Annotated in this window: 51 protein-coding genes (2 of these 51 cut by a window edge); 42 read left to right on the forward strand and 9 right to left on the reverse strand. The window is 47.0% G+C overall.

The features are described from left to right. On the forward strand, positions 1-1,422 hold the 3' portion of the coding sequence (locus C558_RS31070) for a peptidoglycan D,D-transpeptidase FtsI family protein (protein WP_018757112.1). Its footprint begins 426 nt before the window's first position; the window shows 1,422 of its 1,848 coding nt (coding positions 427-1,848); its start codon lies beyond the left edge, outside the window; its stop codon occupies positions 1,420-1,422. On the opposite strand, the gene ytvI is transcribed toward C558_RS31070, so the two are convergent. Further along, complete coding sequence (gene ytvI / locus C558_RS0115035) at positions 1,359-2,462, reverse strand: sporulation integral membrane protein YtvI (RefSeq protein ID WP_018757113.1); 1,104 nt, start codon at positions 2,460-2,462, stop codon at positions 1,359-1,361. The genes C558_RS31070 and ytvI overlap by 64 nt on opposite strands. A 125-nt stretch (positions 2,463-2,587) precedes the next feature. On the opposite strand from ytvI, the gene C558_RS31075 reads away from it, so the two are divergent. Further along, positions 2,588-3,985, forward strand: a complete 1,398-nt coding sequence (locus tag C558_RS31075) for a polysaccharide deacetylase family protein (protein WP_018757114.1) — start codon at positions 2,588-2,590, stop codon at positions 3,983-3,985. Positions 3,986-4,036: 51 nt separating this feature from the next. On the opposite strand, the gene ilvD is transcribed toward C558_RS31075, so the two are convergent. Both ilvD and C558_RS0115050 read right to left on the reverse strand, forming a co-directional pair. Next, positions 4,037-5,725, reverse strand: a complete 1,689-nt coding sequence (gene ilvD / locus C558_RS0115045) for a dihydroxy-acid dehydratase (RefSeq protein ID WP_018757115.1) — start codon at positions 5,723-5,725, stop codon at positions 4,037-4,039. 195 nt (positions 5,726-5,920) lie between these two features. Then, the gene (locus C558_RS0115050) at positions 5,921-8,104 is read right to left on the reverse strand and encodes a M1 family metallopeptidase (RefSeq protein ID WP_018757116.1); all 2,184 of its coding nucleotides are present in this window, start codon (positions 8,102-8,104) and stop codon (positions 5,921-5,923) included. Positions 8,105-8,274: 170 nt separating this feature from the next. Here C558_RS0115050 and C558_RS0115055 point away from each other — a divergent pair, with 170 nt between their 5' ends. The 8 genes from C558_RS0115055 (at position 8,275) to C558_RS0115090 (ending at position 16,496) form a co-directional block, all read left to right on the forward strand. Further along, on the forward strand, positions 8,275-8,610 hold the full coding sequence (locus C558_RS0115055) for a DUF1904 family protein (RefSeq protein WP_018757117.1): 336 nt from the start codon (positions 8,275-8,277) through the stop codon (positions 8,608-8,610). Positions 8,611-8,753: 143 nt separating this feature from the next. Further along, entirely contained in the window at positions 8,754-8,978 is a 225-nt protein-coding gene (locus tag C558_RS0115060) for a hypothetical protein (RefSeq protein ID WP_018757118.1), read from the forward strand. A 38-nt stretch (positions 8,979-9,016) separates the two neighbouring features. After that, on the forward strand, positions 9,017-9,676 hold the full coding sequence (locus C558_RS0115065) for a hypothetical protein (protein WP_018757119.1): 660 nt from the start codon (positions 9,017-9,019) through the stop codon (positions 9,674-9,676). Further along, positions 9,673-10,872 carry a glutathionylspermidine synthase family protein gene (locus C558_RS0115070; protein WP_018757120.1) on the forward strand — a complete coding sequence of 400 codons (1,200 nt, stop codon included), beginning with the start codon at positions 9,673-9,675 and terminating at the stop codon, positions 10,870-10,872. Before C558_RS0115065 ends, C558_RS0115070 begins: the two co-directional genes overlap by 4 nt. A 3-nt stretch (positions 10,873-10,875) precedes the next feature. Continuing rightward, positions 10,876-11,568 (forward strand): hypothetical protein, encoded by a 693-nt coding sequence (locus tag C558_RS0115075; RefSeq protein WP_018757121.1) that lies wholly within the window; start codon positions 10,876-10,878, stop codon positions 11,566-11,568. Further along, the gene (locus tag C558_RS0115080; protein WP_018757122.1) at positions 11,565-11,954 is read left to right on the forward strand and encodes a DUF350 domain-containing protein; all 390 of its coding nucleotides are present in this window, start codon (positions 11,565-11,567) and stop codon (positions 11,952-11,954) included. Before C558_RS0115075 ends, C558_RS0115080 begins: the two co-directional genes overlap by 4 nt. A gap of 184 nt (positions 11,955-12,138) precedes the next feature. After that, positions 12,139-15,345, forward strand: coding sequence for a DEAD/DEAH box helicase (locus C558_RS0115085; RefSeq protein WP_018757123.1), 3,207 nt, complete (start codon positions 12,139-12,141; stop codon positions 15,343-15,345). 383 nt (positions 15,346-15,728) lie between these two features. Further along, positions 15,729-16,496, forward strand: a complete 768-nt coding sequence (locus tag C558_RS0115090) for a polysaccharide deacetylase family protein (protein WP_018757124.1) — start codon at positions 15,729-15,731, stop codon at positions 16,494-16,496. A gap of 49 nt (positions 16,497-16,545) precedes the next feature. On the opposite strand, the gene C558_RS0115095 is transcribed toward C558_RS0115090, so the two are convergent. Next, positions 16,546-17,427: an AraC family transcriptional regulator gene (locus tag C558_RS0115095; RefSeq protein WP_018757125.1), complete on the reverse strand. Its 882-nt coding sequence runs from the start codon at positions 17,425-17,427 to the stop codon at positions 16,546-16,548. Positions 17,428-17,620: 193 nt separating this feature from the next. Here C558_RS0115095 and C558_RS0115100 point away from each other — a divergent pair, with 193 nt between their 5' ends. The 10 genes from C558_RS0115100 to C558_RS34280 all read left to right on the forward strand — a co-directional run bounded on the left by C558_RS0115100 (position 17,621) and on the right by C558_RS34280 (position 28,053). Next, complete coding sequence (locus C558_RS0115100; protein ID WP_018757126.1) at positions 17,621-18,802, forward strand: galactokinase; 1,182 nt, start codon at positions 17,621-17,623, stop codon at positions 18,800-18,802. Positions 18,803-18,822: 20 nt separating this feature from the next. Beyond that, entirely contained in the window at positions 18,823-19,809 is a 987-nt protein-coding gene (gene galE / locus C558_RS0115105; protein WP_018757127.1) for a UDP-glucose 4-epimerase GalE, read from the forward strand. Positions 19,810-19,813: 4 nt separating this feature from the next. Beyond that, on the forward strand, positions 19,814-21,415 hold the full coding sequence (locus C558_RS0115110; RefSeq protein ID WP_018757128.1) for a UDP-glucose--hexose-1-phosphate uridylyltransferase: 1,602 nt from the start codon (positions 19,814-19,816) through the stop codon (positions 21,413-21,415). Beyond that, on the forward strand, positions 21,412-22,281 hold the full coding sequence (locus C558_RS31080; RefSeq protein WP_018757129.1) for a hypothetical protein: 870 nt from the start codon (positions 21,412-21,414) through the stop codon (positions 22,279-22,281). Before C558_RS0115110 ends, C558_RS31080 begins: the two co-directional genes overlap by 4 nt. Before the next feature lie 86 nt (positions 22,282-22,367). Continuing rightward, positions 22,368-22,832 carry a MarR family winged helix-turn-helix transcriptional regulator gene (locus tag C558_RS31085; RefSeq protein ID WP_018757130.1) on the forward strand — a complete coding sequence of 155 codons (465 nt, stop codon included), beginning with the start codon at positions 22,368-22,370 and terminating at the stop codon, positions 22,830-22,832. A 100-nt stretch (positions 22,833-22,932) separates the two neighbouring features. Beyond that, the gene (locus C558_RS0115125) at positions 22,933-24,225 is read left to right on the forward strand and encodes a homocysteine synthase (protein WP_018757131.1); all 1,293 of its coding nucleotides are present in this window, start codon (positions 22,933-22,935) and stop codon (positions 24,223-24,225) included. Positions 24,226-24,459: 234 nt separating this feature from the next. After that, the gene (locus C558_RS0115130; protein ID WP_018757132.1) at positions 24,460-25,623 is read left to right on the forward strand and encodes an iron-containing alcohol dehydrogenase; all 1,164 of its coding nucleotides are present in this window, start codon (positions 24,460-24,462) and stop codon (positions 25,621-25,623) included. 150 nt (positions 25,624-25,773) lie between these two features. After that, complete coding sequence (locus C558_RS0115135; protein WP_018757133.1) at positions 25,774-26,292, forward strand: NfeD family membrane protein; 519 nt, start codon at positions 25,774-25,776, stop codon at positions 26,290-26,292. Positions 26,293-26,307: 15 nt separating this feature from the next. After that, positions 26,308-27,864 carry a flotillin lipid rafts scaffold protein FloT gene (locus C558_RS0115140; protein ID WP_018757134.1) on the forward strand — a complete coding sequence of 519 codons (1,557 nt, stop codon included), beginning with the start codon at positions 26,308-26,310 and terminating at the stop codon, positions 27,862-27,864. 51 nt (positions 27,865-27,915) lie between these two features. After that, positions 27,916-28,053, forward strand: coding sequence for a hypothetical protein (locus tag C558_RS34280; protein ID WP_169445382.1), 138 nt, complete (start codon positions 27,916-27,918; stop codon positions 28,051-28,053). Positions 28,054-28,350: 297 nt separating this feature from the next. Here C558_RS34280 and C558_RS31090 read toward each other — a convergent pair whose 3' ends face one another. After that, a complete protein-coding gene (locus C558_RS31090) occupies positions 28,351-29,565 on the reverse strand; it encodes an MFS transporter (protein WP_018757136.1) in 1,215 nt (404 codons plus the stop codon). A 196-nt stretch (positions 29,566-29,761) separates the two neighbouring features. Here C558_RS31090 and iolD point away from each other — a divergent pair, with 196 nt between their 5' ends. The 13 genes from iolD (at position 29,762) to C558_RS0115215 (ending at position 44,330) form a co-directional block, all read left to right on the forward strand. Beyond that, on the forward strand, positions 29,762-31,627 hold the full coding sequence (gene iolD, locus C558_RS0115155) for a 3D-(3,5/4)-trihydroxycyclohexane-1,2-dione acylhydrolase (decyclizing) (protein ID WP_018757137.1): 1,866 nt from the start codon (positions 29,762-29,764) through the stop codon (positions 31,625-31,627). 17 nt (positions 31,628-31,644) lie between these two features. Then, the gene (iolB, locus tag C558_RS0115160) at positions 31,645-32,490 is read left to right on the forward strand and encodes a 5-deoxy-glucuronate isomerase (RefSeq protein WP_018757138.1); all 846 of its coding nucleotides are present in this window, start codon (positions 31,645-31,647) and stop codon (positions 32,488-32,490) included. Next, complete coding sequence (gene iolC / locus C558_RS0115165) at positions 32,465-33,466, forward strand: 5-dehydro-2-deoxygluconokinase (RefSeq protein ID WP_018757139.1); 1,002 nt, start codon at positions 32,465-32,467, stop codon at positions 33,464-33,466. Before iolB ends, iolC begins: the two co-directional genes overlap by 26 nt. 29 nt (positions 33,467-33,495) lie before the next feature. Then, the gene (locus C558_RS0115170) at positions 33,496-34,206 is read left to right on the forward strand and encodes a glycerophosphodiester phosphodiesterase (protein WP_018757140.1); all 711 of its coding nucleotides are present in this window, start codon (positions 33,496-33,498) and stop codon (positions 34,204-34,206) included. Positions 34,207-34,472: 266 nt separating this feature from the next. After that, the gene (locus C558_RS0115175) at positions 34,473-35,408 is read left to right on the forward strand and encodes an ABC transporter permease (RefSeq protein WP_425413944.1); all 936 of its coding nucleotides are present in this window, start codon (positions 34,473-34,475) and stop codon (positions 35,406-35,408) included. 45 nt (positions 35,409-35,453) lie between these two features. Further along, positions 35,454-37,202, forward strand: coding sequence for an extracellular solute-binding protein (locus tag C558_RS0115180; protein ID WP_018757142.1), 1,749 nt, complete (start codon positions 35,454-35,456; stop codon positions 37,200-37,202). 79 nt (positions 37,203-37,281) lie between these two features. Continuing rightward, positions 37,282-38,208 (forward strand): carbohydrate ABC transporter permease, encoded by a 927-nt coding sequence (locus C558_RS0115185; protein ID WP_051106881.1) that lies wholly within the window; start codon positions 37,282-37,284, stop codon positions 38,206-38,208. A 24-nt stretch (positions 38,209-38,232) separates the two neighbouring features. Beyond that, entirely contained in the window at positions 38,233-39,123 is an 891-nt protein-coding gene (locus tag C558_RS0115190) for a CehA/McbA family metallohydrolase (RefSeq protein ID WP_018757144.1), read from the forward strand. A gap of 12 nt (positions 39,124-39,135) precedes the next feature. Next, positions 39,136-40,146 carry a LacI family DNA-binding transcriptional regulator gene (locus tag C558_RS0115195; protein ID WP_018757145.1) on the forward strand — a complete coding sequence of 337 codons (1,011 nt, stop codon included), beginning with the start codon at positions 39,136-39,138 and terminating at the stop codon, positions 40,144-40,146. A 38-nt stretch (positions 40,147-40,184) separates the two neighbouring features. Then, positions 40,185-41,135 carry a carbohydrate kinase family protein gene (locus tag C558_RS0115200; RefSeq protein WP_018757146.1) on the forward strand — a complete coding sequence of 317 codons (951 nt, stop codon included), beginning with the start codon at positions 40,185-40,187 and terminating at the stop codon, positions 41,133-41,135. Further along, positions 41,132-42,607, forward strand: a complete 1,476-nt coding sequence (locus C558_RS0115205) for a leucyl aminopeptidase family protein (RefSeq protein WP_018757147.1) — start codon at positions 41,132-41,134, stop codon at positions 42,605-42,607. Before C558_RS0115200 ends, C558_RS0115205 begins: the two co-directional genes overlap by 4 nt. Further along, the gene (locus tag C558_RS0115210; protein WP_018757148.1) at positions 42,608-43,579 is read left to right on the forward strand and encodes an aldo/keto reductase; all 972 of its coding nucleotides are present in this window, start codon (positions 42,608-42,610) and stop codon (positions 43,577-43,579) included. It abuts the gene before it with no gap. Next, entirely contained in the window at positions 43,569-44,330 is a 762-nt protein-coding gene (locus tag C558_RS0115215; RefSeq protein WP_018757149.1) for a sugar phosphate isomerase/epimerase family protein, read from the forward strand. The genes C558_RS0115210 and C558_RS0115215 overlap by 11 nt, the downstream gene beginning before the upstream one ends. 85 nt (positions 44,331-44,415) lie before the next feature. On the opposite strand, the gene C558_RS0115220 is transcribed toward C558_RS0115215, so the two are convergent. Continuing rightward, positions 44,416-44,859 (reverse strand): DUF441 domain-containing protein, encoded by a 444-nt coding sequence (locus C558_RS0115220; RefSeq protein WP_211220768.1) that lies wholly within the window; start codon positions 44,857-44,859, stop codon positions 44,416-44,418. A gap of 123 nt (positions 44,860-44,982) precedes the next feature. After that, entirely contained in the window at positions 44,983-45,825 is an 843-nt protein-coding gene (locus C558_RS0115225; protein WP_018757151.1) for an AraC family transcriptional regulator, read from the reverse strand. Between the two features lie 130 nt (positions 45,826-45,955). Between C558_RS0115225 and C558_RS0115230 the strand changes: the two genes are divergently transcribed. The 3 genes from C558_RS0115230 to C558_RS0115240 are packed head-to-tail and all read left to right on the forward strand — an operon-like array spanning position 45,956 to position 48,841. Further along, complete coding sequence (locus tag C558_RS0115230; RefSeq protein WP_018757152.1) at positions 45,956-46,714, forward strand: TIM barrel protein; 759 nt, start codon at positions 45,956-45,958, stop codon at positions 46,712-46,714. Positions 46,715-46,765: 51 nt separating this feature from the next. Next, a complete protein-coding gene (locus tag C558_RS0115235) occupies positions 46,766-47,851 on the forward strand; it encodes a Gfo/Idh/MocA family protein (protein WP_018757153.1) in 1,086 nt (361 codons plus the stop codon). A 21-nt stretch (positions 47,852-47,872) separates the two neighbouring features. Continuing rightward, positions 47,873-48,841 carry a sugar phosphate isomerase/epimerase family protein gene (locus C558_RS0115240; RefSeq protein ID WP_018757154.1) on the forward strand — a complete coding sequence of 323 codons (969 nt, stop codon included), beginning with the start codon at positions 47,873-47,875 and terminating at the stop codon, positions 48,839-48,841. 111 nt (positions 48,842-48,952) lie between these two features. On the opposite strand, the gene C558_RS0115245 is transcribed toward C558_RS0115240, so the two are convergent. Next, positions 48,953-50,044: a M24 family metallopeptidase gene (locus C558_RS0115245; protein WP_018757155.1), complete on the reverse strand. Its 1,092-nt coding sequence runs from the start codon at positions 50,042-50,044 to the stop codon at positions 48,953-48,955. A gap of 113 nt (positions 50,045-50,157) precedes the next feature. Continuing rightward, positions 50,158-50,823: a hypothetical protein gene (locus C558_RS0115250; protein WP_018757156.1), complete on the reverse strand. Its 666-nt coding sequence runs from the start codon at positions 50,821-50,823 to the stop codon at positions 50,158-50,160. A 644-nt stretch (positions 50,824-51,467) separates the two neighbouring features. Between C558_RS0115250 and C558_RS0115255 the strand changes: the two genes are divergently transcribed. The 6 genes from C558_RS0115255 to C558_RS0115280 all read left to right on the forward strand — a co-directional run. Next, on the forward strand, positions 51,468-53,330 hold the full coding sequence (locus C558_RS0115255) for a polysaccharide biosynthesis protein (RefSeq protein ID WP_051106882.1): 1,863 nt from the start codon (positions 51,468-51,470) through the stop codon (positions 53,328-53,330). Positions 53,331-53,349: 19 nt separating this feature from the next. Then, positions 53,350-54,231 (forward strand): UTP--glucose-1-phosphate uridylyltransferase GalU, encoded by an 882-nt coding sequence (gene galU / locus C558_RS0115260; RefSeq protein WP_018757158.1) that lies wholly within the window; start codon positions 53,350-53,352, stop codon positions 54,229-54,231. Between the two features lie 46 nt (positions 54,232-54,277). Continuing rightward, on the forward strand, positions 54,278-55,498 hold the full coding sequence (locus C558_RS0115265) for a DegT/DnrJ/EryC1/StrS family aminotransferase (RefSeq protein WP_018757159.1): 1,221 nt from the start codon (positions 54,278-54,280) through the stop codon (positions 55,496-55,498). 94 nt (positions 55,499-55,592) lie between these two features. Next, positions 55,593-56,756, forward strand: a complete 1,164-nt coding sequence (locus tag C558_RS33195; protein ID WP_018757160.1) for a CDP-glycerol glycerophosphotransferase family protein — start codon at positions 55,593-55,595, stop codon at positions 56,754-56,756. Positions 56,757-56,788: 32 nt separating this feature from the next. Continuing rightward, a complete protein-coding gene (locus tag C558_RS0115275; RefSeq protein ID WP_018757161.1) occupies positions 56,789-57,490 on the forward strand; it encodes a sugar transferase in 702 nt (233 codons plus the stop codon). Positions 57,491-57,503: 13 nt separating this feature from the next. Then, positions 57,504-57,671, forward strand: partial view of a glycosyltransferase family 2 protein gene (locus tag C558_RS0115280; RefSeq protein WP_018757162.1) — the 5' end (the start) only. The gene runs 891 nt beyond the window's last position; 168 of the gene's 1,059 nt are visible here — the first part of the coding sequence; it begins with the start codon at positions 57,504-57,506; the stop codon falls past the right edge of the window.

The following is a 57,671-nucleotide window of genomic DNA, read 5'->3' on the forward strand; positions in this document are numbered from 1 at the left end:
ATGAGACGCATTGAACAGCTTTCTTTAAATGGCGTACGTATCTTACCGATACAAATGCGCTACGATGCAACTGGTGCGGCCAAACAGTGGCTTGGATTTGTAGCGGAGCAGCCTGAGCTGCTGCTTGCGCAGCGTGCAAGCGGCAAAGACCGCTGGAAAACCCGTCTTGAGACGCCGATTGGCGCAGCGGGACTAGAGAGAACATTTGATCCTTTTTTACGCGGTATCGGGCCGACGACAGCGACATATTTTGTAGACGGTGCTAGACGACCATTATACGGACTGGATACGAGGGTGTCGAAGCCTGAGAATCCATTCTATCCCCTGAAAATCGTTACGACAGTAGATTTATCCATCCAAAGTAAGCTGGAGGCGTATGCCGATCAAGCAGGACTTACGAAAGGGGCGATTGTCGTTCTAGATGCTGCAAACGGGGATGTGGTTGCGATGGTATCGAAGCCGTCATTTGATCCGTACCATGTAGATCTCAAGGAAGGAAGCTGGGGAAATCGTGCTTTGAAAGCACTCGTGCCAGGATCGATCTACAAAGTGGTTACGGCTGCTGCAGCACTTGAGACGATACCAGGGATTGAACGTGCGACTTTCGAATGTCATGGGGATTATGGTAAATATGGCTTCTCATGCTGGAAGAAGGATGGGCATGGTCTGCTATCACTCGGGGAAGGTTTTGCGAAGTCATGTAATATTGTGTTTGCGACCATTGGAGAGCATACGAAACCGGAGACTCTTTCCCGTTATGCCTCGATGCTGGGGTTATCCAGGACTGTCGGTTGGCAAGCGGAACGGCTGATGGACATGCCTCATTTTACCCAATTGGATGGCGAGGAAGCGGGGCGTGTATTTGCTGCGCAACAAATTGATGGAGGCGTTATGGTGCAATCTGCTGTAGGTCAGCGGGATGTGCTTGTCTCCCCTTTGCAAGCGGCAAATTTAGTTGTAACTTTGATAAATGATGGGAAGGTGCATGCACCACGTCTTGTGAAGGAAATTCGATATGCGAATGGTCAGCTGTTAACGTCACTCCCTAAACATCTGTCACCATCTTCTTATGGATCCATTCGTCCAGAGACTGCACGTAAATTAACCCATTGGATGGAAGAGGTCGTAACAGATGGCACGGGGAGTGCACTTAAGCGCTCGAAGTGGAAGTTGGCCGGTAAATCAGGAACCGCGCAAGTGAAGAAGCCAGGGCTCACGACGAACAATCATTGGTTCATCGGATATGGCCCAGTGGAATCTCCACGTTACGCGGTTGCCATTGTGTCGGAGAATAAGCCAACGTTCGGCACTAATCAAGCGACAAGTTTATTTCGAGGGGTTATGGATCTGCTCGCAGATCATGATTCGGATTCTGCTCCGTCAAATTCTTCCTTAGGCAACCGGATCCAAGATTTGAGGTAACCTTGATCGATTAAAGCCTTCATAAGGATCAGCAAGATCGGGGATAATATCAAACCTGCCACTCCGAAAAGCGATAAAGAAATAATCATACAAGCTAACATTGTAAATGCGGACACACCGAGCGTATTGCCTGTAATCTTCGGCTCCATAATTTGTCTAATCAGCATCACCACTCCGAGTAATACGAGCAGCCAAATGGCAAGCGTCGAATTCCCGACAAAGAACAGATAAATCACCCAAGGGATAAATAGTACAGGCACTCCAAGGAGTGGAAGTAAATCAAGCACAGCCGAGATCAGTGCAAGAGTGAATGCATTTGATACGCCAAGCAGCAAGAGTCCAACGAAGATACCGACAAACGTTATGGAAATGAGCTTCATCTGTGCTTTGAGATAAGCAGCAATTCCGCGGAATACATTTTCTTTCAAAAATATGTACGCCGTTTTGAATGTTCTCGGTGTTCGTTCATCTGCCAACTTCTTCCACGACTTAATCTCCGTACTTAAGAAGTAAGCGAGAATAACTCCGATGCCGAAGTTCACGACGAAGGAGGATACGGATTGTAACGATCCAAGGATCATGTTCAGAAATTTTATTGCAATTTCAGAGCCTTTCCCTGCGATCGTACCGAGATAAGAATTTATATTCGCGATAATATTTTCCGGCAATAAATTAGCCTTGTTCTGTAGCATGCTAACAATATCGTTAATGGTTGACTTGAAGATATTGGTATACATGGGCAGCCGATCGATTAAATTCGTAATCTGAGTGATCAAGATGACGCCAAGTCCGAAGAAGACACTTAGAAGTAACAGAACAAAGATGAGTACGGATATGGCAGAAGCGACGGATTTCTTGAGGCCACGGCGATTCAGGAATTTGGCGAGAGGCTCGATAATCATGTAGATGACGAACGAGAGAAAGATTGGAGTAGCAATATTGTACAAATAACTGAAGAGTGACATGGTGAGGTATACAGTAAGTACAATTAACCCAATATCAAATGCGGTACGCCAATATTTTTTATAGAACGGTAACAAACGGGAACCTCCTTATTTCATGAAGAATATATATTTGATTGTACACTATTTTGAAAAATCATGCCTATTTTTTGCACCTGTATGATACAATAATAGGAGCTCATTTGAAAAGTGGGGAAATGTACATGGAAAATTTGGTTCTATGGTGTTTCTACATTTTAACGTTTTATGCGTTTCTCCCAGGCGTGTTTAGTCGCATTTTTGGATTTCGGGTATTCAAAAGAGGGCGTAGTCAACGGGAAATCTGCTTAACTTTTGATGACGGTCCAGACCCCTATTACACGGCAGAGTTGCTCGATTTGCTCAAAAAATATGATGCAAAGGCGACTTTTTTTGTTGTTGGGTCAAATGCAGAAAAAAATCCTGAAATAGTCAAGAGGATTCATGACGAAGGACACCTCATAGGAATCCATAATTATGTCCACAAGACCAATTGGCTGATGCGTCCCGGTACGGTCAGAAAACAAATCAAGAAGACATCCGATATTATTTATCAAATAACAGGATCGAAGTCGGTCTATTATCGTCCTCCTTGGGGGATAGTTAACTTATTTGATTTTGGGAATTTGGGACATATTCAAATTATTCTATGGTCAGCCATGTTCGGGGATTGGCGTAAAGGTGTTGGGGCAGAGCAGTTAGAACGAAGAATGATGCGCAAATTACGTCCTGGAGAAGTCTTGCTCTTGCATGATTGCGGGATTACATTCGGTGCGGATGCGGATGCACCAGCGAATATGCTTATCGCCTTAGAGAACTACATGCAAGCAGCTACGAATAAAGCATATCGATTCATCCGCGTGGATGAAATGATTAAGGTGACAGATGAAGCCAAGGCAAGAACGCTTAGCTTCGGTCGACGAGTAATGATTCGACTTTGGCTCGGGTGGGAGCAATGCTTCCAAGTCTTGTTCAATTTGAAGAAGACAGCAGACCCAGATACGACATTCCATTATCGCGTAACCCGTTATCATGGAGAGCCTGTGACCATGCAGGATGGCGAGGTTCTTAGGAATGGCGATTCCGTGATGGAGCTTCACTTCGATAATCAGAAGCTGTTCGATATGGGACAGAAGGCACGGTCATCCATGCATGTAGCCATTCAATTGATACGCGGGGTCGAACATGCCTTGCCGTATTTCGCAGACGAATTGGTGAACAATCCGGAATTTTCCGATGTAAAAGCTTTGTATGGTGTATCGATGATACATCGCGGAGCAGATAAACTCGGCTTCAGTGTTCAGGATTTACCAAAGGGTATGTTCAAATCCCTTACAAGCGTCTATCTCAAATTTCTGCTACATGTCATTCGCCCGCAAGGGCAATCAAGGGTTAAAGAGCGTTCATCGATGTTAGTGCCGAAGAGCATCATTCTCTCTGCAGATCTGTTAAAGAAACGTTACTATGTAGAAACTTGTAATCAAAGGAAAGAGCAAGTAGATCATCCGATGGAGGAACAGGTCTTGAAGATTGCTGTTGAACAGACGTACGGCAATACGACGAACACCCCATCAACAATGTGATAATGAGAAGCCCCTTGACTAATAAGGTCAAGGGGCTTCTTTATTGTAGGATTAGATTTTCATGACACCGCCGGTACTTGCATTCGTTACAAGCTTCGAGTAACGAGCGAGGTAGCCGGTTTTTACTTTTGGTTCGAAGCCCTTCCAGTTCGCTTGACGACGGGCGAATTCTTCATCGCTCACATCGATCAAGTTAATCGTACGGTTCTTCAGATCAAGTTCGATGATATCACCGTCTTCGATGAATGCGATTGGACCGCCTTCAGCTGCTTCAGGGGAGATATGACCGATACTGATTCCGCGGGATGCGCCTGAGAAACGACCGTCTGTAATCAGACCGACTTTAGCGCCAAGTCCCATACCCACGATTTGTGAAGTTGGAGCAAGCATTTCTGGCATACCAGGGCCGCCTTTAGGACCTTCGTAACGAATGACAACCACATGGCCTTCTTTCACTTTGCCGTTCGCAATGCCATAGAGCGCATCATCTTGCGAATCGAAGCAGATTGCAGGACCTTTGTGGTAGCCGCCAACGGATTTATCAACGGCACCGACTTTAATGATGGAACCGCGAGGCGCGATGTTACCGAATAGGACGGAAAGTCCGCCTTCAACGCTATGCGGGTTATCGAGCGTATGAATCACGTCCGTATCTTGAATCTCACAGCCAGTGACGTTCTCACGTAGTGTTTTGCCTGTTACCGTGATGCAATCGCCATGAAGTGCGCCTTCTTTCTTGAACAATTCGTTCAATACCGCACTGACGCCGCCTGCATTGTGAACATCTTCGATATGGTAATCAGATGCTGGAGCGATTTTCGCCAAATGAGGAACGCGCTTCGCCACTTCATTGATCCGTTCAATTGGATATTCAAATCCAGCTTCGTGTGCAAGTGCTAACGTATGAAGAACCGTATTCGTAGATCCGCCCATCGCCATATCGAGTGCAAAAGCGTTATCGATCGCTTCGATGGTTACGATATCACGAGGTTTAATGTCGGCTTTGATCAACTCCATCAATTGACGAGCTGATTGACGAACGAAATCTTTGCGTTCAGGAGCAACCGCAAGAATCGTACCGTTACCCGGCAATGCAAGGCCAAGACCTTCTGCGAGACAGTTCATGGAGTTCGCCGTGAACATGCCGGAGCAAGAACCGCAAGTTGGGCAACCGTATTGCTCAAGCTCCGTTAAGCTATTCTCATCGATCTTACCTGCCATGAAGGCACCGACGCCTTCGAAGACGGAAGTTAGAGAAATCGCGCGGCCGTCGCTTGTGCGACCTGCTTTCATCGGTCCGCCGCTGACGAACATCGTCGGGATGTTCACGCGAAGGGCGCCCATCATCATCCCTGGTGTGATTTTGTCACAGTTCGGGATACAGATCATGCCGTCGAACCAGTGAGCAGATACGACGGTCTCAAGTGAATCAGCAATGATCTCACGGCTCGGAAGGGAATAACGCATACCGATATGCCCCATCGCAATCCCATCATCGACGCCGATCGTATTGAATTCGAATGGAACCCCGCCTGCTTCGCGAATCGCTTCTTTTACAATTTTACCGAACTCTTGTAAGTGGACATGCCCTGGGACGATGTCAATGTATGAGTTGCATACTGCGATAAATGGCTTGTCGAAGTCCTCTTCCTTGACGCCTGCTGCACGCAGCAAGCTGCGATGTGGCGCGCGGTCGAAGCCTTTTTTAATCATGTCTGAACGCATTTTTTTCTGAGTCATGGCTCTAACCTCCGGTTTTTTTCGTTCTATAAATGGAATGATTAAAATTGAGTCTATCACAATCGACTAGCTTTTTCTAGCAATAAGTGTATTCGTTATAATAGATATTTCCTATGACTTTATTGTGAAATGAAAAAGCGACCGCGCACCATGGATATGGCTTCGTGATCGCTTCGTGTATTGTATTATTTTCGCTTATTGTTGTTCAAATAATTTCGCCATTGGGTTCTCTATTTTTTTATCCGTTGTTACCTTCCCCGCAGCATTCATACTATAAAATTGATAGAAGTGACTTGAGAAGTTTAATGCTTCTGAGGCTTTGATCATGTACGGCTCCATTTCTTGCTTGTCCGTCATGAAGAAATTGACCATCAGGCGCTTCTGGTTATAAGGATGCTTGATGACATACGCTCCGGACGCATCCTTCTTGTTCATCATGTCTTTCCACGGGTATCCAATCGCTTCAGTCCGTTTCATAATGCCTCGTTTCATCGCTTGAAGTAGTGCATTCGATTTCGCATCACCGATGACGATAATATTGCTTTTCGCCAGTTCCTTTTCTAACTTGGCTTTGATGGTTGGTCGGTCCGTCATCACATCGGCGTGAATGCCCATGATGGTAAATGTCATTTTCAGTCGCTCAACGAGCTGCTCTTGCTGTGTTTTTGCCGTGCTGGACAATGGATCGCTCAACACAATTGTAAGCGGTTCGCCCAGTAGCGCTTTATGAATAATCCGGCTCATGGTCTCTTCAGGAAGAATCGGATACTGCGTGAAAATACCATCATAGATCGATTTAAATTGTTCATGCATATATGCCGTTTGTTCATCTTCGGTCATCTGATATTCGGGTTTCAATACGAAGTTAGGCTGGCGGAGTGCCTTTTCCATATCGTAACGTACAACCTTGCCTAATGTATCTTCAATGGTCTGAAGCAAACCATCGATCGTTGCGTTCTGATAGATATAGCGTTTGAAGTATTCTTTCATGAACGGATCGAATTTCTCTTCCCCGACCATACGATACAGCTGATAGATCGCTTGACTGCCTTTGCCATAGTAGACGGGGTTGGCCATATCAGCGACTTCGGTATTGGATGATGCGATGCTCAGATCGATAGGTTCTATGTCCATTCGGATCGAGTTAAATCCACTAAGTGTATCGCCTTGCTTCTCTGAGAAATATACTTTCGCGAAATCCGCGAAGCCTTCATCCAAGAAGGACTCGGTCTCCGAATTGTTACCAATCAGCGCATGGAACCATTGGTGCGCAATCTCATGAACGAATACCGTATCTTGCGATGCATCCTTCTTGTTCTGGATCATCCCCATTTGGATCACGCGGGCAAATTCCACCGCTACGCCCTCAACGTACGATTCCACAATGCGGAATTCCGGGTAAGGGTATTTGCCAAATTTATCACTGAAGAACTGAATCGCTTTGAAAGCCTGATCGATGTATTGATCGATGATTTCTTTTTTACCTTTCATATTGTCAAAATAGTAGTATTGCACCGTCAGACCGTCTCGGGTTTCACTCGCGACTTTGAAATCTGGACTAGCAAAGAAGACGAGTTCTCTTGTGTTATTGGAGACTGTAGATACAATCTTGCGTCCAGCTTCCGTAGATTCATGCTCTGTGATCGTACCCGGCATAGAGACTTGATAAGAAGCAGGGACATTCATATTGACTTTGAAATCGGACGATGTGTAATAATCGGATTCAAAGGATGTACTATAAGGTGTTCTATCCCACTCGTGTTTGTTCTCATCATAGACAGACATCACAGGGAACCAGTGCGCACCGTTAATGATATTCTTGTAATAGGATAGACGCTGGGAACCATAAGGGATTTTGACGTCGAAAGCGATCTGAATCGTGACGGATTCATCTGGTTTCAACGCCTGACCAAGTGTCGCTGTTAATGCTTGGTTCTTATTATTGAACGGAAGTACTTGTCCGTTCGATTGGACCTTCGTAATATCAATCCCGCCTAAGAAATCCTCGGGTTTCCGATTTGGTTCATTCTTCTGAAGTTCAGCATTGGTGTGTTCGAACATCGAGGGTTGCGTATCTTTTGCCCGGTTCGCATCTGCGAAGGTGTGGAAGACAAGCTCTTTCAATGTATCTTTGGAGGTGTTGCGGAATACGACGGTCTGATTGCCGTGCAGCGTCATATTTTTCTCATCTAATCGAACATCGATTTGATATTGGATGGGGCTTTGAACTGCAGCCTTATCTACGGATTGATCCGCTCTAGATGTTGCTGGTTCAGCCATCGCAGTTCCTGTGCTGAGGATTGGGCATACCGCTAAGGTAAAGATCATGGAGCATGCTAACATTCGTTTGGAGATTTTCATCCTTGTTGTACGATTCATTGTGTACTCCCCTTTTTACTTGATACATTCAGTATAGGGACTCTTCACGGGTGGTTCTATGCGGATGACTTACATGACCCTTACAATTGTGTAATCTTTGATTGAACGAACGAATTCGCTATAATAAAAGGAGAATAACTTACATAGACAACCTAGAGGAGGAGCTTAAGTTGCCCCATTTATTGTTCAGAGGTGTAGAAGCCGAGAAGCTTGGACAGATCAGCGGTCAGCTCGTTGAAGAGCTTGCCGAGATCTGTGCTTGCGGAACCGATAACTTTACGTTCGAGTGTCTACATACGACCGTTGTATTCGGTGGAGATGCGATATCATCATTTTCATTTATTCAGGTGGGCTGGTTCGAACGTGGCGATGAGGTACGGGATCTTTTCGCCGAAGCCGTTACACGACGGGTGAAGTCGCTGGGAATTCCCGAGGTGGAAGTTGTGTTTATTCCATATGAAGAGCAGGCGTACTATATCGATGGCGTGCGCTGCGACAGACTTTAATCAAATGCAGAATAAGCTATTCCGATGGTCACAAGGATGACGACGGGATAGCTTTTTTGATGTATGATACATGAAAACGAAACATTTATGGCGAGAAGATCGTATGAATGATCGTGTACAAATTTTTACAAAGGAGTTGTCTTATGGCAGGCGGAATGATCGTTCAATTAATTGAAAAGCAATCGGATGGCACGCTCGTAGAGCGCGATGAGCGTCTGTGGAGCCAAGATATGATTGCAGCGCTTCATCATATCAACTATTTGACTTTAGAAGGACATGAATATGAGACGATTGAAGGAAGATTGAATGTAGAGAAGCAGACGATGGAGCTGCTCATTGTTGCGGTTAGGAGCCGCGAGCTTACATAGGGGTAGGCTCGTGTTGAAGAGAGGGGCGTTAACTTCGGATGAATCAAGAGGATAAATCGAATCGTTCGCTTAAGAAGTTATTATTTACGGAAGAAGGCAAGCCGCTTCGTGTCTTGTCGACATCGCTAGGCATCGCGTTATTAGCGAATGTCCTGATTATTCCAATGGAACATGGAAGCGCTGCTGCCGATAACAGTAGCGCCAATGGCCCCAAACTCGTCGAATGGTCTTCTGAGGAAGTGAAGAAGTATTTTGACACTGAAATGGACTGGAACATTCCAGAACTGAAGAAGGAAACGAAGGAAGAGGGCAACGGTGGGACAGTGACGGGGGGAAGCTCGTCGTCAAGCGGCACAACGATTGTTCATACAACGTCTGGGTTCGGTTGGGACGATTTGCTCCTATACCACATGATCTTTAACCGTGGTAATTCTTACTCCTCCTCGGGCTGGTATTCGAATCATTCGGCATATGATGTCCGCAGCGGCCAGAGTTATCGGCCACGTTCATACACATCAGATACATTCCAGAACAAGCCGGTATCCGGTTCTGCCATGACGCCGAAGACTTCAAGAACGACGGGATCGATTACGAAAAGATCGACTTCCTCCTCACGTGGCAGCATAGGTGGCAAGTCAAGCGGATTCAGTTCGTCTAGTTCAAGTGGATCCCATTCCAGCGGCGGGTTCGGCGGATGAGCAGTCGTGTAATTGAAGTTCGAGGAGTTCCACAGACCAATCGGCAAGCTCGAGTGAATGAGCTTGATGCGCTCGGATTTACATGGGCGAATCTCGACCAAGAACAATATTGGATTGATCAGTTAGTCGTCATGAACAGGGATACTTATCAGGAGCTTGAAGAAGCATCCAGAAAGCTATGGGCGATCTTCGATAAGGCCGTTCGATTTGTCTGCGGCAGACATGATTTGTATCAAATGATAAGCATTCCGGAGGTGTTATGGGAGAGTCTTGATACGACGCTCATGAACGAACCTGGCCTGTTGAGCCGTTATGCAAGATTTGATTTTGCGGTATCGGGCACGGGTGAGATCAAGCTGCTGGAGTTGAATGCGGATACACCGACAGGCTACGTAGAAGCAGCCGTTGCGACCCCCTGGATGTGCAGGCAGTATGAGGTAGATTCCCCGAATGAACAGATGGCGAAGCGGATTCAAGAGGCTTGGGCCGTAGAGCGTCCAGATACCGCAGCATGTGTCGCCTATGGACAGCATGCCGAAGACTCAGGAACGATAAATATGCTCGTTCGGCATAGCGGGCTCGATATCACTTGTGTGGATTGTTTGGATTTGTGGATCGATGAAGGAATTGTTCGTGATGCATCAGGGAGACAGATTGAGCGAATGTTCGCACTCTATCCGAAAGAATGGATGGCTGTGGATGATGGCGGGGATGCCTTGGCGTATTCCATGGAGATGGGTTATCTGCAATTGTTCAATCCGCCGCATGCGATTCTATTGCAATCCAAAGGGCTGCAAGCTCTGATCTGGGGGCTGCATGAATTAAATCTATTATATACGTCGGACGAGAAGGCGGTTATCGAACGATATATGCTGCCCACGTATAATAAAGCGGCGTTCGACGGCAGCTTTGTCTCCAAATCGATGTTCGGTCGCGAGGGCGGATCGGTCAAAATATTCGATGGCAGCGGGCAATTGGAAGTCCAAGATGAAGCGGGATTCGATACGAGTCGGCTATTTCCGTTAATCTATCAGAAAAGAGCCGAATTAGCGCAAATTCATCTCGAATCGGGGAGCTTCTATTTGCTAACGGGGATGTTCATGATCAATGGAGAACCTTGCGGCTTGCTTGGGCGTGCAGGGGGACCGATTACGGGGAATGCAAGTCATTTTGTGGCGATAGGGGTAGGGGGATAGAAGATGAGTCAGTATAGAAGGAAAGGATCAAACTCCACAGCGGATCATACCGCATCGCGTCTCATTCAATTTGTCATCATTGGTATTATTGTCTTAGTATTTATCGGAATTGCTTCGGGTGGATGCTCGAACCAAAACGATGATTGGGATTCATCTGTTTCATCTTCATACACAGAGGATTCGTCTTCGAATACGAACACAGTTCCTTGGGATTATCGCATTGTGGAAGGGACCGTGGGCGATCTGATCGGCAGTGATATGACGGTTCTGCCGGATAATGAACTCATTCCAAATGATGATAATTATGGCACTGGGGATCAAGTGTGGACGCTGCAAGCGATGGAAGCTGATATGAATACGAATTCGCAGGATCGGGCCGATGTGACGCTGACTGCTTGGGAATCGCTCAAGACATTCAAGTCCAAGCAAGCTGCACAAGAAGACATCGATAAGCTGAAAATTCAGTTAAAAACGGAAGTTGATTTGGTAGGCGTCTACAAGACAGAATACCAAGGCAAGACGCGTCAATTCGCGGTCATTACGCTTCCGTCAGGACAGCATGTGAAGCAGCCGATTGATGCGGATCGATACCAATCATTTAAGCCGTTGAAAAAAGTGAATATCATACTGGAAGAAGTGCACGATTTCTCGAATTATGATGTGACATATGCCAAGTTTAGGGGATGGGCGAAATGATCGTATTAAATATATTTATAAGTGTTGTTGTGATCGTTGTCTTGCAATTGCTTGGTATGGTTATTTTCAGCTTAATGACGCCGTATAATGATCTGGAAGAATTGAAGAGAGGGAATGCGGCTGTGGGGCTCGCTATGGGCGGCAAATTTTTCGGAACAGCGATCCTGCTTGGCGTGTCAGCCTATACTAATGCTTCGATCTGGCATATGATGCTGTGGTTCGCAGTGGGATACATTTGTCTCATCGCCGCCTATTGGATATTTGACTGGGTGACGCCGGGCCTGAAGCTATCTGAACATTTGAAGAACGGGAATATTGCAGTCGGAATTCTGCTCTGCTTCGTGTTCATAGGGATGAGCTTTGCTGTAAGCAGTCTAATCATATAAAAGGTAACAAACGAAGGGCCATTCACTTATATTGTGAACGGTCCTTATGCTTATTTATCGCAATTATCTAGGTAGAAATGAACATTTTTAGCCCATTGTCGGTTATACTTAAGAACAGTGGATAGAAATCGATGCCGCTTAACACAAGAGTCGTTAATGGACTTTGGCGGAGGGGAATCACATATTGGTTAGAGACGAACAATGGAATGGACTATGGCTCCATGATCGATTTTTTTGCTATAGATGGGATTGGAAAGATGTTCGGGATTTGGATGAGGCATTAGAGGATATTCGAATGCGTGCGGAAGAGACGGGTGAACGACTGTGGCGGCCTTGGGTACAGCGACGGGTAGAGCTCAGCTTTCCTACGGGTGGATATCCTGATTCGACCGGGCAGGAGATACGTACTACGGGCGGGCGCCGACGTGAGGTCATTGGCTTTACGCTGCCTGCTCATTCGATTCTACAGTTGTTCAATAAAGCGGACTATGCTGAACAATTGCAGACGATTCTAGGTGTACAAGAGGAAGAATTATTAGGGCGGGACCTGCATTATTGGCGACGAGCGGTGCTATTCGCGCAAGATTTGATCGATCGCAAATGCTGGGTTCCGGATGTCGAAATCGGACTGAAAACGGGAAAAGCTACCTGGCGGCCGAATTTGGATCGTGAAGCTGACATGGAGCAATTCTATCGGTTAGCGGAGGCGATGCCGGCTGCGAGCCTTGCTATGGCAGGCCGTGAAGATGGGGCGACGTCGTGGCGAACACCCGAAGAGGCGCTCTTCTCCTTCCTGATTGCGATAATCGATAGCACCGTCAGAGAACAGATTCATGTGATAACCAGGCAGCGGCTACCTATGACGGAAGCGATTGGCGCTACCTGGGGCGGAGCTGTTCTGCCGAAGCTGATGGCAGGGAATCGGATGGCGGAGATGTGGTGGAAGCAGATGTTATCCGCGCAGCAAGCGGTAACGTTCTCAGCGAATGCGCAAGAGATGGAGGCGCTGGCAGCCGATATTCAGCATTGGACGCGGGCCTATCATCCACTTCGTTCACCGCAGGAGACAGCGGCATTACAGCTCGGTCTTCGTCTTACGGCAGACCAAGACAGCGAGTCTACCGCTCAACAACAGACAGAAGCGATACCGACTTGGCGTCTTCATATCTTCATGCAGCCTGAAGACGAGCCTAATTTAATGATACCGATGGCAGAGATTTGGCAGGAACAGCGTTCAGAGACACGTTGGTTCCATCGTCGATTTCGACATATTCAAGAGGTGCTTCGAAAGAAGCTGAGAGATGCAGCTCGGATTTATCCGCCATTATCACGTGTGTTCGACGAGACGGACGGTTCGGATGGGCTAAGTATGGATACGATGGAAGCTTATCAATTCTTGGTGCGATACACCGATATTCTGGAGGAATACGGCGTCCTTGTTCAGTTGCCTTCATGGTGGACCGAAGCAGGGCGTAGGCGGCTTGGCATTAAGTTAAGTCTTACGAATAAGGAAGATCGCCAGCTTGAAGACGTGACGGTAAATGGTTCTCCAAGTCGGTTCGGACTCGAGCAGCTACTTCAATTCGATGCCCAGGCGGCAGTAGGGGACGAACCGATTACCCTTGAAGAATTGGAACAATTAATGCAACAGGAGCTTCCGCTTGTTCACTTCCGTGGTCATTGGGTGGAGATGAATTCGAAGGATATTGATCGTGCCGTTCATTTTCTGAAAGAGCGTACGAAGGTAGATATGACGCTCGGAGAGCTCATGCATCTCGCTGCGGAGAGTGCTTACGGAAGTGCTTCGTTCGACGGGATTCCGATCTCCGGTTACGAGCTACCGAACCGTCTTCGAACGTTCTTGGACGGGGATTGGATGCATGAAATGCGGGATCGTGAAGTGCCAGAGACGCTGCAAGGCACATTACGAACGTATCAGGTTACAGGATATCAGTGGCTTACATCCATGCGAGACTTGGGGTTTGGGACCTGTCTTGCGGATGATATGGGACTTGGGAAGACCGTTCAGATTATTACTTTGCTCCTTAGCTCGTATCGGCAAGATGCGCTGCCATTAGGCATGGGACCGGCACTTATTATCTGTCCGACCTCACTCCTTGGCAATTGGCAGCGTGAGCTTACACGATTCGCACCTAGCTTGAAGGTTTATATTCACCACGGCAGCTTCAGGCTGCAGGATCAGCTTTTTATGGAACAGGTCCAGCAGTATGATGTGATTCTGACGACTTACAATTTAATTGGCCGAGATGAAGCAACGTTTCGACAGCTGCATTGGACATACATCATACTGGATGAGGCGCAAAATATTAAGAACGAGCATGCGAAACAGACGCAGAGTATTCTGAGACTTCGATCGCATTACCGCGTTGCGGTTACCGGTACGCCAGTGGAGAACCGACTAAGTGAATTATGGTCGATCTTTCGCTTCTTAAATCCAGGATACTTGGGATCCGCTTCCGTCTTCCGAAGTCGATTCGCAACGCCGATTGAGCGGGATCATGATGAAGTTAGGCTCGAACGTCTTAAACGATTAGTCACACCCTTCGTGCTCCGGCGGGTGAAGACGGATCCGAACATCAGCAAGGATCTACCGGATAAAATCGAGACCAAAGCGTATTGCAATCTGACGAAGGAACAAGCTGCACTCTATCAGTCGACGGTCAGAAATATGCTCGCACAGATCGATGCCGCCGAGGGAATGAAGCGGAAGGGTTATGTGATGGCCAGCCTCACGAAACTGAAGCAGATTTGTAATCATCCCGCGTTGTTCCTGCAAGACAATCAATCTAGTAGCAAGCGCTCGGGCAAAATGGAGCAGCTGCTCGAGCTTGTACGCAGCATTCGCGAAGCAGGTGAAGCGGTCTTGATTTTCACCCAGTATGTTCAAATGGGGCATTTGCTCGTCGAGCAGTTGCGGAAAGAAACGGGGCAGACACCATTGTTCCTGCATGGTGGTGTACCGAAGAAGGACCGAGATCTGATGGTGGATGAATTTCAGCAGCCGAATGGTCCGGATATCTTCGTCCTCTCTGTCAAAGCGGGAGGCGTCGGTCTTAACTTAACCCGAGCGAATCATGTCATTCATTTCGATCGCTGGTGGAACCCCGCGGTGGAGAACCAAGCAACAGATCGTGCATTCCGCATTGGTCAGACACGCAATGTTCAGGTTCATAAATTAATCTGTACGGGTACACTCGAAGAGCGGATCGATGAGATGATTGAATCGAAACGAGCATTATCTGAACAGGTTGTGGGTTCCGGTGAGATGTGGATTACCGAGTTATCTACGGCGCACTTACGGAACTTGCTCGAACTCCGCGAGGAGGCACTCGAGGAAGATGATGCATGGAATGGAGAATTCGCTACATGATAAAACCTTCATCGAGGTACTTTCAAGTTGAGCGACCGCGGTTAGAGGTTGTTTTTATCGCCAAATAGCATTTTGTTTTGAGATGTCAAAACTTAGTAAATTCAATTGTGGTAAAATAGCCATCGGATGGGGACACTCTTATAATGCATGTTCAAAAAGTCGGCATTTCAGCACCGAGAAGGTTACGAGAACCTGAAGAAGGAGGAACGGAGTTTAGGCGAAACCTAAATGAGTACCGGACTTCGAAGGTGAAGGCAAGATTCGATGTCGTTTATGCTTCTTGAATGACTTCGTGATCAAATGATGACTTTTTGAACTACCTCTTAAAATAATGCATTGTTGATTATGATTAAGGATAGGGCATAGGAGTGTTGAATAAACCCATGTTATCGTATCTTCCCTTGTTATGGACGCTCACTGTAGGGGCTAGTATCTTTCAAGCAGACCCGCCGTTCCCGGTTGGGCTGCAGGAAGGACCTGTGAAGAGTAGGCAATATTATGAAGCTCGTGGCGAGATTGTATGGGAGGTGCCGATGGAGCGTAAGCTCGTGGCACTCACTTTCGACGATGGGCCAGATCCGAGACAGACGCCGGAAATTCTTGAACTGCTCAAGCAATATGAAGCGAAAGGGACTTTTTTCGTGATGGGCAAAAAGGTAACCGCGAATCCCGAGCTCTTGAAGCGGGAATCGGACGAAGGCCATGAAATTGCGAATCATACGTACAATCACTTATATTTCAATGCGAATGTATCGAGTCAGAAGCTTGGCGATGAGATTGATGCCACAAGTGATGCGATTATGAAAGTAAATGGATCGCGTCCCCACTTGTTTCGTCCGCCAGGAGGGTTCTACAATGAACGAATGATTAAGATGGCCAAGGAGAAAGGGTACCTCGTCATCCTATGGTCTTGGCATCAAGATACGAAGGATTGGCGTTCTCCGGGTGTCTCTTATATCGTGCGTAAAGTGCTGAACAATGTACGCGGCGGCGACATTATTCTGTTCCATGACTCTGTAGAGGGTTCAGGTCGCAGCCAGACGGTAGAGGCGTTGAAGATTATTCTTCCTGAACTGAAAGAACGTGGATATAAATTCGTTACCGTGTCGCAGCTCATTCAGAATACAAAGACCATTCCAGCGAAGAAATAATGGGATGTTCTCGATGAAAAATCGTAAAAAAGCCTTCAACGGCACCAAGCTATTCTTGGTGTGCGTTGGAGGCTTTTTGTGTGGTAGCAATACGATATTCCGTTGGAGACATGGCATAGAAACGGCGAAATTGGCGAGAGAAATAAAGCGCGTCCTGGATACCGACAGAAGCGGAAATTTGCTCTATGGTTAGCTCCGTTCGCTCCCGAAGCAGCTGTCTTCCTTTGTCAATCCGCAGCTTCAGAAGAAAGGTGACGGGTGACATTTGGGTGGCTTGCTTGAAAATACGTGAAAGGTAGGCTCGATTATAACCTAGGCTTTCTGCCATATCTTCAATCGAAATCGGCTGGGCATACTGCGTGGATAAGTATCGGATCATTTGTGTGACGGCTTGCTGACTGTGTTGGTCGGCCGTGATAAGCTCTTCGCTTTGGTTCAAAATGTCGTGGTACGTGGCAAGAATTTGATACAGATACCCCGTTGCGGTTAGATGACTGCTTGGTTTACGACTCTGGAAAACTTGTTGAATCTGATGCATATGCGACAAAATGGGTGTTGCATCTGTCATACGGACGACAGGGTGGTGCAATGTAAAGCCGACATCACGGAGAATTTGTTCTGCGGAAGTCCCGTCGAACGCGACCCAGCGGTAATGCCACGGTTCCACTTCGTCGGATACATAGCTGACGAGCTGCTCTGGACTGATGAGGAAGCTGTCGCCTGCCTCGAGTGCGTACGATTGCTGCTCAAGGGTGAACAAGCCACGACCAGAAATAATATGGTGCAGTAAATAATAATCATAGACTTTGGGTCCTAGCTTATGTTGGGGCTTGGTCTGACTCTCCCCGGAGAATAGCACGTGGAAATCACTTCGATCCTGAAAAATAGGATTGGATGCGACAGCATAGGTATAAGTTGGAAAGGTGCGCATCGCGACGATCACCTCGATTAGTAGGTTGGATTTGATATTTATTCTATCTCAAAAAGTCACATAAATCCATGTGGAAGCAACATCGTTTTATATTCAATGGCAGCATATTCCTGTATACTAAGGTTAATTCATAGATGCGCTGGATATGGCGACTATGAATCTATCCCGCGGAGAAAAGAGAAGGTGAATTCAATTGTCGAACACGTTACATGAGACATTGCAGAGCAGCTTTTTACAATATTATGGTCCGAGCGATCAAGCGATCCAGTGGTTCCATGCCCCTGGTCGCGTGAATTTGATCGGTGAGCATATTGACTACAACGGTGGGTTCGTGTTCCCGGCCGCATTACAGTTCGGAACCACATTGTGTATTCGCCCGCGTACGGATCGTAAGATCGTGATGCGATCAACGAACTTCGATGGCACAAGTGAAATCGCATTAGATGCGCTTCCAGCGTCTAAATCGAATGCGTGGACAGATTATCCGACAGGGGTCGTTGTTACGCTGCAGGAAGCTGGATATCCGATTACGAAGGGGTATGAGATGCTCTTCCACGGGGAGATTCCGAATGGCTCAGGACTTTCCTCATCGGCTTCGATTGAAGTGGTTACGATGTATGCATTATTATCGCTTGAAGGTCACAAGACGGACCGTAAAGAAATTGCGGTGTTATCACAGAAGGTGGAGAATCAATTCGTCGGCGTGAATTGCGGCATTATGGATCAATTTGCGGTTGCGAATGGACGCAAGGATCATGCGATACTGCTCAATTGTGATACGCTCGAAGAGAAGCTTGTTCCTTTCCAAGCTGGACAGTATAAGCTGGTGATCGGGAATACGAAGAAGCGCAGAGGATTGGTGGATTCCAAATATAATGAACGCCGCCAAGAATGTGATGAAGCCGTTGCAATTCTAGCACAGCATGTGCCAGGGCTGAAATTACTCTGCGAATTGTCGAGCGAAGCATTTGAGCCGATTGCTCACCATATTACGAACGAGACTGTGCGCAACCGTGCACGTCATGCAATTGAAGAGAACGATCGCGTATTGCAATCGGTGGCGTACTTAACGAACGACGATCTCGTGAATTTTGGTCTATTGATGCAAGCTTCGCATAACTCATTGCGGGATCTCTATGAAGTAAGCTGCTTTGAATTGGATGTCATGGTCGAAGAAGCATTGAAAGTGCCAGGTGTGCTAGGCGCACGGATGACGGGCGCAGGCTTCGGCGGATGTACCGTAGCGCTTGTTCATGAGGATCAAGTAGAGAAATTCATTCAACAGGTTGGCGAAGTCTACGAGCAGAAGACAGGGATCCAAGGGGAATTCTATGTGTGTGATGTAGGGAATGGCGTCGAGCAATTGATTAAATAAATAGAGGGAGTGGAGAAACGATGGCAGTATTGGTAACAGGCGGAGCAGGATATATTGGGTCACATACGGTAATGGAATTAGTCACACGCGGTGAGGACGTTGTCGTTGTCGATAATTTATATCAAGGGCATCGCGGCGCGGTACGTGGCGGGAAATTGTACGAGGGGGATATTCGCGACCGTGATTTCCTTACGCAAGTGTTCCGTGAGAATCAGATTGATGCGGTGATTCATTTTGCAGCGAATTCCTTGGTTGGCGAGAGCATGCAGAATCCGGGCAAATACTACGACAATAATGTCTACGGTACACTGTGCTTGCTCGAAACGATGAATGCGTTCGGTGTGAAAAACATCGTATTCTCCTCGACAGCAGCGACGTATGGTGAACCGGAGAAGGTACCCATTGAAGAGACGGATCGGACAGAGCCGACGAATGCGTATGGCGAGACAAAGCTTACCATGGAACGGATGATGCGTTGGTTCGATACGGCACACAGTATGAAATACGTGTCACTTCGTTATTTCAATGCAGCTGGGGCGCATGAGAGCGGCCTTATTGGCGAAGATCATCAACCGGAATCACATTTGATTCCACTGGTATTACAGACAGCGCTCAAGCAGCGTGAATTTATTGCCGTATTCGGAGAAGATTATCCAACGACTGACGGGACTTGTGTACGTGACTATGTACATGTCACAGATCTAGCGGACGCGCATATTCGCGCAGTGCAATATTTACGCGATGGCGGCGACAGTAATATCTTCAACCTTGGCAGCGGAAACGGGTTCTCCGTTCGTGAGGTCATTGAGACGGCGAAGAAGGTGACGGGGCTCGACATACCTGTGCGAATGCAAGAACGACGCGCTGGGGATCCTGCCGTATTAGTTGCTTCTTCGGCCAAAGCAAGACAAGTTCTCGGATGGAACCCAACGCGTGAACGGTTGGAGCAAATTATTGAATCCGCATGGAACTGGCACAGTCAGCATCCGAATGGCTACGGGGAGTAAGATCATGATGACGCAGACGGAGAACCATGTACAATCGGAGCAGGCCTTAGTCGCGATTGAGCGTCTTGTTCAGTTCGCAGCGCATAAGAAGATGATTGCTGCGGAGGATGTGAACTACGTACGCAATGTACTGCTGGATCTGTTTCAATTTCATGCTCCTTACATGGGCGAATGGAGTGCAGATGAGGTCCCTGCGGATGAACCGCATGCGCTCCTCGCACAGTTAATCGATTACGGTTTTACAATTGGGCTCATGCCAGAACGGAATACGACCTACGCTGATCTACTCGACGCGAAAATCATGGGGCTCCTGATGCCAAGACCTTCGGAAGTGGTGCGGAATTTCCGCGATACGGCGAAGAAGCAAGGTGTGGAGGACGCGACGACGGACTTCTACAATTTATGTATTGATTCGAATTATATTCAGATGGAACGGATTCGCAAGAACAGCTATTGGCGACATCCTTCGGACTATGGCGATATCGAAATGACGATTAATCTATCCAAGCCGGAGAAGAATCCGCAAGAGATCGCGATGGCGCTTAAAGCCGCCCCTTCGCATTATCCGAAATGTCTATTATGCGCGGAGAATGTGGGGTACGCAGGTCGATTGAATCATCCAGCACGCCAGAATTTACGGGTTATTCCCGTCGAACTGACGCAAGAGCCGTGGTTCTTCCAGTACTCTCCATACGTGTACTATAATGAACATTGTATCGTGTTCCACAGCGAACATGTCCCGATGAAGTTAACGCATGAGACGTTCGCACGTCTGGTTGATTTTGTGGATCAATTCCCGCATTACTTCGTGGGAACGAATGCAGACCTGCCGATTGTTGGTGGCTCGATTCTGACACATGATCATTTCCAAGGCGGACGGCATACATTCCCGATTGAGCTATCTTCACTTGAGACGAGATTCTCGCATGATGCACATCCTGCGGTTCAGATTCATCGCGTGAAATGGCCAATGTCCGTGCTTCGTCTAACGAGCAAGAAGCGGGAAGCGTTATTATGCGTGGCCAATGAAGTCTACGATGCGTGGAGGTCCTATAGTGACGAGGATGCGAATGTAATCGCATATAGTGAACGTGACGGACAGCTTGTCCCTCACAACACGGTAACACCGATTGTTCGCTATAATGCGAAGGGTGAATACGAGATGGATCTGGTGCTTCGGAACAATCGGACAGACGCGGATCATCCGGAAGGCATCTACCATCCACATCGTCATTTGCATCATATTAAAAAAGAAAATATCGGACTTATCGAAGTGATGGGTGTCGCGATTCTACCAGGCCGTCTGAAATCACAGCTTGAGCAGATTGCGCAGATTCTGAGCGGAGAATTGCCTTGGACGCATGAGCGTGCTGAGGACCGCTATGCTAGCATTGCTGAGCATATTCCGTGGGTGGAACAGCTCCGTGCTACACATGGCCAGCTGTTGTCGAAGGACGAAGCTATGCGTATTGTTGAACAGGAAGTTGGCGACAAATTCGTTGAAATTCTATCGTGTGCGGGTGTGTATAAACGAACGGAGCAGGGCATTACAGCATTTAATCGCTTCGTTCACAGTATGGGTTGGAAGGAGACTCCAGAAGTATGAGTACAATGCAATATCAACAAGTTGATCATGAGGTATGGGGACCATGTCTAGAAATTGTGAACGAAGATGTTCAGCTCCTCGTGACCTTGAATTATGGCCCTCGTATTATTCATTGCAGTCTTGTAGATGGCAAGAACCTGTTCTTTGAAGATCCGAATAACAAATACCATGAAGAGAATGGGTTTCGCTTGTGCGGCGGTCACCGTTTCTGGCTGAGTCCAGAGATTTATCCGGATACGTATGAACCTGCCCTATCGCCAGTAGAATGGAAGCAGACCGAAGCGGGCCTCGTCTTTACATCGGGTGTCGATGATGTGACTTCGACGCAGAAGGAGATTGTCATTTCCTTCATCGATCGCCGTGTTCATGTCAGACATCGTGTGACGAATGTGGGAGAGAAGGCTATCGAGCATGCGGCATGGGCATTATCGATGATGGCACCGGGGGGAACGGCATTGGTGCCGCAGCCGGATAGTTATGCCGATCTGCTGCCGAACCGTAGGCTGATTGTGTGGCCATATACAGATATGTCCGATCCTCGTGTTCATTGGGGCAAAGACGTCATTACGGTTGCACAACGCAGCAATACGGTACCATTCAAGTTCGGGATGAATCAAGTGAAACAGTGGGCTGCATATTACAATGACGGTGTATTGTTCCAGAAAACATTCGAGCATCGCGAAGGAGCAAACTACCCGGATTTCGGCTGTTCTTTTGAATTGTATACAAATGAAGATTTCTTGGAACTTGAGTCCCTTGGGCCGCTTGTAACGATCCACCCGAACGAGTCGATCCAGCATGATGAATGGTGGACGATCAAACGCAGTGACAGTATTGTAGATAGTCTGAAACAACTGCCTTTCTGAGCCTAGCTCAGAAAGGTTTTTCTTTCTTTGAACTGGAAATTATCTTATAATAGGAGAATTGTCATTACCGTAGTAGGGGGATCAACGTGGAGTCGTCCAATCATTTCGAAGAATCGAATAAACAACAAGAAGAACGTGAAGTATTATTACATCAATTGCATGACATGATGGAGGTTATTCTGCAGAAGAATTCACCAGACCGCCATTACCTTCGGGATGTGGAGCACCTGGGCGCGGGATCCATGTATGTATTAAATGCCTTGTATCAGAAAGGGGTATGCCGTGCTTCGGATATTGCGCATAGCCTTGAAATCACATCCGGTGCTGTAACAGGGCTGACAGACAAGCTGCTCTATATGGGACTGATTCATCGGGAGCGATCCGAGGAAGATCGGCGCGTCGTACTCCTGTCCTTGAGTGATCAAGGCCGCGAGACGTATATGCGATTACGCAATGCGCGTTCCGAGCGATTGAAGGCTGCTTTTTCTCATGTAGGAACGGATGAAATTGAGTGTTTGCATCAAATCTTATCCAAAATTAAAAATCAATAAACAGTAAATTATAGAGGAAAGTCTTTCCAAGCCTGCAGAACTATGCGAGAATAAGGGGAGTAATACCCATAAATCCTATAGATGCAGGGAGGAATTAAATATGTCTCAAGAACGTCCTTTTGATTTAGAAACACTTGCTATTCATGCCGGTCAAGAAATTGATCCAACAACATTATCACGTGCAGTTCCACTCTATCAGACAACTTCCTATGCTTTTCGCGACACCGATCATGCTGCGAACTTATTCGCACTGAAGGAATTCGGCAACATCTATACGAGATTAATGAATCCGACGACCGATGTGTTCGAGAAGCGTGTTGCAGCACTGGAAGGCGGTCCAGCTGCGCTCGCGGCGGCATCGGGTCAAGCTGCGATTACTCTCGCGATTCTGAATATCGCAGGCTCTGGCGATGAGATCGTATCTGCTTCAACGTTATATGGTGGGACTTATAATCTCTTCTCAACGACACTCGCTAAGCTTGGCATCAAGGTGCATTTTGTGGATTCGAGCAATCCGGAGAATTTCCGCGCAGCCATTACACCGAACACGAAGGCGCTCTATGCGGAGACGATCGGGAATCCGAAAGGCGATGTACTAGACATTGCGGCGGTAGCAGCGATTGCGCATGAGCACGGTATTCCGTTAATTGTCGACAATACGTTCCCAAGCCCGTACTTGCTTCGTCCATTGGAGCACGGGGCAGACATCGTCGTTCATTCTGCGACCAAATTCATTGGCGGTCATGGAACATCGATTGGCGGCGTCATCGTCGACGGCGGGAAATTCGATTGGAAAGCAAGCGGGAAGTTCCCAGGCTTAACAGAACCGGATCCAAGCTACCATGGTGTGGTGTATACCGATGCAGTAGGTCCGATTGCATATATAATCAAAGCACGCGTGCAATTGCTTCGGGATATGGGTGCCACATTGTCGCCATTTAACGCATTTATGCTGCTGCAAGGGTTGGAGACCCTTCATCTGCGGATGGAGCGCCATAGTTCGAATGCGTTGCAGGTAGCACAGTTCCTAGAAGCACATGATGCCGTCGAGTGGGTGAACTATGCAGGACTACCAAGCCATTCCTCCTATGAGCTTGCTCAGAAGTATCTGCCGAAGGGTCAAGGCGCGATCATGACCTTTGGCATCAAGGGTGGCTTGGAGGCTGGACGTAAGCTGATCAATAACGTGAAGCTGTTCTCGCACCTTGCGAATGTTGGCGATTCGAAATCATTGGTTATCCATCCAGCGAGCACAACGCATCAACAGCTCAGCGAAGATGAGCAAATTTCCGCAGGGGTTCATCCAGGCATGATTCGGGTGTCCATAGGTACGGAATCGATTCAAGATATTTTGCATGACTTGGGGCAAGCTATTGCTGCAAGCCAAGCGTAATGATTAGAGAAGGGGCCGTAAGGCTCCTTTTTCTGTAACCACAATAGAATTTATAAGTTTCGCTGTAAACGAAACACCCACATTCTATTTGGCGATAAAAACAACTTCTAAACGCGGTCGCTCATCTTTGAAAGTACTTCGATCGGAGTTTTTCTCATTAGAAGTAGAACGGGATACAGTGGTATACTAGGGAAGGCGAGAGTAATCGCATTTAATCGCATGAGGAGGATACGTATGCAACCCTTTCAATTTCATAATCCAACAAGACTGATATTTGGTGAAGGCCAAATTCAGATGCTCACACAGGAAATTCCGAAGTATGGTTCGCGTGTATTGCTGCTCTATGGCGGAGGCAGTATCAAACGAAATGGCCTCTATGAGCAGGTATTGCTGCAATTAGAAGCCGTTAGTGCCTATGTCGTTGAACTCGGTGGAGTCGAACCGAATCCACGGCTGTCTACGGTACATAAAGGCGTTGAGATGTGCAAAAAAGAACAGATTGACTTAATTCTGGCTGTTGGCGGGGGGAGTGTCATTGACTGTGCGAAAGCCATTGCGGTTGGCGCAAAGTATGACGGCGATGCATGGGATTTCATGACCCACCAGGCTGTTCCGCAAGATGCGCTTCCGCTGGGTACGGTGTTGACGATTGCAGCGACAGGCTCCGAGATGAATGGGGGTTCCGTAATCACGAATTGGGAGACGCAGGAGAAGCTTGGTTGGGGCACCCCGCTCGTCAATCCGAAGTTCTCGATTCTGGATCCGAACTATACGAAGTCATTGCCTCGTGACCAGACGATTTATGGCATGGTCGATATGATGTCGCATGTGTGCGAGCACTACTTCCATCACGAGCCGAACACACTGCTGCAGGATGGCTTCTGCGAGGCGCTGCTGCGTACGGTCATGGAGACGGCGCCGAAGCTGCTCGAAGATTTGCAGAGCTATGAGCATCGTTCAACGATTCTCTACTGCGGAACGATGGCACTCAATGGCGTGCTCAACATGGGATATAACGGCGACTGGGCAACGCATAACATCGAGCATGCGGTATCGGCCGTATATGATATTCCGCACGGCGGCGGACTTGCGATTCTGTTCCCGAACTGGATGAAGCATGTGCTGGATGAGAATGTAGGACGCGTCAAACAGATGGCAGTGAATGTATTTGGTATTGATTCATCAGGCAAAAGCGACCGCGATGTCGCACTCGAAGGGATTGAGGCGCTTCGCAGCTTCTGGAATTCGATTGACGCGCCTAGCCGGTTAGCAGATTATAATATCGATGATTCCAAGCTTGAAGCCATGGCAGATAAAGCGATGAGATTTGGTCCATTTGGCAACTTCAAGAAGCTCAATCGTGAGGATGTGCTCGCGATTTATCGCGCATCATTGTAAGCTGGAATGGTATAATATATATCAAAAGAAGGAAGCGTAGTATGCGGGATTGTCCCTGCTGTTTACGCTTTTTTCTCATTTTTTGAAACAATTTCCCAATATTTGCGTAATACATATATATCATATCTAATAGGATGAAGGAGGTGTGAAATGGTCGCATTTTATTGGGGCTGTCTAGCATTTGGCGCTTTATTTGCACTCATAAGTGTTGTCTTGGGGGACATTCTTAGCAGTGCGTTCGATGGCATGCTCGACTTTTTATCGATTGATTTCTTACAGCCGATGGTTATTGCTACGGTGGTGACGACACTTGGCGGCGCGGGAATTCTTCTCACGAAATATTCGCCGTTTACGACGCTGGTAAGTCTAGGCATGGCCGTCATCATTGCATTATTGTTAGCGGTCGCTGTGTATTTCGCGTATGTGAAGCCGATGCAGAACAGTGAGAATTCGACGGGCTTTTCGATCCAAGAGTTGCAAGGTAAAATCGGTCAGGTCACGGTCGCCATTCCTTCTATCGGATTTGGTGAAGTGTTAGTACGGATCGGAGCAGGACATACGAATCAGATTGCAGCGAGCTTCGATGCAGTGAACATCGCGGATGGAAGCCAAGTTGTTGTGGTGGAGATTCGTGAAGGCGTAGCCTATGTATCCCCAATAACCCTCTAAGATAGGAGAGATTGTATGTCAGAAATTCCAGATTTCCTCATCATTCCAGGTATTGTGATTGCCGTCATTATTGTTCTTGGTCTAGCCTTTTGGGCGCGTTACAAAACGGTAGGTCCTGATAAAGCCATGATCGTTACGGGTTCTTTTCTAGGTGGCGGGTCAACGATTTCAACGGATGACTCGGGTCGCAAAATAAAGATTATTCGCGGCGGCGGGGCATTTATTTGGCCGATTTTCCAACAGTCACAATACATATCATTACTCTCGCATAAACTCGATGTCTCGACGCCGGAAGTCTATACAGAGCAAGGGGTTCCAGTTATTGCGGACGGCGTTGCGATTATTAAAGTCGGCGGTGCGGTTGAAGATGTTGCGACTGCAGCAGAGCAGTTCATTGGCAAGCCGATTGAGGCGTTGAAAGGCGAAGCGCAAGAGGTGCTTGAAGGCCATTTGCGTGCAATCCTTGGTTCGATGACGGTGGAAGAAGTATATCGAAATCGCGATAAATTCGCACAAGAGGTGCAAGGCGTTGCAGCGCGTGATTTAAAAAAGATGGGTCTGCAGATCGTCTCATTCACCATCAAGGATGTTCGCGATAAGCAAGGTTATCTGGATGCACTCGGGAAGCCGAGAATTGCAGCGGTGAAGCGGGATGCGGAGATCGCGGAAGCGGAAGCGGTGCGGGATGCGCGGATTCAGAAAGCAAAGGCAGAAGAAGAAGGACAGAAAGCCGAACTCATTCGTGATACAAATATTGCGGAAGCCGGGAAAGCAAAAGAGCTCAAAGTGGCATCCTTTAAGAAGGAGCAAGATACAGCGAAGGCGGAAGCGGATCAAGCGTACCAGATCCAAGAAGCGAAAGCCAAGCAGCTCATGGTTGAGGAGCAGATGAAAGTCGAGCTCGTACGTAAGGATCGGGAGATCGATCTTCAAGAGAAGGAAATCTTAGTGCGTCAGAAGCAATATGATGCGGAAGTGAAGAAGAAAGCCGATGCGGATAAATACGCAGTTGAACAAGCGGCGGAAGCCGATAAGTCGCGTAAGATGCGGGAAGCAGAAGCATTGCAATATTCCATCGAAGCGCAAGCAAAGGCAAACGCCGAGCAGAAGCGTCTTGAAGGGATGGCGATTGCGGACGCGGAACGTGCGAAAGGTACTGCCGATGCGGAAGTCATTCGACTTCGCGGTCTAGCGGAAGCCGAAGCGAAAGAGAAACTGGCTGAAGCATTCCAGAAATTCGGTGAGGCAGCGGTCCTCGATATTATCGTGAAAATGCTCCCAGAGCTTGCTGGTAAAATCGCAGAGCCGATCTCATCGATCGAGAAGTTGACGGTTGTAGATACGGGGAATGGTGCCGGCGCTGCGCGCGTCAGCAATTATGTAACCCAACTGATGGCGACAGCGCCAGAAATGTTGAAGAGCGTATCAGGTATCGACGTCGAATCGCTGATCAAAGGGATGACAGCAAAAGTGGGTCAGCGTAACGAGACGGGCGAAATCGCTGCAACGTCATCGGTACCGTCTGCTCTAGCTGCGCTGGTCGCCGAACAGAAGCCAAAGGCTCAAGAATAGGATGAGTAATTCTTGGATGAATTGACATCCTATGGTGAGGAGGTGATTTCCTTGCCACATAACAAATCGCAGAAAATCAACGATCAGCACAACAAGTCGCGTTTGAAAGAAGAGGCCGTGACTTCAAGTACTGAAAAGGCGTCCCGTCGTCCTCCAAGCTTGAATAACATATCCAAGCAGGACTCCTAAATGAACAAAGCCATCTCCAGCTGATGCGGAGATGGCTTTGTTTTGTTTCGGTGTGGGTGGAGGTCTAGCATCGTGTTGGTTCGAGCGAGCCATGGTCCGCGTTCCGTCTAACGAATCGTAAAATGCTTATTGATGCGAAAATGCAGTGAATTTTGAGCTAACGAACCGTAGTCACGCTATTGGTATCAAAATGAGCGGAAAAGGGCGGTTTGTGGCCGAATAGCGTTTGTGAGGTTCGTTAGAAAAAATAATCGCGACATTTGGGCAAATAAGGATTGCTGGGTTCGTTCACGCCCGCTAATCCCCCAGACGCTTCTGTCCTTCCTTCATATTCCAAGCGAGCACGGTGCAGATGAGCAAAATCGCGACCATCAGATAGACGGCAGAGAGCCAGGATTCGCTGTCCCCCTTGACCCATTGCATCGCTGCGATGACGAGTACACCACCTAGATTGCCTGCGAGCATCATCAGTCCTGTCGCTTCACCGGCATGCTTCTCGCCGGCGATTTCTTCGGTCAAGGAGAGCAGCAAGGCATACCCCGGAAGGAACATAAAACCTAGTAAACCACTGAAGAGCAGCAAGGCACCCATATTCCCTGTTGTACATAATGGGTAGGTGAGCAGTAACGCTACGGTACAACAGAGGATGAGGAATGGCTTACGTCGACGATAACGATCCGAGATGGCAGGAATGATCGCGGCACCCAACATACCGAAGATAATGAGCATGCCGCCGACGAGCCCGGCTTGTTCAGCGTTCACCCCATAGGGCTTCAAGATCGGTTCGAGCCAGGAGGTGATGCCGTTGAAGAAGCCGAGCGCAAAGAAGGCGATGATGCAGATGAGAAGCAATTGCCGATTGCGAAGCAAGGGGAGGAGTTCTTTCCATCGCACGGAAGGCTCCGCTTGCTGTTGATTGCCTTGGGGATTAGGATACGCAACAAGCCAGAAGAATAGGGTAGCAAGCACAGTAAGCCCAGCGAAAATAATCATGGTGACTTGCAGATTCGTTGCTGCCACGAAGATGGGCGTGGTTGCTAGCGCGAGGGCCATCCCTGCGAACATGCCTACGGTGCCCAGCCCCGTTGCCATCGCTTGTCGATCACGTGGGAACCAATCTGCGACCAGTTTGGTAATGCCATTCATGACATAGGGCTGACCGATCGCAATACCGACATGACCAATGACGAGGAAGATGAAGTGCTGATCGAAGATCCGAACACTAGCGAAAATGGACATTAACAATCCGCCAATACCTACCCCGAATCGATAGCCTCGTCGATCGATGACGATTCCCGCATGTACGGATAGGAGAACATAGACGAGCGGGAACACCATTAACAGTAAGTTCATGCTTTTTTCGGATACATGATAACGTTCCTCCAGCGTCGTGATGAGCGGCGCGAAGTTCAGCCAGAGCATTTGGCTTATGCCTGCTAGCAGCGTGAAGCTGAGCAAGACCGTCCAACGATTGGTAAAGGCGCTCACGCCCTGATGTTCCTCTCGAGGCAAGAAGCATTCCCCCCTCAATTCCGAGATAGATTATCGCACATCCCTTTATACGCACGATTATATTAATTTTCTTAAAGGCTTATTCCTCACGCTACCCAAAGATTCTCTCATAGCATGCTAGAATCCGGCATATAAGATGGGAGCGGGTTGTTTCATACCAGCGTAGCTCGATCATAGAACGAGAGGGTGAAATGAAATGGGTGTGCTTCGATTAACGATGGCACAGGCGTTGCTGAAGTTTCTTGATCAACAGTACGTAGAGCGTGACGGGAAGGAAACGAAATTTGTAAAAGGCGTCATGGGCATCTTCGGACACGGCAATGTGCTTGGGATCGGCGAGGCGTTGGAGCGGGATCCGGGAAATTTGCAATTCATTCAAGGGAAAAATGAGCAAGGCATGACGCATGCCGCTGTCGCATATGCGAAGCAGAAAAATCGACTCGAAATATTCGCGTGCACGTCATCCATTGGACCGGGCGCCTTGAACATGGTGACAGCCGCTGCGACAGCGACGGTGAATCGAATCCCGGTCCTGCTGCTGCCGGGGGATATCTTTGCATGTCGACAACCGGATCCTGTGCTGCAGCAGATTGAACATCCGATGAATTATACGATATCGGCGAATGATGCGTTTAAGCCTGTGAGCAAATATTGGGATCGAATCACTCGGCCCGAGCAATTGATGAGCTCGATGATGCAGGCGATGTGCGTGTTGACGGACCCTGCGGAGACAGGGGCGGTGACGATCTGCTTGCCTCAAGATGTACAGACGGAAGCCTATGATTATCCGGAGCATTTTTTCGCGAAAAGAGTCCATTCGATTGATCGGATGCCACTAAGTAAGTCGGCATGTGAAAGAGCCGTTCAATTACTCGCGCGAAAAAAGACGCCGTTGCTGATCGCAGGCGGCGGTGTACACTATTCCCTTGCCTATGAGCCGCTTCTTCAATTTGCTGATGCATTTGGCATCCCCATAGCCGAGACTCAAGCGGGTAAAAGTGCCGTACCTTGGCATCATCCACTCTATATGGGTGGCATAGGAACGACAGGTTCGCTCGCAGCCAATCAACTAGCGAAGGAGGCAGATGCGATCATTTGTGTCGGAACACGGTTAGGGGATTTTGCAACGGCATCGAAGTCAGCTTTCCTTCATCCGGAAGTGGATTTCATCCATATCAATATAAACAACTTCGACGCGGGGAAGATGAATGGCGTCAAACTGGTTGCCGATGCAGCAGAAGCCTTAAAGGAACTAACGGATGTACTCCTAGCGAGAGGGTATAAATCGTCTTATGATGCTGCGGAGCTTGCAGCGAAGAAGGCAGAATGGAACCGAGAAGTGGATCGACTGTATGCAGTGGAGCTAGAACACGGCTTGTCGCAGACGCGCGTCCTTGGTGAAATCAATCGGTTCATGGACGGCCATGAAGTCATTGTGGCGGCGGCAGGCAGTCTACCGGGGGATCTTCATCGGCTGTGGCGCTCCGAACGTCCGAAATCCTACCATATGGAGTACGGATTCTCTTGTATGGGGTATGAAGTTGCAGGTGCGTTTGGGGTCAAATTAGCCGAGCCGGATCATGAAGTGTATGCGCTTATCGGGGACGGCAGTTATTTGATGCTTCATTCCGAGCTGGTTACGAGCCTGCAGGAGGGTGTGAAGGTGAATGTTATTTTGCTAGACAATCATGGGTTTCAATGTATTCACAATTTACAGAAGGATCACGGCAGCGATGGGTTCGGCAATGAATTCAGATATCGCAGTCGGGAAACGAGCGGTCTGACAGGGGATTACGTTGCGATCGATTATGCGTCGCATGCGAGAAGTATGGGTGTAGCTGCATACACCGTGACGAGCATTGAACAATTAAGAGATGCCCTTCATCAAGCGAAGCAAGAGAAGGGTTCAACGTTGATCGCCGTTCAAGTGCTGCCGGGGACGAATTCAGGTGGGTATGAATCGTGGTGGAGAGTGGATGTACCGGAAGTCTCGACGAGTGATCAGGTCCAGCGTGCCTACCAGCGGATGCATGAGAAGACGAGTCGGGCGTTAAACATCTAAGGAGAGGAGCGATTACATTGTCGAATCTACTTATACGAGGCAAGCAGCCGGACGCAGCGGGGAACACCCTGACAATAACACCACAATCTGCGGGTTGGAAGTATGTGGGATTTCAAGTCTTTAAGCTGCGACCCGGCCAATGCTTAAGCCAAGAAACAGGAGCGAACGAGATCTGTGTTGTGTTGCTGAGCGGAATTGCCAATGTATCCACGCAGCATGAGCGTTACAACCAGATTGGCCGCCGCATGAGCGTGTTCGAGCAGACGCCGCCTTTTTCCGTGTACGTGCCTGCACGAGACGAAATTCAGGTTGAAGCAATGACGGAACTCGAAATCGCCATATGCGCAGCACCTGCTGAAGGCCGATGGGAAGCGCGATTGATTACGCCGGATCAGGTAGGCGTTGAACAACGAGGATACGGCGCGATGGAGCGAACGATCCACAACATCCTGCCGGAACGGGAAGAAGCCGAGCGGCTGCTCGTCGTCGAAGTGTTCACGCCGGCCGGGCACTGGTCCAGCTATCCGCCGCATAAGCATGATCAGGATGATCTGCCGCGAGAATCGCTGCTGGAGGAGACGTACTATTACAAAATTGCACCTGTAGAAGGGTTTGCCATGCAGCGCGTATATACCGACGACTTGTCGCTTGATGAGACGATCGTCGTTCACGACGGCGATGCGGTCATGGTCCCGCACGGGTATCATCCCGTCTCAGCGCCGCCGGGATATGGCGTATATTACTTGAACGTAATGGCTGGACCGATGCGCACATGGAAGTTCCACAATGATCCGAAGCATGAATGGTTATTGAGACCGGGGAAGGAGGCACCTGCGCATGAGTCTAATCCCGTTTCAGAATAATCGACCACTCGATTTGATCGGGTTAGGAAGATTGTGTATCGACTTGAATGCAAACGAAATTCATCGCCCGTTGGAGGAGACCGTCACCTTCACGAAATACGTAGGCGGCTCACCAGCCAACATCACGATTGCGATGGCACGTCTCGGAATGAACACTGGATTTATCGGCAAAGTCGCGAATGATGCACATGGGCGTTTTATTGTCGATTACTTGCAGAAGACGCATATCAATACGGACGGCATTCGTGTGGATCAGACGGGTAGCGTGACAGGTCTTGCTTTTACGGAGATCAAATCGCCTACAGATTGCAGCATTCTGATGTATCGTGACAATGTGGCCGACCTGAAGCTGACGCCATCCGAAGTGAGTGAAGACTATATTCGCCAAGCAAAAGCCTTACTAATCTCGGGGACCGCCCTTGCGCAGAGCCCTTCCCGTGAAGCCGTGTTCAAAGCGCTCACGCTGGCGCACAAACACCAAGTCGCTATCATCTTCGATATCGATTATCGCCCATATACGTGGACATCCAAGGAGGAGACGGGGATCTACTACAGGCTTGTCGCAGAGAAATCGGATGTTATTATCGGCGGCAGAGAAGAATTTGACTTGATCGAAGCGTTGGATGGCCCGCTGCGTCATGACGACGATGCGACAGCGCGCCAGTGGTTCCATCATCGCGCTCGTGTGGTTGTCGTCAAACGGGGTGGAGACGGCTCGATCGCTTTTACCGCGCAAGGGGAACGCTCCGAAGGTCACGTATTCCCTGCCCAGGTGGTCAAGACGTTCGGAGCGGGGGATTCCTTTGCGGGTGCTTTTATTTATGGCCTGATGCAAGGGTGGAGCTTAAGCCGATGTCAGCAATTCGGCAGCGCTGCCGCATCGATTGTGGTGTCCAGCCATAGCTGCTCGGACGCGATGCCTACGGTAGAACAGATTCAAGCACGAATCGATCGCTATATCCAGCAAGGGTTGTAGGACAGCCCGTTTCCAAGGAGGTCAGACGCATGCATCAATCGCAATTTTGGGTTGCAGCGCATACGGGTTCGGGCAATGCCCCGGACAACACGATGGACTCATTCCTCGAAGGAGTAAACAGCGGAGCTGATATGGTCGAGATCGATGTCCGATCGACAAAGGATGGCGTTGCAATCCTGCTTCATGATGATTCACCGCTGCTTCAGTTATATACTTACAAGCAGCTGAACGCTCGGGAGATGCGCACTCAGCTCGATCCCCTCTATGCACACCATGACATTGTGCGTCTTGATACAATTTTACAGATTGCGATGAAGCACCAAATGAAGCTAAATCTGGATATGAAAGACCACCGTAGCAATGAACCCGCGTTGGCCGCGATTCAGATGACGCAAGCCGCAGAATGCGTCTTTTTCACGGGATGCACAGAGGGACTTGTGGGTCTTCAGGCAGGACTTCAGGTGATGATGAATACGCCTGATGCATTGACGGATCAAGATGAGGGGGACTACGAGGCATTTGCTGATGCAATCTGTGCGCAGGCACGAAAGGAAGGATACGTCGGACTCAATATGGATTACCGGACCTGCCGTCAGGAGATTGTGGATCGTGCTCACGCGAGCGGTTTGGTGGTATGGGTGTATACCGTGAACGAACCGGCATGGATGGCGAAGTGTATATCGATGGACGTGGATGCGATCACAACGAGAAATGTAAGGACGCTGATACAGCTAAAATGAAGGCGCTTTAAAAATTTTTCGAAAAATATGGTATCGATACCATACAGATTGAATATGGCTTAATAAGCAGGTTATTTTACCCGCAATGGAATTTATTGTTATCTTCACAAAGAATTAAGTCGTACATGACGTTGCGTTAACACTTCATCGATATAATGATCATCAAACCGCAATGGAAGGGAGATGAGCCGTACGCTTAAGATTGGACGAATTGTATAGAACCCACTAACTCATAAGAAGGTGATTGATCATTCATGACAACACATGTGAACCCGACGGTGAACACTTCGAAGAGATCCAAACACTGGAGAAATATTCTACTACATAAATACTTATACCTCATGCTGCTGCCTTGCCTCGTATTTTTTATTATTTTTTCCTACATTCCTATGACTGGCATCATTCTGGCATTCAAAGAATACAAGTTCAACGCGGGGATCCTCGGGAGTCCTTGGGCGGGTTTCAAATATTTCGAACGGTTCTTCAATGACTATCAGAGTGGCATGCTCATCAAGAACACCCTCATCATCTCCTGCATGAAGCTCTTCATCGGCCTGCCGTTTCCCATCCTTCTCGCCCTCATGTTCAACGAAGTGAAGAACCGCTACTTCCGCAATATCGCACAGAGCATATCCTATCTGCCTCATTTCTTATCCTGGGTCGTCGTCATCGGATTAACGCAGCGCCTCTTGGCACCCGATAACGGTTTACTGAATCAGATCGTCGGCTTCTTCGGTGGAGATAGCAGCGTCTTCTACATGATGGAATCGAGTTATTTCTACCAAATCATGTTCGGGAGCCATATCTGGAAATCGATCGGCTGGGACTCCATCATATATCTGGCAGCGATTGCAGGTGTGAATCAGGATATGTACGAAGCGGCGAGGATGGATGGAGCCAGCAGGACCCGAGAAATTTGGCATATTACACTTCCTTCGATTCAACCAACCATTCTCATTCTGTTTATTCTATCACTCGGAAGTATCTTATCTGCAGGGTTCGATCAGCTGTATCTCCTGCGAACACCCGGGAACATGCAATTAGCCGAGATTCTCGATACGTACGTCATTCGGGTCGGACTTCAAGGCGGTCAATATGGGTATGCGACAGCTGTCGGTCTCATGCAAGGGGTGATTGGATTAATACTCGTCGTCGCAGCAAATCGGATTTCTAAGAAGGTATCAGAGACTTCATTATGGTAGCGATTCCAGAGGAATGACTAAACCAATGAAAAGAGGGATGATGAAATGCTTAGAAAGAACACGTGGGTTCGACTGCTTGCGATTCCGCTTATCTTGACGCTGTTCCTCGCGGGTTGTACGGGGAATGACAACGGCACGGACACCAAGACGGCGCAGCCTGAAGGCAACAAGGCGAATCAAGGGACGGACAAAGGATCGGCGGACAGCGGCAAACCTGCAACATGGATCGCGGATCGGAAAGTGAAAGGGCTTGTCTTTATGGGGACGGATGATTACACCGGGGATATGAACGCGGAGATCAAAGCAAAATTGAAAGAACTCACAGGAATCGACCTAGAAGTTGAAATTATGGTCGCAGATCATTCCATTGACGGGCTCATCGCAGGGCTAGCATCGAACGATTTGCCGGACTTCATCACCTTTTATCTGAATAACAGCGGTCGTCCGGAGATGCCTGTTATTCTGAAAGCAGCAAGGGAAGAAATGTTCACGGATCTTGCCCCATTGATGAAAGAAACGAAGGTGTACAGCAAATATTTGGAGGATGGCTACTTGCCGCTGGATACGAAATATGGCGTCATGTTCCGCCCAGAATTCAATGGTTCTACTTACTTCATCCACATGAATGTGGCACGCCAAGGCGGCTATGCGACGTGGAAAGCTGCTGGTGGCCCTTACATTCGCAAAGATATCGCCGATGCACTGAAAGTCGATCCTCGCACGATCAATACCACGGAGAAGCTATATGAGCTTGCGAAGAAAGTCAAAGCAGGCAACTTCAAAGACAATAACGGAAAAGATGTCGTACCGATCGGACCTAGTTACTGGGGTGGTCAAGAGATCGGCGTCCTCTTCAATGATCTGGAATGGGGCAGTGACGATCAGCGGATTAAGAAGGACTCGTCCGGCAACATTTTGCATGAAAGTCAGACTGAATATGCATTGAAAAAAGTAGAGTACATTCAAAAGCTGCTTAAAGAAAAGCTCATCCATCCAGAATTCTTCACCATGGACGAAAGCCGCGCGACAGAGGGCGCACTGAACGGCACATGGGGCATCATCGGAAATGCGCACAACTATCAAGAATTCAACCGCGATATGCATTACTTGCCGCTAGGCCCGATTGATTATGTGGATCGTCCCTATCAGATGCAAGTGGATTTCAAATCGGGTTCTTCCGGGTGGGCCATCCCAGCGACAACGAAGAACCCGGAAGATATTATGAAGCTGGCAGATTTCCTGGCTAGTCGTGAAGGCAAGCTGCTGTGGCAGTATGGATTGGAAGGCAGAGACTATACGCTGGATGCGAAGGGCAACCCACTCGCGAAGAAGGAAGTCATTGACCTCAAAGTAAGTAATCCGGAAGAAGCCAAGAAGCTTGGGTTCGCAGGCGTAGGCAATTCCTGGGGCGCTCTGCTCGGCGGTACCGATATTGACCGGATGGCGGACTTTGGCGAGATGGAGTATGGGGACGCTGTCGCGCCGGAACTCAACGCGGGTGCACTCAAGATTGCCGAATACTGGGGCTGGGAAGAGAAACACAAAAACGCCAAGATGGTGGACGGATATACCCCATTATCCTTTATTAGTGAATTTGAGCATGGAACGGAATTAAAAGCAGCACTTAAGAATTATGATGACAGTCTCATTCGGGCGTACTATGCGAAGAACACGGACGAAGCGAAGAAAATTCTCGATTCTGCCTCTAAACAACTGGAAGCGACCGGATTACAGCAATTCCTGGAACTGCTCAAGACGAAAGATGCTGATCCAAAGACGCATGTGAAGTTCTAGTCCAACACGGGAAAGGGTGGGTCGGCTCGTTTCAAGCTTCGCTGAACCGGCCCTACTTGTTCACCTTTCAATCGCCAATATGAGGAGGAGACCGAGATTGAGGGAGTTCTACAAGACATCATTCGGGGAAAAAGTCTTTAAAGTCTTCATTTATCTATGTATCACGGCGCTATGTCTATCCATCATCCTTCCTTTCTTCAATATATTGGCCTTATCCTTCAATGCGGGAAAAGATGCGGAACGCGGAGGGATTTACTTCTGGCCGCGTGTATGGTCGCTTCAAAATTTCGCGGAGGTGCTGACTTCAGCCAATATGCTCTCGGCGTTCGGCATATCGCTGTTCAGGACCATTGTCGGAACGCTAGCGAGTGTATTCCTAACGGCCATGGCTGCATATACCTTGAAGAGTAAGACGATGCCGGGCGTTCGATTTTTTACGATGTTGATCTTCTTTACGATGCTGTTCGGTGGCGGCATTATTCCCTATTACATGCTGCTGAAATCCATCCATTTGACGAATACAATCTGGGTGTATGTGATCCCATCCCTCTATAGTGCGTGGAACCTGATCATTATGCGGACGTTTTTTCAGCAAATTCATGTCAGTCTCGAAGAGTCGGCACGGATCGATGGATACAATGATTTCTCGATCTTCATGCGGGTCATCATGCCGCTGAGTAAACCGGTGATTGCAGTGATTATGTTATTCAATGCGGTGGGTCATTGGAATGATTGGTTCACGGGCGCCTTCTATGTCAGATCGGGGGATCTCCGGCCGCTCTCGACGCTGCTACAAGAAATGCTCACCAGGGCGGAAGCGATGCGAAGCAAGCTGGAGTCGGCTGCGGGAACGACGCAATATGAGATGCTCGACAAGATGCAGGTGACAGGCGATTCGATGAAAATGGCTACGATTATTATCGTCATCGCACCGATTATCATCATTTATCCGTTTATCCAGAAGTATTTTGCCCAAGGCGTGATGATCGGATCGATCAAGGAATAGAGGACTGGATATAGGAGGAATCGCATGCGCATTGACAATCCGTACGATAAGCAGGGCACATGGCTGCGGGGCAGCTTCCACAATCATACGAATAACAGCGACGGCTGGTTCTCGCTCGAGACGGTCTACAAGATGTATGCGGACTATGATTTTCTAGCCATATCCGATCATGACAAGATTACGAATCTAGAGGGGAAATGCAGGATCCCTACCGTATTCGAAGCGATTGAGGTCAGCAGTAGTAAGCCGCATATGTTGCTCGTTAAGCCCCCGCATTCGATCATGGAAGGGTACAGCAGCGAATTTACGATTGTGAATTATCAACTGCTTGCCGATGCAACGCTCGATCATGGCGGCATTTGCGTCTTGGTGCATCCGAATCGCTATTTCTCCAACTTCTGGACGATCGAAGACATGCTGCAGATGGAGCGCTACACAGGGGTAGAGATTTATAACGGGGACGGGAATGTGGAATACGATATCGCCTTCGATAAATGGGATGCGCTGCTCTCGGCTGGGCGCAAAGTATGGGGCTTCGGAAATGATGACTCCCATGTCTACGGGCAGGAGAAGCAGGCTTGGAACATGGTGCTCGCCGCCGATCATTCGCAGGAAGCGATTTTGGATGCGATTCGAGGGGGGAGTTTCTACGTGTCGACGGGGTACGGTTTTGACGCAGTTCACTGTGAGGGTTCGAAGATAACGATTAATCTCAGATCGAATGCGCTGCTGGATCAGATGTACAAATACGTCACCTTGTTCGGGAAAGACGGCAGGGTGCTGCATGAAGTGACAGGTCGGGTAAAGCAAGTGGCGTACGAGTGCCAAGGGGATGAAGGGTATGTGCGCGTGAGTGCCTATATTGAGGGGGGTTATGCGGCGTTTTCGCAGCCCTTGTTTATTATGAAGGATTAGGATGAGGTCAAAATGAATGTGAAAATCAAAGACGTTGCCATTCGAGCAGGGGTCTCGACCACGACGGTCTCCAGGGTATTGAACGGGGAGAAGTATGTGAAGGAAGAACTGAAGAAGCGGGTGAATGACGCGATTGAAGAGCTGGGATATGCGCCGAGCCATATTGCCCGAAGCCTTGTGCGCAACAAGACGGATCTCATTGGCGTGATCGTGCCGGATCTCACCTCCAGCTTCTATGCGACGATTCTCAGTTCCATCGAACAGACGGCGACCTCGAACGGCTACAATCTGCTCGTGTGCAACATTAACGAAGATATCGATAAGGAATTGAAGTATTTGAACATTTTCAAGGAAATGCGGGTCGAAGGCATCATTATCATGCATGAGAAAATCAACGAAGAAATTCGTGGATTCATTAATAGCTTGCAGATTCCGGTCATCTTCTCGAGCGTCAAACCGATGGATCAATCGTTCATCTCGGTGATCGTCGATGATTATACGGCTGCGTATGATGCGACGCGGTATTTAATCGAGTTAGGTCATGAACGGATTGGCTTCATCGGGGGAGATATGCGGGATATTACGTCGGGACAGAATCGATATGTCGGTTACTGCAATGCTCTTCGGGATCATGGGCTCAAGATCATTCACGAACGGATTCGATTCGGGGATTACAAAGTGAAGAGCGGATACGAACGGATGGGGGAGCTGCTGCGATACGAGCAATGGCCAACGGCTGTATTCGCTGTGAGTGATGATATGGCGATCGGCGCGGTCAATTGCATTATTGATCACGGCATGCGCGTTCCCGAAGATATCTCAGTGATGGGCTTCGACGGAAGTCAAATGACGGAGCTGGTTCGGCCAAGAATTACTTCAATGGAACAACCGATTCATCACATGGGGGTCGTTACCGTTGAGACGTTACTCCAGCTCATTCGAGGCGAGTTTGAACAGGATGAGGACATCATACTAGGCCACCGATTGGAAGTTCGAGACAGCTGTAGACAGCGCTTGATGTAAGGGAGTGTTTCGGCAGGAAGATACAGGGAGAGGGAGAAATGTTGAAAACATTTGATGCCTTAGTCATTGGTGACGCGAACGTTGATTTGGTAATTGTCGGCTGCAACACGTTACCGCTTCCCGGACAAGAAATATTCGTTCAGGACATGTCTCTGCATGTCGGAGGCGGGGCAGCATTATTCAGTTTAACCCTTGCCAAGCTGGGCAAGACGGTGGCTTTCAAAGGGATCGTCGGTCAAGATTACTATGGTCAGTATGTTCTGAATCAATTCCATCTCGCTGGTATCGATACCAGCTATACGAAGCGAAGCGATCAGAATACGACGGGCATTTCGATTGCGATTAATCCGGAGCGGGATCGCTCCTTTATATCATACGCGGGCACAAATGCGGAGCTGCAAGTCGATCAAGTTGCAGATCTGGAACCGATTCCAGCCCGGCATGTTCATCTTACGGGGTACAGAGGGAGCAGCAATCATGAAGCTTTTATGCGGATTGTTCGCCAATTGAAGGTTTCTGGCATCACGGTGTCACTTGATGTTGGTTGGGATGATACCGGAGAGTGGTATCCGGGTGTCTTTGAACTCATGGATGGGATTGATGTGTTCTTCATGAACGAGACGGAGGCTTTGCATTATACAGGTTGTGCAGCGATTGAAGAGAGTATTGGGCAATTGAAGGAGCGGCAGAAAAATGTAGTCGTGAAAAGAGGCGCCGAAGGAGCAACGGCCATCATCGGAAGTAAGGTGTCGCATTGCGCGGGCTATGTGGTTGAAGTCGTGGATACGACGGGTGCGGGGGATGCTTTTAACGCGGGCTTTATGTACGGCTACCTATCTGGCATGTCGGTAGGGGAATGCCTCGTATACGGTAATGCTTGCGGTGCGCTGTCGGTTCAGAATTATGGCGGCAGCACGGGTGCGGTCGATCTTACAGCGTTGATGCAGTTCATTGAATCGCATCGTGTTGACGAGGAGAGTGCGAAATGAAGGGAATCATCGGGTGTTCAGAGGATGCGCAAGTGATCATTGTTCCGATCTGTAAGGAGGATGTCGTGCGTGGCGGCATGATGGTAGGGGGTGATGAACCGGTCGAGATGGAGCTGCGTCCTTCGGCGGGCGATAAAGAAGCCCTCACTTGGGTGTGCAGTCCGTCGGACCGTCCGGGAATGCTGTTCATTGGCCTTGGTGAACGGACGCGTGTGGACGTAGAGTGTGTGCGGCATGCTGCGGGTTATGCAGGAAGAGCGGTCATGCGCGACAAGCTGGAGCAGGTTCAAGTGTCCTTTGGCTCATTGGCGCAATGTTCGTTGTCAGCAGCTGAAGCAGCGGGGGCGTGGATGGAAGGATGGTCGCTCGGGTCGTATGCATTTGATCAATACAAATCAGCGGCGGCGAAGCGAGTTGTTCCGGTGGTGTACTTGGAAGTAGAGCCATCGGAAGTGGTGGAGGAGCGGATTCGGGTCGCGAATCGTCGTGCAGAAGGGACAATGCTTGCTCGCGATCTTGCGAATGAACCGCCGAATGCGCTTCGTCCGGAGACACTCGCACGCAGGGTTCAGAAGCATTTTGAAGATACGCTAGTTCGAGTTGAAGTGCTGCCCGTGAGCAGCTTGGAGCTGCAAGGGATGGCAGGGCTGTTATCGGTCGGACGTGGGAGCGTGCATCCACCTGTATTGATCAAGATGTCGTATGTTACGGATCCTTCCAAACCATTAATCGCGCTCGTAGGCAAGGGCATCACGTTTGATACGGGCGGGATTTCGCTGAAGAGGGACTACAATATTAGCGATATGCGGATGGATATGGCCGGCGGGGCGTCTGTGATTGGGGCAATGGAGATCTTGTCGCGAAGTGAAGCTGCGCTTAATGTCGTTGCGCTGGTTCCTGCAGCAGAGAATATGCCAGGCGGGAATGCGTTATTGCCTGGTGAAATTCTAACGTATACCAACGGAATTACGGTACAGATTGGCAATACGGATGCGGAAGGCCGTCTCGTCCTTGCGGATGCGTTATTGTATGCCCATCGTCTCGGAGCGGCTGAAGTCGCAGATATCGCGACGTTAACGTATTCCTGCACCGGAGCGCTTGGCTCCAAATACGCAGGTGTCTGGGGTGATCAGGCCTTGGTCGATACGATGCAAGAGGTCGCTGCGCTAGTAGGTGAGAAGGTATGGCAGCTCCCGCTAGCCGATGAATATGACAGTTATTTGGATAGCGATTGCGCAGAGTTGTGCAATGTAAGCAGCGTGGGTGAGGCGGGGGCGATTACCGCGGCGTTGTTCCTGCGGCGATTCGTCCATCCGTCGATGAAATGGGTGCACCTTGATATGGCTGGGCTGAAGGAGATCTCGGCAGCCAAAGGATATCTTGCGCAGGGAGCGACAGGGTTTGGTACGCGTCTGCTCGCGGAATGGGTACTGCATCGTGCAGCTCAGCATGAAGGGAAGGAGGGGGTGTGAATGAAGACGATTGCGATTGAAGGGGTGAAAAATGGCTGCCCCATCACGTATAATGTCTCGCAGTTGATCATGGGCTCGGGAAATTTCTTGCGACGGGATGATATGGCGCATATCGATCGGATGTTCGATACGTTCCTTCACGTTGGCGGCAATCTGATTGATACGGCGCATCAGTATGGTCGGTGCGAACGGAAGATCGGCGCGTGGTTGGATACGTCGGGCAGACGCAGCGAACTCATGATTCTCACCAAAGGTGCGCATCATGACGATGGTGAACCGGGACCGCGCGTGAATTCGCGGGCGATAACAAAGGATTTGCTAGAAAGCTTGGAACGGTTGAGAACTGACCATGTGGAGCTCTATGCCCTGCATCGCGATGATCTAACGGTTGAGGTCGGCCCTATTATCGAAGTGTTGAATGAACATATCGCGTGCGGGCGCATTCATGCCATAGGCGCATCGAATTGGACGCATGAACGGATCCAAGCAGCAAATGACTATGCAGAGTCTCACGGATTATTCGGATTTACGTTCAATAGCCCGAATCTCAGCCTAGCCAAGTGCAGGGTGCCTCGGTGGGAAGGCTGCGTTTCAGCGGGGCGCGAGATGTGTGCTTGGCATGAAGGCAATGGGATGCCGCTTTTGTCCTGGTCCTCGCAGGCTGGCGGGTTCTTCACGGGTCGATTCACACCGGATCAGCGGGATGATGCTGAGATGGTTAACGTGTACTATACTCCGGACAATTGGGAGCGGTATGCAAGGGCGGAACGGCTTGCGCAGGAGAAGGGAGTAAGTCGAATGCAGATCGCATTATCTTATGTGCTCCATCAATCATTTCCGACTGCGGCGCTCGTGGGGATGGAGACGGTTGAGGAAGTGTTATCTTCGGTAGATGGACTCGCGGTCGAGATAACCGAGCAGGAGGTTCGGTGGCTGGATTTGCTTGAAGGAGGTGAAGGGCATGCGGAATAAGTTCGCCGCTCAATTATATACTTTGCGGGAAGCATGCAAGGAGGATTTCTATGGGACACTGCGTACGCTGCAGCAGATGGGGTGGTCAGCGGTACAAATCGATGGACTGCACGGATACCCGGCAGAGGAGATCGCTGCGGTGCTGCACGAAACGGGTCTTTTCGTTGCAGGTATGCATGTGAGCTTAGCCCGGATGAATAATGAGCTGGATGCGGTGATACGCGAAGCGGAATGGTTCGGTACGCCGTATATTTATTGTAATTCAGTACCTGGTGAATTGCAGGATGAGGAAGGGTATCGTCAATTGAAGCGGGAGCTGCTGAACATTGCGGGAAAGGTTCGCGGGAAGGGACTCTACATCGGTCATCACAATCATGATTTTGAATTCCATACGGTTGTTGATGGGAAGGTAGCGTTGGATTACGTGCTCGAACCGGAAGAAACAGGGACTTTGATCCCCGAATTGGACACCTACTGGATTAAGAAAGCGGGGCGCGATCCTCTCGCATACATTTCAACGTATGCAGGTCGGAAGCTGCCGATTTTGCATTTCAAAGATATGACGAAGGATGATCAGCAGTATTTCACGGAAATTGGAGCGGGATGTATCGATTTTGAGCCGATTCTAGCGTGGGGCGAAGCGAATGGTGTCGAATATTACGCGATTGAGCAGGATTATTGCCCGGGCAATCCTTTCGACAGCTTGGCCCAGTCATTATCGTATTTGATGCAGCTTACGAGTACGAAATAGATAGAAGGGTGCATAAAGATGAAAATAGCAACGCCCCTCATGAGCATGTCATGAGGGGCGCCATTTAGGTGCGGTGTAGGAAAAGTTACATTTTCCCGATTATCATCGATAGAATTCCAGCCGCAATGAGCGGTCCAACCGGAACGCCGCCGAAGATTGCTACGCCAAGTACGGTCCCGATTAGGAGACCTGCGACGAGCGTGGGCTGATTGCCCATCAATGTGACGCCACGTCCGCCAAGGTAGGATACGAGGACGCCGATCACGATGGCGAGGATCGATTTCCAGTTCAGGAAGGAATGAAGCATCGTATCTAGACTTATTTTGCCGCTCGCGATGGGGGCCATCACGCCAATCGTTAAAATGATGATTCCGATCGTTAGCCCATATTTCTCAATCCAAGGGAAGACCTGATCCATATGCGTCACACGTAATAGCAGCAGAACGACCATCGCGATGGTGACGGTGGAGTTGCCGCTGAACAGGCCGAGTGCCGCGAACAGCAATAGGATCAGGGAGGGGGTGTCGATGTTGGTCATTAGATGAATTCCTCTTTCTTGGTGCTAATAATTCAACGTGTTGAACTGAATGTGTTTTCCCTACCACGATAGCATATTCGCCTGTTAAATCAAAATGAACACCGTCATATGCCGTTATTTTCGCGTATTCAACTCACGATATTCGCTCGGACTTAAGCCCGTGCGCGTCTTGAAGGTGCGGTGGAAATACGTATAGCTTTGGAACCCGCAGAGCTCGGCGATTTGCTCCAACGTCATTTTGCTATATTCAATTCGTTCACGAGCTGTCGAGATCCGGACCTCAATCGCATAATCCATAATCGTCTGGCCGAATACCTCTTTGAACAGATGGCCAGCGCGAGATACACTGAGCTTCGCATGGTCTGCGACGTCCTGCAAAGTGATCGATTCAGCGGCATGCTGCTCAATATAATCTTTCATATGATTACAGATCGGTACATATTTGGACTTCGCGCTGGAACGGTTGGATTCTTCCAATAGACGGTCGAGCATCAGGAAGAAGGACCTAGTGAGATACTGGACGATCTCCTCCATGGAATCATGGAAACGTCGTTTCTCTTGAATCATCTGGCGCCACAACGTAATAAGCCGTTCATCCAGCCGAATTCGCGTCTTCGGACTGCGTTCGCGGGAGTTCCACCATTCTTCCACATAGCTGCCTCTGACCATGAGGAAGTAGTCCATACTATTAATTTTTGGTAGAACCTGATTCGAGATCGGATGCTGAAATCCTATCTTGAGTTCATAGATATCGCCTTCTTTATAGAGCAGCAGGTCACCGGGTTCCACCGATTCGAAGTGATCGTTCATCCATACATGGGCAGAGCCCTCGGTCTGAAGACGAATGAGGTAGTAAGGTAGACGGCTGCGTTCCCGATTATCGTAAGGTCTATAATGTTTGGCATAGTCCACGAGCAGCACTTCCAAATTGTTCGCAGTGGTTTGTGAAACACTCATTTTTCATCATCCTTTATGATCAAGTGTAGCAAAATAGTTCAGGATTAGGTCATATCATTCATTCCCATTATATCGATAATTTGTCTAGAATAGAAGCGTAGGAAAACCTTTTCATAGGAGTTGGATTGCAATGATGAAGATTGGGCTACAGTTATATACGTTACGTGAGGAGACAAGTCGTGATTTTGTAGGAACTTTGCGTAAAGTTGCAGAAATCGGCTATGAAGGTGTCGAATTTGCCGGGTATGGCGGTATGGCTGCGGAAGAGTTAAAGGCATTGCTAGACGAATTAAATCTCGTGTCGATTGGTGCTCATGTGGGCTTGGATCGCCTTCGTAATCATTTAGAAGAAGAGATCGCTTTTCATAAAGTGCTTGGAACTGAATATATTGCTTGCCCGTACCTATCTGCGGAAGAACGTGGTTCGCTAAGTTCTTTAATGGAGATTACGAAGATATTCAAGGATGCAACCCGCAAATGCGCAGAGCATGGTCTGCAGTTCGGATATCATAACCATGACTTCGAATTTACGGAGCAAATCGGGACCAAGACGGTGTTCGATTCGATCTTCGAATTGACGGCTCCAGCGCCGATGTTCGTTGAACTTGACGCTTGCTGGGTGCATCATGCAGGGTTCGATCCATCCGAATATATGATGAAATATGCGGGTCGTGTGCCGCTCGTTCATTTGAAAGATTTGGTGACGAATGAAGACGGGTCCGCGAAGACAGTTATTCTCGGCACCGGTGAGATGGAGCTGGATGAAGTGATCGCGACAGCGAAGTTGACGGGCGTTGAATGGTTGATCGTTGAGCAGGATATGTGCCAGATCGATCCGATTGAGAGTGTTACACAGAGTATGCAATGGGCGCGTGCGCATCGCAAATAGGGTTGTAATTTCTTTTATATAAAACTATTAAACTATTGGAGGAATTCTATTATGTCCAAAATTTACCGTATTGCAATTATCGGCTGTGGTGGTATCGCGAACGGCAAACATATGCCAAGTCTTAAGAAATTGAAAAATATCGAGATGGTAGCTTTCTGCGATATCATTCCTGAGCGTGCAGAGAAAGCGGCAGAAGAATATGGTGCTGAAGATGCAAAAGTATACACAGATTACAATGAAGTATTCGCTGACAAAACGATTGATATCGTACATGTATGTACGCCGAACGATTCCCATGCTGAGATTGCAATTGCTGCGATGGAAGCGGACAAACATGTTATGTGTGAGAAGCCAATGGCGAAGACAGCAGCAGATGCACGTCGTATGGTAGAAGTTGCGAAGTCGACTGGCAAGAAGCTTACCGTTGGATACAACAACCGTTTCCGTACAGACAGCCGTTATTTGAAAGAAGTATGTGAAGCTGGAGATCTGGGTGAAATTTACTTCGCGAAGGCTCACGCGATTCGTCGTCGTGCCGTACCTACATGGGGCGTATTCTTGGATGAAGAGAAACAAGGCGGCGGACCGCTTATCGATATCGGTACACATGCGCTTGACTTGACGCTCTGGATGATGAACAACTACAAGCCAAAAGCGGTTCTCGGAACAGCATTCCATAAACTATCGAGCCGTGAAAATGCAGCTAACGCATGGGGCCCATGGGATCCAGAGAAATTCACAGTTGAAGATTCCGCATTCGGGATGATTACGATGGAGAACGGTGCAACGATCATGCTCGAATCCAGCTGGGCGCTTAACGTGGTGAAATCCGGTGAAGCAATCTGTACGCTTTGCGGAACAGAAGGCGGCGCAGATATGTGGGATGGTCTTGTAATCAATGGTGAGAAGCACAGCAAATTGTACGATCAGAAGATCCAACTTGGCGCAAGTGGCGTAGCTTTCTATGATGGCGCTTCGGAAGATGCTCCAGATGTAGAAATGCGTCTATGGATCGAAGCAATCGAGCAGGATAAAGATCCTGTCGTAACAGCTGAGCAAGCATGCGTTGTTTCTGAAATTCTTGAAGCGATCTACGAATCTTCCAAAACAGGCAAAGCTGTCTACTTCAACAACTAATCAGCAAAGGAGCGTTCAAAGATGAAATTAGGCGTATTCGCTGTATTATTTGGTCAAAAGCCGCTTGAAGAAGCGCTCGATTATATTCAAGGCAAAGGGCTGCAAGCTGTCGAAATCGGTACAGGAGGCTATCCGGGGAACAGTCACTGCAAACCGGAAGAGCTGCTAGCTGACGCGGGCAAATTAAAAGCGTTCAAGCAAGCTTTCGATTCCCGTGGATTAACGATCAGTGCGCTGAGCTGTCACGGCAATGCGCTGCATCCGCAGAAGGATATCGCGAAGCCGTTCCATGATGATTTCATGCGTACGATCGAGCTTGCGGAGCGTCTTGAAGTACCTGTTGTTAACGGATTCTCAGGCTGCCCAGGCGACCATGAGGGTGCGAAATACCCGAACTGGCCGGTTGCGCCTTGGCCGGGTGACTATCAAGAAATTCTCGACTGGCAATGGTCGAACAAAGTGATCCCTTACTGGACGGAGACGGGGAAATACGCTTCGGATCGTGGGGTCAAAATCGCACTAGAATTGCATGGCGGTTTCTCCGTGCATACACCAGCGAACTTGCTTCGTCTGCGTGAAGCGGTTGGGGAAGTGATCGGCGCGAACCTCGATCCGAGCCATATGTGGTGGCAAGGGATTGATCCGGTACAAGCGATCCATATTCTAGGACGCGAGAATGCGATTCATCACTTCCATGCAAAGGACACAACGATCGATCCGATCAATGTGAACAAACATGGTGTGACGGATATGCAATCCTATGCTTTGATGCTTGATCGTGCATGGCAGTTCCGTACGGTGGGTTATGGTCATGATATGAAGGTGTGGGCGGACATCATGAGTGCGCTTCGTCTTGTCGGCTATGATTATGTCGTAAGTATTGAGCATGAAGATGGCTTGATGTCGGTAGAGGAAGGCTTCACGAAAGCCGTCGAGAACTTGAATCAAGTTTTGATTAGAGAGCCGCTTGGCGAGATGTGGTGGGTATAAGACCCGTCACGATAATTAATAAATGAAAATCCCCGTTCTTCCGGTCTGTTGAGACTGTGAGGAACGGGGATTTTTGATTTAGATGAATCGGGTTAGATGGAAAGCGTGGGGCTATCCTCCGATGATCGTTAGTTCTTTTGGATATGTCGTGAGAATTTCGATTCCGTCTGCCGTCACGACGACGTCGTCTTCGATCCGGACGCCGCCGCGGTTCGGGAGGTATATGCCCGGTTCAATCGTGAATACGACGCCTTCTTGCAGGAGGTCTTCATTGTTCGCATGAACGCCTGGATATTCATGTACATCCATGCCGAGACCGTGACCTAGGCGATGCATGAAATATTGTCCATAGCCTTGATCTTCGATCACTTGACGCGCAGCGCGGTCAATGGAGGCATAGGTCACGCCAGGGCGGACGGCTGCGATCGCCGCGAGATTCGCTTGAAGCGTCGTGTTGTAGATTTCTTTGAGCTGATCATCAATCTCGCCTACAGCGAACGTTCGCGTAATGTCCGAAGCGTAGCCATTGGCATAGACGCCGAGATCGAAAAGCAGCAGCTCATTCGCTTGCACTTTCCGTGTGCTTGGATTCCCATGCGGCAATGCGGATTTCTCTCCAGCGAGCACCATGGTATCGAAGGAAGGCCCATCAGCGCCCAGCTTCTTCATCTGGTATTCGAGCTCAGCGACGAGTTCTATCTCGGTTACGCCGACCTTCACTTGGCTGACGACGGTATGTAATGCTGCCTCAACCAGCCGCACGGCTTCCTTCATGCGCACGATCTCGTCTGCGGATTTACGCATGCGCATGCTGCGGAGCTGATCTCCTGCGTCGATATACGCGTTCGCTTGCACGACAGCGCTTAATCCTTCGAAACGAACGACGGATAGGTGCTCTTTCTCAATCCCGAGCGTGTGGATCGAAGCTGGCAGGTGCTGTTTTAAGATGGCATATGGATTATCCGTATCCGTATGTGTGGCAATTCGCTTCACCGAAGATTCCTGCGAAGCTGCTTCTGCATCGAGTGCGGGAACGATCAGCACTGGCTCTTGCTCTGTAGAGATGATAAGACCGAGGAAACGCTCGTGCGGATTGCAGGCGAATCCAGTGAAGTAGTAAACATGCTTCGGTTCCGTAATTAATAGAGTGGACATGCCGCTTGCTTGCATAAGGGTATAGAGTTGATTGATGCGGTTCGTCATTGTGGATTTCATCCTTTCGCTAACTAGAGATTCTATATAGCGACGATACCACTTTTTAAGCGGGAATGCCAATGATGGGTGTTGCTATGTACGTCTTATTCTTTATTCGATGATTAGCTTAATGCCTTGTCCATCATTTCTGATTTTTTCTTGCTTATTGTTGATTTGTAGGCTTCTTCTGCTTTATCAGCCATTTTTGTGGATAATCCAGCGTCTTTCAATTCTTGCTTCATTTTGCCCAGAATATCATAGAACACACCGTCAACACTCTTCTCCAATTTTTTCGCCGCACTCATATAAATGGAGGCGATTTCGGACTTCGACCGATCAGACCCTTTGTAATCTTTTTTAGCATTTTTGAGGAGAATATCGAGCTTGGATACGGCCATACTCTGCAGCTTGACGAATGTCGAAGCATATTTCTCAGAAATTTCTTTTTCTTTGTCTGAAGTTGCTCCATCGATTAGTTTATTAACTTCTTCCTTTGAAATAGGTTCTGCTTTGGTAGCCACAGGCTTGGCCTCCTTCTCGCTCTTCTTGTCGGTTGTTGCTGTCGAATTATTTTGGGATTGGTCACCAGATTTGTCGTTGGAATCTCCATTATTGGTCTCCGTATTTAACCCAGGGTCAAGAACGCCAGAGAAGTCAAAAAAATCTGCATCGGCATGAATCTCATCTGCTGTGACATCGCGATTAAACAAATAATTATAGGTATATAAGCCTAATCCTCCTAATATCAAGACAATTCCTAAAATGACAATAAGTGTTTTTTTACGCATTGAATGTTTTACTCCTTTGTAGAATATTAGTAGTTTTCAGTTAAGATACCATAAAATGAGGTGCGAATCATATACTTTTTAACATTTAATAGCAGATAAAGTTTTTAATACAAGAAGTGGATTATAGAACTTAAAGATTAGTTAAAGAGTCGAAAAAATAGGTTGTATGGATTAGGTAAAGATAGTAGTATGTTGGAATATGTTGTAATCTACATCTATTTGCGATTATATTACTATAAATACAGTAAATTCGACATATTGTGCAAAAGGTAAAAATATTCGGAGATGTCATCCTTTCCGTTATCAATGGAGGCACTCGGCCGTGCTGTGGGAGCTAAAGCATAGTTCCTTAGACGTTGATCGCCAAGGGTACGGTGTGAGGTTAGGTTAAATGCCTGCGTAAAAAGTAGAGGAAATCTTTAATGGTTTGAGTGTACGAAAATTAATGGTAGCGCTTACAGTTCGTGCGTTGAAACGATAGAAGATCGGATTTCTACTGTATATGGAATGGTTATATACTCCTGATGATGTTGCGTGACATCGTTTGGAGTTTTTTATATTAGAGGAGTTAAATAAGTTGAACTGTCTTTAGAGAGAAATTGGGATAAGGGGGGTGAACGTAGTTGGTGGCATATGGTCGGAAGATGATTCTTGTATTTATTGATATTTTCAGTATTTGGGCGAGTGTATACATAGCGTACTTTCTGATGTTTCATGGCACCATACCTGCAGAATATCATATGCAAGCATTTAAATTAGCTGTGTTATCGACGGTGATCTGTACAGTCATGTTGTACTACCATAAGTTGTATAGTCGAATTTGGCGTTATGCGAGTGTCGTTGAAACCTTAGAAATCGTTAAATGCGTTGTGATATCGAGTGTCGTTTCTTATGCAATCATGAGGTTCATTTTTGCCGAGAAGGTATACTGGATTATTCTTCTAATGGCTGTACAGACGATGGTTATTAGTATTGGCGGAGTAAGACTCCTGTGGAAATATATATATATCACTCGAAATAGCAATAGATCAAATACTAGCAAAACGTTAATCATTGGTGCCGGGGATTGTGGAAGCTTGATTGCAAAAGAGCTAATGACAAACCCGTCTTCCAAAATGTTACCTGTTGCTTTTGTAGATGATGACCCTGTGAAGCATCAACATCAAATTCTTGGAATTCCTGTGGTGGGTTCGCGGAAAGATATTTTACATATTGTGAATGAAATGAGTATTGAACATATTATTATCGCGATGCCATCGATACCTAAGAGCGAGATTAGACAGATTATTGATATTTGCAAGGAAACCAAGGCGAAGTTGAAAATTGTGCCGATTCTCAATGATATTATTGTTGGCAAAATTAATATACAAAGTATTCGTGATGTGCAAGTGGAAGATTTGCTTGGTAGAGAACCCGTCGATACAGATCTTGAAGGTATTGCAGATTATGTGAGAGAGAAGACGGTGCTTATTACCGGTGCTGGTGGATCTATTGGATCTGAGTTGTGCAGACAGATCGCATTGTTCAGGCCGAGACGACTGTTGTTGCTTGGACATGGTGAGAACAGTATTTATACGATAGAAATGGAATTGCGCAATAATTTCTCGCATTTGGCGATTATTCCGATCATTGCTGATGTTCAAGACCGAGCGAGAATTGAACAGGTATTCGAAAAACATCGTCCTCAAGTAGTTTTCCATGCTGCAGCGCATAAGCATGTTCCACTAATGGAAGCGAACCCGGCTGAAGCAATTAAAAATAACGTGTTTGGGTCCAAGAATGTAGCGGAGTGTGCTCATCTATTTGGTGCAGAAAGATTCGTTATGATCTCTACCGATAAGGCTGTTAATCCAACGAGCGTTATGGGAACCACAAAACGTATTGCAGAAATGGTTGTACAGAGTATTAATGCTGAGAGTAAAACAGTATTTGCAGCGGTACGTTTTGGGAATGTACTGGGAAGTCGTGGGAGTGTCATCCCGCGGTTTAAGGAGCAGATTAAACGTGGAGGGCCTGTCACTGTGACGCATCCCGAAATGGTTCGTTATTTCATGACCATCCCCGAAGCAGTTCAACTGGTAATTCAAGCGGGTGCTCTGGCACAGGGTGAGGAAGTCTTTGTATTAGATATGGGCGAACCTGTGAAAATCGTAGATCTCGCAAAAGGATTAATCAAAATGTCCGGCTTGGAGCCAAATGTAGATATCAAAATTCAATATTCGGGTATTCGGCCCGGAGAGAAGTTGTATGAGGAGCTGCTAACCAACGAGGAAGGGCTATCATCCACGACCCATAACCGGATCTTTATAGGAAAAGCCGTTGAATATGATAAAGCTAAATTAAAACTACAAGTGAATAATTTGGAGCATGTACTTGAAGAAACGGATCGAATTAGATATCACCTGCAACAACTTGTACCGACGTATTGCTCGCTGGATCTGCAGAAAGAGAATTCGGTGGAAGAGAAGAACGAGATGGTTACGGATTTGGTGTTGGTTGGTGTCTAAATGATTTAGGAGGATGGAAATGAAGGTTAGAAAGGCAATCATTCCAGCGGCAGGACTGGGAACAAGATTTTTACCAGCAACGAAGGCGATGCCTAAGGAAATGCTGCCCATCGTAGATAAACCTACGATTCAATATATTGTTGAAGAAGCTGTTGAATCTGGGATTGAAGATATCATAATCGTGACGGGTAAAGGTAAACGTGCCATTGAAGATCATTTTGATAACTCTTTTGAGCTAGAACAAAATTTATTGGAAAAAGGAAAACTAGATTTATTAGATGAGGTTCAGAAATCATCGAAAATGGTGGATATACACTACATACGTCAGAAAGAGCCGAAAGGGCTAGGACATGCAATTTGGTGTGCCCGTAAGTTCATTGGCAATGAGCCTTTCGCTGTGCTTTTAGGAGATGACATTATAAAAGCAGAGACTCCATGTCTGAAACAAATGATTAATCAATATAACCGTTGTGAAGCATCCGTTATTGGAGTGCAGCGAGTACCAGATCATGAGGTTACAAGATACGGTATTGTTGATGCGAAGAAAATTGATGAACGATTGTTTAGAATTCAGAATATGGTTGAAAAACCAAGTATAGATGCAGCGCCTTCTAATCTTGCGATCATGGGTAGGTATATTTTGACTCCACATCTATTTGATATCTTGAGTAAGCAAGAAATTGGTGCTGGTGGGGAAATTCAACTAACAGATGCGATTGCCAAATTGAACTTGATTGAAGAAGTTTATGCCTATGATTTTGAGGGTGCACGCTTTGATGTGGGTGAGAAAATGGGATTTATACAAACGACAATTGAATTTGCGCTCCAACGTGAGGACTTGAAAACACAGTTACTAGAATATATGTCAAGAATTGTGAACGAAGTGAGACAAACAGTCTGAAGATTTTTAAATGTAAGATTGAACTGAATAAAGGAGTTATTTGAAGATGATAACGAAAGTGCCTGCGAAGTTACATATACCTTTTTCGCCCCCAGATATTAGTGCTGAGGAAATAGAAGCTGTTGTAGAAACCTTAAAATCAGGTTGGATAACGACGGGGCCAAAAACAAAATTATTTGAAAAAAAAATAGCAGACTATTGTAATACTGATAGAGCTGTTTGTTTAAACTCTGCAACAGCAGCAATGGAAATGACATTACGTATATTAGGAATTGGAGAAGGGGATGAAGTTATAACATCTTCGTACACTTACTCTGCTTCTGCTAGTATAATCATTCATGCTGGTGCAAAGCCGGTATTAGTAGATACTGCGCCTAATTCTTATGAGATGGATTACGATCAGTTAGAAAAGGCTATTACTAGTAAGACAAAAGTAATTATTCCTGTTGATATAGCAGGTGTTATTTGCGATTACGATAGGATTTTTGAAATTGTTAATAGAAAAAAGAGTGTTTTTTCTCCAAAAAGTAATATTCAAGCTACAATAGGAAGGGTTATTGTACTAGCTGACTCTGCTCATGCATTTGGTTCACAAAAGAACGGAAAAGTATGTGGGGAAATAGCTGATTTCACGAGTTTTTCTTTTCATGCAGTTAAAAACTTGACTACGGCCGAGGGTGGTGCAGTAACTTGGCGTAACATTGATGGGATTAGTAATGGTGAAATATACAATCAATTTATGTTAATGTCTCTTCATGGACAATCGAAAGATGCTCTTGCTAAGACGCAACTAGGATCATGGGAATATGATATTGTCCTACCCGCTTATAAATGTAATATGACGGATATTATGGCATCCATAGGACTGGTACAACTGAAACGTTATCCAAAAATTCTTGAGAGACGTAGAGGAATCATCAAAGAGTATGATGATGCTTTGAAGAGTGAAAATGTACATATATTAAAGCATAGCGGTGAAAATTATTCATCATGTGGACACTTATATCTTGTTCGATTGAATGGTAAAGAGGTTGAATATCGTAATAAGGTTATTGAAAAAATGGCGGAAATCGGAATATCGACAAATGTACATTATAAGCCATTACCAATGCATACAGCATATAAGAATATGGGTTTCAATATTGTTGACTATCCCAACTCTTACAACATGTATAAAAATGAAATAACTTTACCTTTACATACACGATTGAAAGATGAAGAAGTATCTTATGTTATCGAAAACTTTATTAACATAATTAACAAATAAAAAAGTAGTTCTGATTGTTCGTAAATCATTCTTAGTCTTTAAATGAATAATTAACGGTTATTCGATAAATGTATAGTAACTTCGGAGGAACAACATGCAAGAATTAAAAAGAGCTATATTATTTTATAGTCTCACGATTTTAAATAGTTTTTTTGTTAAAAAAAACAATAAAATTGCAGTTTACGGACGCACAAAATTAGAGAATAATTCTGAGGCAATACTTAAATATCTTATTGAAAATGGATATAACGAAAAGTATGAAATTGTATGTTTGCTAAGGAATTATAAGGATTATGAAAAGTATACAAGAAAAAATATGAAATTTGTCTCGAAAACATTTAAGACACTATATCATCTTTTTACTTCAAAGTATATTTTCAATTCGCAAACTTTGTCTGTGGCAGCTTTCAAGCCACTTTATGGTCAAATTACGATGAATATATGGCATGGTTCCCCGTTAAAAGCACTTGGTAGAATGGTTTCAAAAAAAGAGACGATGCATTATCCAACGAAAGCAGATACATATTTTTTAGTTGCATCGGTTTTCTTTAAACAAAAGTATTTGCAGTGCTATAACTATAAGGAAGAACAGTACATAATCGGTGGAAATCCTAGGAATGATTTGTTATTTTCGGAAAAAAGTTGTCTGAAAATATTGGGGATTTCACAAGAGTCATATAAAAAAGTGGTACTATTTATGCCAACTTTTAGGAATTCAAAAGAATTAGGTAGAAATGACTCAAATAAAGAATTTCCATTGATCACCTTAGAAAATATAGATTATGTTAATTCATTTTTAAAAGAGAATAGAATTCTATGCATAATAAAGCCTCATCCATATCAAGATAATATTTCTTTTTTAAATAGTAAATATTCGAATATAGTGAAATATAATAACGATGATTTGATTAGATCAGATATTAACTTGTATGAACTTCTTGGGCAGGTTGACGCACTAATAACTGATTATTCGTCAGTTTATTTTGATTTTCTGATTCTAGATAAGCCTATCGGCTTCGCTATTGAAGATCTTAGTAACTATAATGATTCAAGAGGATTTACTGTTGATAATCCTTTGGATTTTATGCCAGGACCTAAAATTTATGATATTAACGATTTCTTGAATTTTTTTATTTCACTTAATAAAGAGGATCAATATTCATTGGAAAGAAAGCGTATTAATGAAATCGCAAATAGATATACAGATAATAAAAATACTGAACGTATTTTGACACTTCTAAATATAAGTCGAGCGTAAATAAATATTCAATTTTAGGAGTAATTAAAGGAATGAATTTTTTTGGAGTTCTCAATAAGTGGGATGGATTACCAATAAATATGCAAAATCAGGTTGTGAGAAAGCACTACGAAAGATTGGAAAACAAACAAATAGAATTAATACTTAAAAGGTGCTTCGATATTATGTTTGCGTTACTCTTGCTAATTATACTATCTCCTGTATTTTTATTGTTAAGCATAGTAATAAAAATAGACTCTAAAGGTAGTGTGATGTTTAGACAAGTACGTGTAACACAATATGGGCGTGAGTTTAGAATTTTCAAGTTTAGAACTATGGTGGTTAATTCAGAGAAGATAGGATCACAGGTAACAATAAATAATGATAATCGAATAACGAATGTGGGTAAGTTCTTGAGAAAAGTTCGTCTCGATGAATTACCACAATTGATAAATATTATATCAGGTGATATGAGTTTTGTAGGCACAAGACCAGAAGTTGTGAAATATGTGGAGCATTATAGCGATGAAATGTTATCAACATTATTATTACCTGCAGGTGTAACATCTAGAGCTAGTATTGAGTACAAAGATGAAAACAAATTATTATCTGAGACAAATAATATTGATGATACATATATCAAAGTTGTATTACCTCAAAAAATGAAGATTAATTTAGAGTATACATTCAAATTCGGTCTAATCGAAGATATAAGAATACTAATCAATACAGTTCTTGCGGTTATTGGGAAATGAGGGAGCGGGAAAATTGAATGTTTCAATATGTATAATTGCCCATAATGAACAAGATACATTGAAAAATCTTTTTGAAGATATCAATAAACAAGATTATCCACATGAGTTAATAGAAATAATTTTAGTAGATAGTGCTTCTACTGATAATACCAAGAGTATTATGCAAAAATTCGCTAAGGAA

It is taken from the genome of Paenibacillus terrigena DSM 21567, from assembly GCF_000374845.1.
Lineage (GTDB): Bacteria > Bacillota > Bacilli > Paenibacillales > Paenibacillaceae > Paenibacillus_K > Paenibacillus_K terrigena.

What these genes read in the sequence shown, in the direction of transcription:
- C558_RS0115195 (WP_018757145.1), top strand. Translation starts at nt 39,136, where the DNA reads ATGAATGTGAAAATCAAAGACGTTGCCATTCGAGCAGGGGTCTCGACC.
- C558_RS0115110 (WP_018757128.1), top strand. Translation starts at nt 19,814, where the DNA reads ATGATGACGCAGACGGAGAACCATGTACAATCGGAGCAGGCCTTAGTC.
- C558_RS0115275 (WP_018757161.1), top strand. Translation starts at nt 56,789, where the DNA reads ATGAATTTTTTTGGAGTTCTCAATAAGTGGGATGGATTACCAATAAAT.
- C558_RS0115210 (WP_018757148.1), top strand. Translation starts at nt 42,608, where the DNA reads ATGAAGACGATTGCGATTGAAGGGGTGAAAAATGGCTGCCCCATCACG.
- C558_RS0115050 (WP_018757116.1), bottom strand. Translation starts at nt 8,104, where the DNA reads ATGAATCGTACAACAAGGATGAAAATCTCCAAACGAATGTTAGCATGC.
- C558_RS0115170 (WP_018757140.1), top strand. Translation starts at nt 33,496, where the DNA reads ATGCATCAATCGCAATTTTGGGTTGCAGCGCATACGGGTTCGGGCAAT.
- C558_RS0115180 (WP_018757142.1), top strand. Translation starts at nt 35,454, where the DNA reads ATGCTTAGAAAGAACACGTGGGTTCGACTGCTTGCGATTCCGCTTATC.
- C558_RS0115190 (WP_018757144.1), top strand. Translation starts at nt 38,233, where the DNA reads ATGCGCATTGACAATCCGTACGATAAGCAGGGCACATGGCTGCGGGGC.
- C558_RS0115095 (WP_018757125.1), bottom strand. Translation starts at nt 17,427, where the DNA reads ATGCGCACCTTTCCAACTTATACCTATGCTGTCGCATCCAATCCTATT.
- C558_RS0115140 (WP_018757134.1), top strand. Translation starts at nt 26,308, where the DNA reads ATGTCAGAAATTCCAGATTTCCTCATCATTCCAGGTATTGTGATTGCC.
- C558_RS31075 (WP_018757114.1), top strand. Translation starts at nt 2,588, where the DNA reads ATGGAAAATTTGGTTCTATGGTGTTTCTACATTTTAACGTTTTATGCG.
- galE (WP_018757127.1), top strand. Translation starts at nt 18,823, where the DNA reads ATGGCAGTATTGGTAACAGGCGGAGCAGGATATATTGGGTCACATACG.
- C558_RS0115060 (WP_018757118.1), top strand. Translation starts at nt 8,754, where the DNA reads ATGGCAGGCGGAATGATCGTTCAATTAATTGAAAAGCAATCGGATGGC.
- C558_RS0115090 (WP_018757124.1), top strand. Translation starts at nt 15,729, where the DNA reads ATGTTATCGTATCTTCCCTTGTTATGGACGCTCACTGTAGGGGCTAGT.
- C558_RS33195 (WP_018757160.1), top strand. Translation starts at nt 55,593, where the DNA reads ATGCAAGAATTAAAAAGAGCTATATTATTTTATAGTCTCACGATTTTA.
- C558_RS0115245 (WP_018757155.1), bottom strand. Translation starts at nt 50,044, where the DNA reads ATGACGAACCGCATCAATCAACTCTATACCCTTATGCAAGCAAGCGGC.
- C558_RS0115065 (WP_018757119.1), top strand. Translation starts at nt 9,017, where the DNA reads ATGAATCAAGAGGATAAATCGAATCGTTCGCTTAAGAAGTTATTATTT.
- C558_RS0115075 (WP_018757121.1), top strand. Translation starts at nt 10,876, where the DNA reads ATGAGTCAGTATAGAAGGAAAGGATCAAACTCCACAGCGGATCATACC.
- C558_RS0115135 (WP_018757133.1), top strand. Translation starts at nt 25,774, where the DNA reads ATGGTCGCATTTTATTGGGGCTGTCTAGCATTTGGCGCTTTATTTGCA.
- C558_RS0115225 (WP_018757151.1), bottom strand. Translation starts at nt 45,825, where the DNA reads ATGAGTGTTTCACAAACCACTGCGAACAATTTGGAAGTGCTGCTCGTG.
- iolC (WP_018757139.1), top strand. Translation starts at nt 32,465, where the DNA reads ATGAGTCTAATCCCGTTTCAGAATAATCGACCACTCGATTTGATCGGG.
- C558_RS0115240 (WP_018757154.1), top strand. Translation starts at nt 47,873, where the DNA reads ATGAAATTAGGCGTATTCGCTGTATTATTTGGTCAAAAGCCGCTTGAA.
- C558_RS0115235 (WP_018757153.1), top strand. Translation starts at nt 46,766, where the DNA reads ATGTCCAAAATTTACCGTATTGCAATTATCGGCTGTGGTGGTATCGCG.
- C558_RS0115205 (WP_018757147.1), top strand. Translation starts at nt 41,132, where the DNA reads ATGAAGGGAATCATCGGGTGTTCAGAGGATGCGCAAGTGATCATTGTT.
- C558_RS0115215 (WP_018757149.1), top strand. Translation starts at nt 43,569, where the DNA reads ATGCGGAATAAGTTCGCCGCTCAATTATATACTTTGCGGGAAGCATGC.
- C558_RS0115125 (WP_018757131.1), top strand. Translation starts at nt 22,933, where the DNA reads ATGTCTCAAGAACGTCCTTTTGATTTAGAAACACTTGCTATTCATGCC.
- ilvD (WP_018757115.1), bottom strand. Translation starts at nt 5,725, where the DNA reads ATGACTCAGAAAAAAATGCGTTCAGACATGATTAAAAAAGGCTTCGAC.
- C558_RS0115250 (WP_018757156.1), bottom strand. Translation starts at nt 50,823, where the DNA reads ATGCGTAAAAAAACACTTATTGTCATTTTAGGAATTGTCTTGATATTA.
- C558_RS0115200 (WP_018757146.1), top strand. Translation starts at nt 40,185, where the DNA reads ATGTTGAAAACATTTGATGCCTTAGTCATTGGTGACGCGAACGTTGAT.
- galU (WP_018757158.1), top strand. Translation starts at nt 53,350, where the DNA reads ATGAAGGTTAGAAAGGCAATCATTCCAGCGGCAGGACTGGGAACAAGA.
- C558_RS31080 (WP_018757129.1), top strand. Translation starts at nt 21,412, where the DNA reads ATGAGTACAATGCAATATCAACAAGTTGATCATGAGGTATGGGGACCA.
- C558_RS0115070 (WP_018757120.1), top strand. Translation starts at nt 9,673, where the DNA reads ATGAGCAGTCGTGTAATTGAAGTTCGAGGAGTTCCACAGACCAATCGG.
- iolD (WP_018757137.1), top strand. Translation starts at nt 29,762, where the DNA reads ATGGGTGTGCTTCGATTAACGATGGCACAGGCGTTGCTGAAGTTTCTT.
- C558_RS0115255 (WP_051106882.1), top strand. Translation starts at nt 51,468, where the DNA reads ATGATTCTTGTATTTATTGATATTTTCAGTATTTGGGCGAGTGTATAC.
- C558_RS0115265 (WP_018757159.1), top strand. Translation starts at nt 54,278, where the DNA reads ATGATAACGAAAGTGCCTGCGAAGTTACATATACCTTTTTCGCCCCCA.
- C558_RS0115185 (WP_051106881.1), top strand. Translation starts at nt 37,282, where the DNA reads ATGAGGAGGAGACCGAGATTGAGGGAGTTCTACAAGACATCATTCGGG.
- C558_RS0115230 (WP_018757152.1), top strand. Translation starts at nt 45,956, where the DNA reads ATGATGAAGATTGGGCTACAGTTATATACGTTACGTGAGGAGACAAGT.
- C558_RS0115080 (WP_018757122.1), top strand. Translation starts at nt 11,565, where the DNA reads ATGATCGTATTAAATATATTTATAAGTGTTGTTGTGATCGTTGTCTTG.
- C558_RS0115130 (WP_018757132.1), top strand. Translation starts at nt 24,460, where the DNA reads ATGCAACCCTTTCAATTTCATAATCCAACAAGACTGATATTTGGTGAA.